The organism is Streptomyces sp. S.PNR 29 (assembly GCF_030386795.1).
Taxonomy (GTDB): Bacteria; Actinomycetota; Actinomycetes; order Streptomycetales; family Streptomycetaceae; genus Streptomyces.
Window position 1 is genome coordinate 1 of the sequence record NZ_JANUQM010000019.1, and the last position, 57671, is coordinate 57671.

At 70.6% G+C, this 57671-nt stretch carries 43 protein-coding genes and 2 pseudogenes (1 of these 45 running past the window's edge); 23 read left to right on the forward strand and 22 right to left on the reverse strand.

The features are described 5' to 3' along the window. Positions 1-114: 114 nt before the first annotated feature. Positions 115-315 (reverse strand): hypothetical protein, encoded by a 201-nt coding sequence (locus NW895_RS37060; protein WP_289941324.1) that lies wholly within the window; start codon positions 313-315, stop codon positions 115-117. Positions 316-467: 152 nt separating this feature from the next. After that, on the reverse strand, positions 468-1385 hold the full coding sequence (locus NW895_RS37065) for a diacylglycerol kinase family protein (RefSeq protein WP_289941325.1): 918 nt from the start codon (positions 1383-1385) through the stop codon (positions 468-470). A gap of 577 nt (positions 1386-1962) precedes the next feature. Here NW895_RS37065 and NW895_RS37070 point away from each other — a divergent pair. Beyond that, positions 1963-3195, forward strand: coding sequence for a SpoIIE family protein phosphatase (locus NW895_RS37070; protein ID WP_289941326.1), 1233 nt, complete (start codon positions 1963-1965; stop codon positions 3193-3195). Here NW895_RS37070 and NW895_RS37075 read toward each other — a convergent pair. The 7 genes from NW895_RS37075 to NW895_RS37105 all read right to left on the reverse strand — a co-directional run bounded on the left by NW895_RS37075 (position 3182) and on the right by NW895_RS37105 (position 12132). Beyond that, positions 3182-4285, reverse strand: coding sequence for a substrate-binding domain-containing protein (locus NW895_RS37075; RefSeq protein ID WP_289941327.1), 1104 nt, complete (start codon positions 4283-4285; stop codon positions 3182-3184). The genes NW895_RS37070 and NW895_RS37075 overlap by 14 nt on opposite strands. A gap of 184 nt (positions 4286-4469) precedes the next feature. Further along, a complete protein-coding gene (locus NW895_RS37080; RefSeq protein ID WP_289941328.1) occupies positions 4470-6059 on the reverse strand; it encodes a family 43 glycosylhydrolase in 1590 nt (529 codons plus the stop codon). Between the two features lie 95 nt (positions 6060-6154). Then, a complete protein-coding gene (locus tag NW895_RS37085; protein WP_289941329.1) occupies positions 6155-7093 on the reverse strand; it encodes a carbohydrate ABC transporter permease in 939 nt (312 codons plus the stop codon). Next, positions 7093-7980 (reverse strand): sugar ABC transporter permease, encoded by an 888-nt coding sequence (locus NW895_RS37090; protein WP_289941331.1) that lies wholly within the window; start codon positions 7978-7980, stop codon positions 7093-7095. The genes NW895_RS37085 and NW895_RS37090 overlap by 1 nt, the downstream gene beginning before the upstream one ends. 10 nt (positions 7981-7990) lie before the next feature. Then, complete coding sequence (locus NW895_RS37095) at positions 7991-9334, reverse strand: extracellular solute-binding protein (RefSeq protein WP_289941332.1); 1344 nt, start codon at positions 9332-9334, stop codon at positions 7991-7993. A 374-nt stretch (positions 9335-9708) separates the two neighbouring features. Beyond that, positions 9709-10797, reverse strand: coding sequence for a LacI family DNA-binding transcriptional regulator (locus tag NW895_RS37100; protein WP_289941333.1), 1089 nt, complete (start codon positions 10795-10797; stop codon positions 9709-9711). 321 nt (positions 10798-11118) lie between these two features. Beyond that, entirely contained in the window at positions 11119-12132 is a 1014-nt protein-coding gene (locus tag NW895_RS37105; RefSeq protein WP_289941334.1) for a hydroxyacid dehydrogenase, read from the reverse strand. Positions 12133-12751: 619 nt separating this feature from the next. Between NW895_RS37105 and NW895_RS37110 the strand changes: the two genes are divergently transcribed. The 7 genes from NW895_RS37110 (at position 12752) to NW895_RS37140 (ending at position 24105) form a co-directional block, all read left to right on the forward strand. Continuing rightward, a complete protein-coding gene (locus NW895_RS37110) occupies positions 12752-14101 on the forward strand; it encodes an extracellular solute-binding protein (RefSeq protein ID WP_289941335.1) in 1350 nt (449 codons plus the stop codon). After that, positions 14098-15096, forward strand: a complete 999-nt coding sequence (locus tag NW895_RS37115; protein WP_289941336.1) for a sugar ABC transporter permease — start codon at positions 14098-14100, stop codon at positions 15094-15096. Before NW895_RS37110 ends, NW895_RS37115 begins: the two co-directional genes overlap by 4 nt. Then, positions 15093-15965, forward strand: coding sequence for a carbohydrate ABC transporter permease (locus NW895_RS37120; protein ID WP_289941337.1), 873 nt, complete (start codon positions 15093-15095; stop codon positions 15963-15965). The genes NW895_RS37115 and NW895_RS37120 overlap by 4 nt, the downstream gene beginning before the upstream one ends. 44 nt (positions 15966-16009) lie before the next feature. After that, on the forward strand, positions 16010-17794 hold the full coding sequence (locus NW895_RS37125; RefSeq protein WP_289941338.1) for a putative Ig domain-containing protein: 1785 nt from the start codon (positions 16010-16012) through the stop codon (positions 17792-17794). A 17-nt stretch (positions 17795-17811) separates the two neighbouring features. Beyond that, the gene (locus NW895_RS37130; protein WP_289941339.1) at positions 17812-21150 is read left to right on the forward strand and encodes an alginate lyase family protein; all 3339 of its coding nucleotides are present in this window, start codon (positions 17812-17814) and stop codon (positions 21148-21150) included. A 26-nt stretch (positions 21151-21176) separates the two neighbouring features. After that, positions 21177-22430: an alginate lyase family protein gene (locus tag NW895_RS37135; protein ID WP_289941341.1), complete on the forward strand. Its 1254-nt coding sequence runs from the start codon at positions 21177-21179 to the stop codon at positions 22428-22430. 94 nt (positions 22431-22524) lie between these two features. Further along, positions 22525-24105 (forward strand): carboxylesterase family protein, encoded by a 1581-nt coding sequence (locus NW895_RS37140; protein ID WP_289941508.1) that lies wholly within the window; start codon positions 22525-22527, stop codon positions 24103-24105. A gap of 35 nt (positions 24106-24140) precedes the next feature. On the opposite strand, the gene NW895_RS37145 is transcribed toward NW895_RS37140, so the two are convergent. Both NW895_RS37145 and NW895_RS37150 read right to left on the reverse strand, forming a co-directional pair. Next, positions 24141-25256: an aminoglycoside phosphotransferase gene (locus NW895_RS37145; protein WP_289941343.1), complete on the reverse strand. Its 1116-nt coding sequence runs from the start codon at positions 25254-25256 to the stop codon at positions 24141-24143. A 9-nt stretch (positions 25257-25265) separates the two neighbouring features. Next, positions 25266-26648, reverse strand: a complete 1383-nt coding sequence (locus tag NW895_RS37150) for an amino acid permease (RefSeq protein ID WP_289941344.1) — start codon at positions 26646-26648, stop codon at positions 25266-25268. A gap of 126 nt (positions 26649-26774) precedes the next feature. Between NW895_RS37150 and mmuM the strand changes: the two genes are divergently transcribed. The 4 genes from mmuM (at position 26775) to NW895_RS37170 (ending at position 33835) form a co-directional block, all read left to right on the forward strand. Further along, a complete protein-coding gene (gene mmuM, locus NW895_RS37155; RefSeq protein ID WP_289941345.1) occupies positions 26775-27701 on the forward strand; it encodes a homocysteine S-methyltransferase in 927 nt (308 codons plus the stop codon). A 109-nt stretch (positions 27702-27810) separates the two neighbouring features. Then, positions 27811-28377: a hypothetical protein gene (locus tag NW895_RS37160; protein WP_289941347.1), complete on the forward strand. Its 567-nt coding sequence runs from the start codon at positions 27811-27813 to the stop codon at positions 28375-28377. Between the two features lie 167 nt (positions 28378-28544). Beyond that, positions 28545-29066 (forward strand): hypothetical protein, encoded by a 522-nt coding sequence (locus tag NW895_RS37165; RefSeq protein WP_289941348.1) that lies wholly within the window; start codon positions 28545-28547, stop codon positions 29064-29066. Then, on the forward strand, positions 29063-33835 hold the full coding sequence (locus NW895_RS37170; RefSeq protein WP_289941350.1) for a WD40 repeat domain-containing protein: 4773 nt from the start codon (positions 29063-29065) through the stop codon (positions 33833-33835). Before NW895_RS37165 ends, NW895_RS37170 begins: the two co-directional genes overlap by 4 nt. A 106-nt stretch (positions 33836-33941) precedes the next feature. Here the strand turns inward: NW895_RS37170 and NW895_RS37175 are convergent, their stop codons facing one another. Beyond that, complete coding sequence (locus NW895_RS37175) at positions 33942-34343, reverse strand: DUF6281 family protein (RefSeq protein ID WP_289941352.1); 402 nt, start codon at positions 34341-34343, stop codon at positions 33942-33944. Between the two features lie 60 nt (positions 34344-34403). Further along, positions 34404-34614 (reverse strand): annotated as a pseudogene (locus NW895_RS37180) (hypothetical protein); the annotation flags it as partial. A gap of 528 nt (positions 34615-35142) precedes the next feature. Here NW895_RS37180 and NW895_RS37185 point away from each other — a divergent pair. Continuing rightward, positions 35143-35688 carry a hypothetical protein gene (locus NW895_RS37185; protein ID WP_289941354.1) on the forward strand — a complete coding sequence of 182 codons (546 nt, stop codon included), beginning with the start codon at positions 35143-35145 and terminating at the stop codon, positions 35686-35688. Here the strand turns inward: NW895_RS37185 and NW895_RS37190 are convergent. Together NW895_RS37190 and NW895_RS37195 are read right to left on the reverse strand one after the other, a co-directional pair. Continuing rightward, positions 35681-36373: a hypothetical protein gene (locus NW895_RS37190; protein WP_289941355.1), complete on the reverse strand. Its 693-nt coding sequence runs from the start codon at positions 36371-36373 to the stop codon at positions 35681-35683. The two genes, NW895_RS37185 and NW895_RS37190, sit on opposite strands and share 8 nt — an antisense overlap. 193 nt (positions 36374-36566) lie before the next feature. Then, a pseudogene (locus tag NW895_RS37195) lies at positions 36567-36677 on the reverse strand (IS5/IS1182 family transposase); the annotation flags it as partial. A 62-nt stretch (positions 36678-36739) separates the two neighbouring features. Here NW895_RS37195 and NW895_RS37200 point away from each other — a divergent pair. Next, the gene (locus NW895_RS37200) at positions 36740-36940 is read left to right on the forward strand and encodes a type II toxin-antitoxin system VapB family antitoxin (protein ID WP_289941356.1); all 201 of its coding nucleotides are present in this window, start codon (positions 36740-36742) and stop codon (positions 36938-36940) included. Between the two features lie 65 nt (positions 36941-37005). Here the strand turns inward: NW895_RS37200 and NW895_RS37205 are convergent, their stop codons facing one another. After that, positions 37006-37935 carry a hypothetical protein gene (locus tag NW895_RS37205; protein WP_289941357.1) on the reverse strand — a complete coding sequence of 310 codons (930 nt, stop codon included), beginning with the start codon at positions 37933-37935 and terminating at the stop codon, positions 37006-37008. Positions 37936-38147: 212 nt separating this feature from the next. On the opposite strand from NW895_RS37205, the gene NW895_RS37210 reads away from it, so the two are divergent. Next, positions 38148-39215 carry a LacI family DNA-binding transcriptional regulator gene (locus NW895_RS37210; protein WP_289941358.1) on the forward strand — a complete coding sequence of 356 codons (1068 nt, stop codon included), beginning with the start codon at positions 38148-38150 and terminating at the stop codon, positions 39213-39215. Between the two features lie 81 nt (positions 39216-39296). On the opposite strand, the gene NW895_RS37215 is transcribed toward NW895_RS37210, so the two are convergent. Continuing rightward, positions 39297-41330 (reverse strand): autotransporter, encoded by a 2034-nt coding sequence (locus NW895_RS37215; protein ID WP_289941509.1) that lies wholly within the window; start codon positions 41328-41330, stop codon positions 39297-39299. Between the two features lie 225 nt (positions 41331-41555). Here NW895_RS37215 and NW895_RS37220 point away from each other — a divergent pair, with 225 nt between their 5' ends. Then, positions 41556-42638, forward strand: coding sequence for a glycoside hydrolase family 43 protein (locus NW895_RS37220; protein ID WP_289941359.1), 1083 nt, complete (start codon positions 41556-41558; stop codon positions 42636-42638). Position 42639: 1 nt separating this feature from the next. After that, positions 42640-44052 carry an RICIN domain-containing protein gene (locus NW895_RS37225; protein WP_289941360.1) on the forward strand — a complete coding sequence of 471 codons (1413 nt, stop codon included), beginning with the start codon at positions 42640-42642 and terminating at the stop codon, positions 44050-44052. A 6-nt stretch (positions 44053-44058) separates the two neighbouring features. Here the strand turns inward: NW895_RS37225 and NW895_RS37230 are convergent, their stop codons facing one another. Then, complete coding sequence (locus NW895_RS37230; protein WP_289941361.1) at positions 44059-45756, reverse strand: rhamnogalacturonan lyase B N-terminal domain-containing protein; 1698 nt, start codon at positions 45754-45756, stop codon at positions 44059-44061. A 208-nt stretch (positions 45757-45964) separates the two neighbouring features. On the opposite strand from NW895_RS37230, the gene NW895_RS37235 reads away from it, so the two are divergent. Both NW895_RS37235 and NW895_RS37240 read left to right on the forward strand, forming a co-directional pair. Next, positions 45965-47008: a rhamnogalacturonan acetylesterase gene (locus tag NW895_RS37235; RefSeq protein WP_289941362.1), complete on the forward strand. Its 1044-nt coding sequence runs from the start codon at positions 45965-45967 to the stop codon at positions 47006-47008. Between the two features lie 77 nt (positions 47009-47085). Continuing rightward, entirely contained in the window at positions 47086-48798 is a 1713-nt protein-coding gene (locus NW895_RS37240; protein ID WP_289941364.1) for a DUF2264 domain-containing protein, read from the forward strand. A gap of 40 nt (positions 48799-48838) precedes the next feature. Here NW895_RS37240 and NW895_RS37245 read toward each other — a convergent pair whose 3' ends face one another. Further along, positions 48839-49243, reverse strand: a complete 405-nt coding sequence (locus NW895_RS37245) for an excalibur calcium-binding protein (protein ID WP_289941365.1) — start codon at positions 49241-49243, stop codon at positions 48839-48841. Between the two features lie 468 nt (positions 49244-49711). Here NW895_RS37245 and NW895_RS37250 point away from each other — a divergent pair, with 468 nt between their 5' ends. Beyond that, positions 49712-50026 carry a hypothetical protein gene (locus NW895_RS37250; protein WP_289941366.1) on the forward strand — a complete coding sequence of 105 codons (315 nt, stop codon included), beginning with the start codon at positions 49712-49714 and terminating at the stop codon, positions 50024-50026. 1559 nt (positions 50027-51585) lie between these two features. Here the strand turns inward: NW895_RS37250 and NW895_RS37255 are convergent. Next, a complete protein-coding gene (locus NW895_RS37255; RefSeq protein ID WP_289941367.1) occupies positions 51586-52440 on the reverse strand; it encodes an NAD(P)-dependent oxidoreductase in 855 nt (284 codons plus the stop codon). A 137-nt stretch (positions 52441-52577) separates the two neighbouring features. Here NW895_RS37255 and NW895_RS37260 point away from each other — a divergent pair, with 137 nt between their 5' ends. The 3 genes from NW895_RS37260 to NW895_RS41375 all read left to right on the forward strand — a co-directional run bounded on the left by NW895_RS37260 (position 52578) and on the right by NW895_RS41375 (position 55145). Continuing rightward, a complete protein-coding gene (locus NW895_RS37260) occupies positions 52578-53426 on the forward strand; it encodes a helix-turn-helix transcriptional regulator (protein ID WP_289941368.1) in 849 nt (282 codons plus the stop codon). A 378-nt stretch (positions 53427-53804) separates the two neighbouring features. Further along, complete coding sequence (locus NW895_RS37265; RefSeq protein ID WP_289941369.1) at positions 53805-54044, forward strand: hypothetical protein; 240 nt, start codon at positions 53805-53807, stop codon at positions 54042-54044. Between the two features lie 723 nt (positions 54045-54767). Next, entirely contained in the window at positions 54768-55145 is a 378-nt protein-coding gene (locus tag NW895_RS41375; RefSeq protein WP_354670157.1) for a DUF6262 family protein, read from the forward strand. Between the two features lie 33 nt (positions 55146-55178). Here NW895_RS41375 and proS read toward each other — a convergent pair whose 3' ends face one another. Further along, entirely contained in the window at positions 55179-56591 is a 1413-nt protein-coding gene (gene proS, locus NW895_RS37270) for a proline--tRNA ligase (protein WP_289941371.1), read from the reverse strand. Positions 56592-56931: 340 nt separating this feature from the next. After that, on the reverse strand, positions 56932-57671 hold the 3' portion of the coding sequence (locus tag NW895_RS37275; protein WP_289941372.1) for a GNAT family N-acetyltransferase. Its footprint extends 346 nt past the window's final position; only the last 740 of its 1086 coding nucleotides appear in the window; its start codon lies beyond the right edge, outside the window; it ends in the stop codon at positions 56932-56934.

Consider the following 57671-nt stretch of genomic DNA (forward strand, 5'->3'; position numbering starts at 1 on the left):
TCGACAAGCACGCCGCCGCGTTCCGCGACAGCGTCCCTGTCCTGCGCCCACCGCGGCCGTAGACGGCCGTTCGCGGGCTCTCGGGAACCATGGACCGCGGCCGTGAGCGCCGGGTCAGGGCGGCGGCTTCCCGCAGCGCGCTGTTGGCGCCGGCGCCGAAGCCGGGCCGCATGGGTCGTCCAATTGGACGCGCACCTGCTCGCCGTCCTGCTCGAAACCAGTGACGGTACGGCCGAAGCAGATCACGTCCTCCAGGCCGACGGCCATGATCTGCCGCAGGGAGTGGGCGGGCCCCTCGGTCAGCGCCCGCACCACACGGTCAGGGTCCCGTCAGCCCCACGCCTTCATGAAGCCGGATGTCCAGCAGATGATCCGCGAAGGCGGATGGTGGGCGAGCGGAGTGCAGCGCGGACATCACCACGGTCGGGCCGACTCCGGTGAGGCAAAGGGATACGGAAGGCCGGCACTCAGGGACTTCCCCTCCGTGGCGCCATCGCGTGCCCCGGCGGCGTGCCCGGCCGGTCCTTCGGCAGCAGCACACGCAGGGCACCCGGCCGGATACGGCACACGATGGGCAGAGGAAGCCGCACCGCTTCGCCGTCGACGCCCGCGTCAAGATGCCGCACCTCACCGTGCAGCGTGATGCCGGGGGCAGACCAGATGACGGCCCCATCCCCCGCCGACCCGGCACCGCGTTTGTCCTGTCGCAGTTCGCCGCGCAGATGCCGCAGAAGATCCGGGGGAGCCTGCGCTGGGCGCTTGAGGACGATGACGCCCAGCTGTCCCGTGCTCAGGGAGAAGCGACGCCCCAGCCAACGCGGTGTGGCCAGGTGGTAAGGGTTGTTGGAGATCAGCACCACCTGCGGGAACTCGACGGTCCCCCATGGTGTGTCCACGCGGGCCTCGACCCACTGCCTGCCCTTGAGGTAGCCGGGCGCCACTGCGGCGAACGCGCGAGGCTTGTCCTCCCGGTACCCGGGCTCCAGCAGGGCGTCGGCGTACACACCGAAAGAAACGTTGTTGACGAAGACACGCGAGCCGAGCACCCCCAGGTCCACCTGCGCGGGCTCACCGTCGACCAGGGCGTCCAGCGCCCTTTCTGGATCGCGCAGATCGAGCCCCAGGTCCCGGGCGAAGTGGTTGCGGGTGCCCGCCGGGACCACGACCAGCGACCGGCCCGTGTCGGCGGCCACCGCGGCAACCGCCGACACGGTGCCGTCACCGCCAGCGACCCCCAGCACCTGCGCCCCCTCCAACACGGCGTTCCTCGCGAGCGACGCCGCGTCCTCCTCCGCGCTGGTCGTCCAGACCTGGGCTCCCGTGCCCTCGCCCCGCTGTACCAGGCCGTAACGAGCCGTCTTGCCGCCGCCCGAGCGTGGATTCATCACGATCACCACCCGGGCACGCGTCCGAGCGCCGGCCATCACCGCATCCACTCTCGGTGGACAGGCGGTGAGAAGGAATTGCCGGCCCATGTCCGCCAAGGTCGCCAGGCTTCCGCCGAGCAAGGGTCCTGTGGTGCGGTGCCATGCGGGGGCATGGTGCCGGTGCCTGCTGGGGTTGCGGAGGGGGATGTCATGCCGCCTCACCCTCCCGGTAGAGGGGTGGATCGGTTCCCCTCCATCGTCACTCCGCCCAGCCTCGTACTGCCTGGCGGGAGGTGGGAAACGGAGAGTTTCCAGGTCGGTGCCGACGCCCTGGCTGCCGCTTCGGGCGATCTCTCTGCGATAACAGCAGCGCTGGGAACTCCTCGCTCCAGAAGGCTTGCCGATGCCTCCGGCGGAGACTCTGAACGAGCCGGGGCCGGGTCGGTGGGCATAGCTCCAGCTGTGGGGCAGCAGCTTCCGGGACCCCGGCCGGGGTCGCGGTGCGGGGTGAACGAACGCGAACGAACGAGCCCGAGCACTGGATCGCCCGTAGATTGGAAGTCCAGGAGTCGTGCTCGGCCTCGGAGAGCGCGTGATGACAGCGGACATCGATTTCACGGCGTTCTTCGACGCCACACCAAGCCCGTACCTGGTGCTGGATGCGGACCTGGTGATCCGCTACGTCAACCCGGCCTGCCTGCGGACTGCCGGCCGGACCAAAGACGAGTTGATCGGGAAGTACTTCTTCAACGCCCTGCCGGAAAATCCCGGCTTCGACGACGAGGAACAGAATCTGAAAGCCACCCTGCACCGGCTTCTGGACACCGGGAAGCCGCAAACCGCGGTGCTCCAGCGGTACGACCTTCCCGCCCCCGATCAGCAGGACGGGTTCGAGGAGCGATGGTGGTCAGTGGTCCACACCCCGCTGTCCGCGCCTGACGGCACAGTGAAGTGGATCATCCAGCAGATAACGGACGTCACGTCCTTCGTCCACTCACCCCGGGCACGTCGGCTCGGCGAGGAGTCGCCCGAACGAACGGAGGGCATGGCAGCCGAGCTGTACGCCCGGGCCCGCGAGCTGCACCGGCTGAACCAGGAACTGCGCCAGGCCCACGCCCGCGAACGGCAGGTCGCCATCACCCTGCAGGAAGCCATGCTCTCCGTCCCCGACCTGAACCGGCACAGCAACATCGCCGTGCGCTACCTGCCCGCGACCGCGTCACTGAACGTGTGCGGCGACTGGTACGACATCGTCGACCTGCCACCCGACCGCTACGCCGTGGCGGTCGGAGATGTCGTCGGCCACGGACTGCACGCCGCCGCCATCATGGGCATGCTCCGCAGCGCCCTGAGCGCCGTCATCCGCGCCATCCCCAGCCCCGCCCAGGCCCTGGAAGTCCTCGGCCTCTATGCCCGATCCGTGGACGGAGCCATGGCCGCCACCGCGGTCAAGGTACTCATCGACACCCGCAGCAGGCTGATCATCTACAGCAACGCCGGGCACCCACCGCCGATCCTGCTCCACACCGACGGGACCTGCGACCTGCTGGACCAGGCCACCGACCCGCCACTCGGCACGCGCGAGCACCATGTCCCCCGCCCCCAGGCCGGCCTCCCTTACGGGCCGGGAGACACCCTCGTGCTGTACACCGACGGCCTCATCGAACGCCGCGACGAGGACATCGACGCTGGCTTGGAACGCCTGACCACTGCCATGGCCCAGGACCGAACCCTCGCCCCTGAACTGCTGGCCGACGCACTGCTGACCCGGCTCGACGTCGCCGGGGGTGTCTCTGACGACATCGCTCTCGTCATCATCCGCCTATAACCACCCTCGCCGGGGCCGGAATCCCTCCGACGGGACGGGCCCCCGACCACACGCGTGGCGGGGCCGTGCTCGCGCGTTCGATCAGGCGGGTGGAGAGCTCGGTGCGGGTGCCCTCGGGGCGGTCGCCGTTCATCATGCGGACCAGCAGGCGCAGGGCCGTCGCCGCCATCTCCGACAGCGGCTGGCGGACGGTGGTCAGCGCCGGGGTGGCCCAGCGGGCCTCGGGCAGGTCGTCGAAGCCGACCACACTGATGTCGTCCGGCACCCGCAGCCCGCGCTCGGCCAGCGCCTCGTACACCCCGAGCGCCATCGCGTCCGAGCAGACGAACACGGCCGTCGGCGGCTCCGGCAGATCGAGGAGTTCCAGCATGTGGTGGTGGGCCACCGCCGGGTCGAAGCCGGCGTGGCGGACGTACTCGGCGCGATGGCGCACGCCCGCCGAGGCGAGTGCCGAGCGGTAGCCCGCGACCCGCCCGCTGCTGCACTGCTTGCGCCGCTGACCGGCGATGACGGCGATCCGCTCGTGGCCCAGGGACAGCAGGTGCTCGGTCGCCGTCACCCCGCCCTGCCAGTTCGCCGCGCCCACCGACACCACGCCCGGCGGCGGCTCCAGCACCGGGTCGATCATCACGAACGGGATGCGGTGCTGCTCCAGCCACGCGTACTGGGACTCGGTCAGCTCCGCCAGGTTGAACAGCACCCCGGACGAACCCCGGGCGACGAGTTTGTCCAGCCAGCCGCGCTCCGGCCGCCCGACCCGTGTCCGGTTCAGGCCCGCCGAGACCACGACCTCCAGACCCGCGTCGTACGCGGCTTCCTCCACGCCGTGCAGCACCGCGCCCGACCAGGAGCAGTCCAGCGAGTGCACGATCAGGTCGACCAGGCGGGGCGCCTTCGAGGCGTCGTAGCGGGGTCTGCGGACGTAGCCGAGCCGGTCCAGCGCCTCCGTGACCCGGCGGCGTGTCTCCGGTGCCACGTCCTCCCGGCCGTTGACCACCTTGGACGCGGTCGGCACCGAAACCCCCGCCTCGCGGGCCACCACCGCCAGCGTCGGCCCGGACGCCACGCCTCCACTCCCCGCACGGACCATCGCGAACCCGCCTCTCCGGCCCGCCCGGGGGCCATGAAAGTTTCGACCAGCGCTGCTCCCGCGGTCCTCGGAACCGACCGAGCAGAAAGCGCTTCCTACTGTAGGTCTGCCTCAGGACCACGGGAAGACCGAGGAAACAAGGGGATCTTGCCGATCAAAACTTTCGAAACCTCGAACGCCGCGGTCACGAGGGAGTGCACACCAGCCGAAAACCGGTGAAGTCCGCGGTAAAGGCCGCGTCGACGAGGTCCCGGGCGTGGATGCCGGCCATCGCCCCGGTGAAGCGCAGCCGGGATCCGTGGTCGTCGGAGAGCCGACTGAAGTCCAGCGCCGGACCGATCGCCGTCCGCGCACCGTCGCGGACGTACCAGAAGCGCGCGTCGGCCTCCTCGATCGTCACCCCGAGCGTCAGGGGCGCGCGCGGGTCCACCTCGACCACGGCCACCTCCCGGGTGCCCTCCTCGTCGCGGTCGACGAGGCTGAGCACCGTACGGCCCCCGCCCCGCCACTGCTGGCCGCGCTGCGGCTCGCCCTCGGGCTCCGCCCAGGTGAGGTCGAGACTGAGATACGCCTCGGCGTCGTAGCGCAGCACCAGACCGGCGGCCTGTGTGAAGGTGCGCGGCCGGGCCTCGACCGTGACCTCCGCCTCCGCCCGGTGCTCGGTGATGCGCTGGGCGAGCAGGCTGTGCGCCCAGCGCGACTCCGGTCCCTGCCGGCCGCGCAGCCGGATCCACCCGGGGCGGCTCGTGGTGTCGGCCCAGGAGGGGTCCGGCGGTTCACGCAGGGTGCTCCACGGCCAGGACAGCGGCTCCGGCTGCTCGACCGGTGGCCGCGGATCGGGCCGCGTCGGTACGTCGACCTCCACCGCCGGATGCCAGCCGCCCTGCCGCAGCCGGGGCCGGCCGTCGGCGTCCCAGGTCACGGCCTGGATGGCGGTCTCGCGGCCGAGGGTGCAACGCGGGCCGTGCGGGGTGTGCAGCGGACGGGCCGTCAGATGGCTGAGCACCCACTGTCCGTCCGGGGTTTCGACCAGTTCCCCGTGCCCGGCCTTCTGCAAGGGCACCGACGGGTCGTCCCGGGTGGTCAGCAGGGGCCGTTCGTCGAGTTCGTACGGGCCGGTGAGCTCCCGGCTGCGCGCCACCCGCACACCGTGCTCGAAGCCGGTGCCGCCCTCCGCGAGCACGAGGTGGTACCAGCCGCCGTGGCTGAGCAGCTTGGGGCCCTCGATCAGCCGCTCGTGCTGGAGCAGCAGGTGCGTGTCGCCGACCGTGGCCAGCGTGTCGCGGTCCAGCTCGGTCAGGACGATCCCCGCGAAGCGCCGGCCGCCCGGACGGTGGTCGTTCTGCAGGTTCAGCAGCCACAACCGCCCCTCGTGGTGGAAGAGGGCCGGGTCGAAGCCGTGGCTCGCGATCCGCCGCGGGGCGCTCCACTCGCCGGCCACGTCCGTGGCCGTACACACGTAGGTGTCCACGTCGAAGTACGGCGTCCCCACCGAGCGGACCACCGAGTACACCACCCAGAACCGCTCCCCGTCCCAGCTCAGCGACGGCGCCCAGATGCCGCCCGAGTCGGGCACCCCGGCCAGCGAGCCGCCGGGGGCCGCGCCCCGGACGTGGCCCGCGTACTCCCAGTGGGCCAGGTCCCGGGAACGGTGGACCGGAATCGTCGGGAACCACTCGAAGGAACTGGTCGCCACGTAGTACCAGTCGCCGACCCGGACCAGGGAGGGGTCCGGGGCGAAACCGCGGATGACGGGATTGTGCAGCACGGTCACGTGGGGCTCCGGAAGAGTCGGTTCACCCGGAGACCGCAGGGAGTCAGGGTCACCTGCGGCCCCCGGGAGTCAGGGCAGGCGGACGGCGGTGGTGGTCACTTGAGGGCGCCCATCGTGACGCCGGTGCGCCAGTAGCGGCGCATCGCGATCATCATGATCGCCATCGGGATGATGGACAGCAGCGCGCCCGTCAGGACGAGACTGGTCACATCGATGCCCGACTCCGCCCGTTTGCCGGTCCAGTTGTACAGACCCAGGTTGAGCGTCCAGTTCTCCTCGCCGCGCAGCACGGTCAGGGGGAGGAAGAACGCGTTCCAGGTGTTCACGAAGGCGAGCAGGAACACCGTCGCGCCACCCGTGGTCATCATCCGCAGCACGATGCTGAAGAAGATCCGCAGCTCGCCGGCGCCGTCGATACGCGCCGCCTCAAGGAGCTCGAAGGGGATCGTGGCCTCGGTGTACACCTTGGCCAGGTACACGCTGAACGGATTGATCAGACAGGGGATGAGCATCGCCCACGGTGTGTCGACCAGGCCGATCGCCGAGAACAGCAGGTACAGCGGCAGGGTGAGCAGGGCGATCGGGATCAGGAAGGATCCGACCACGGCCGCGAACACCAGGCCCCGCCCGGGGAAGTCGAAGCGCGCCAGGCCGTATCCGGTGGCGAGGGCGATGAGGGTGCCGCCGAGGGAGCCGACCCCCGCGTAGAGGAACGAGTTGGCGGTCCAGCGCAGGAAGATGCCGTCCTCGTAGGTGAACACCTGATGCAGGTTCTCCCACAGGTGGAAGTCGGAGAACCACAGCCCGTTGCTCTGGTACAGCCCGACCCGGTCCTTGGTCGCGGCGACCAGCAGCCAGTACACCGGGAACAGGCTGTAGACGCTGGCCAGGACCAGACCGAGCAGGAGGAACCGCTGCCCGCCCCGTGACCGGGCAGCGGGGTCGGGGCGGGTGAGCCGCCGCACGGTGCGCCCGCCGGGTGGCGCGGTCGCCGTCTCCGTGCCGTTCTCCTCGCGGTTTTCCGTCAGCGCCATCAGTCCGCCTCCCTCGAGGTCAGCCGGTAGAAGAGGAAGGACGCCACACCGAGGATCAGGGCGAGCAGCACCGACAGGGTCGCGGCGTAGTGGTAGTTGGCGGCGTTGAACGCCTGGTTGTAGATGATCATGATGGGGGTGAAGCTGTCGCTGACCGTCTGCGGGGTCACGTTCCGGAACAGCGCGGGCTCATTGAAGATCTGCAGCATCTGGATGATCGACAGCAGAGCGGTCAGCACCAGCGCGCCGCGCACGAACGGCACCTTGATGCTCAGCGCGATCCGCAGCTCCGAGGCGCCGTCCAGCCGCGCGGCCTCGAACAGCTCGCGGGGCACGCCCTGGAGCGCCGCGTAGATGATCACCATGTTGTAGCCGATGCCGTGCCAGGTCAGCAGGTTGCCGATGGCCGGCCACACCATCGAGGGTGCGAAGAAGTTCCAGTGGAACCCGAACAGCTCGCCGAGCGGAGTCAGCGGGCCCACCTGAGGGCTGTACAGGTTGATCCACACGATGGCCGCGACCACGCCGGGGATCATGTACGGCACCAGCAGCAGGATCCGGAACCGGCCGGCGGCCTTCGCGGTGACCGCGTCCAGGAGGAGCGCCAGCACCAGGCTGATGAGCAGCATGAACGGGATCTGGACACAGGCGAACAGCACCACCCGCAGGATGGAGGTCATGAACGCCGAGTCGGTCAGGCCCTTGCCGTAGTTGTCCAGCCCGACGAACTCCGTGGTCGCGCCGCCGCCGAGCCCCAGCCCGGACTGCTTCTCCAGGAACAGCGACTGGTAGACCGCGTAGCCGATCGGCAGCAGGTAGAGGAAGACGAAGCCGAGCTGGAAGGGCACCGTGAACGCGGCACCCTTCCAGCGCTGGGAGCGAATCATCGAGTCCGCCTCAGCCCTTGACGCTGATACCGCGCTGCTTCAGGTCGTTGACCGTCCACTCCTGCATGTGCGCGAGGAGGTCGGTGACCTTCTGCTTCTTGCTGACGACCTTGGCCCACTCGTCCTGCATCTCCGTGAACATGGCGGTCCAGTTCGGGCCGAAGGTCCAGCCGGTCCGGACGGTACCCAGGCTGTCCGTCACGATCTTCTTGGCCGGCTCGTAGTTCTTGCCGAGCAGCTTCTCGGAGATCGCCTCGGAGACGTAGGAGTCACTGTCGGCCAGGGCCGGCATCACACCGCTGCCGGTCTCCGGGCTCGCCATCGTCTTGACCGCACCGGGGTCGGTGGACATCCACAGGGCCACCTTGGCGGCCTGCTCCTTGTTCTTGCACTGCTCGCTGACCAGCGTCAGGTTGCCGCTCTGGTTGGTCCCGGCCGGCGTCCGGGGCGCCTCGCCCTTGAAGGTCGGCCAGGGGGCCAGGGCCCAGTCGCCGAAGGACTTGGTGAAGTTCTGCACCATGCCGGACATCTGCCAGGTGGAGATCTGCCGGGTCGCCGTGCCGCCGTTGTCGTAGTTGCGCTGCACGGCGGCGTAGTCGGCGAAGGACAGCTTGGAGTCCAGGTCGTTGTCGATGATCTCCTGGATCACCTTCGCGGCCTTCAGCGTGCCCTCGTCCTGGAAGTTCACCTTCCAGGAGTTGCCGTCGATGCTGTACCAGTTCGCCCCGGCCTGCATCGCCAGCACCTCCAGGGTGCTCGGGTCCTCACCGGCGTAGTTGGTGATCTTGATGTTGTGCTTCTTCAGCACCTTGCCCGCGGCGATGAAGTCGTCCCAGGTGGCCGGGGCCTTCAGGCCGTACTTCTTGAAGATGTCGGTGCGGTAGATGGTGAAGGCGGGTGCCGAGGCCGTCGGGACGCCGTAGATCTTGCCCTGGACCTGGCCGACCGCCCACGAACCGGCGTTGAACTTGTCCTTGCTGGACTCGACGTACTGGGTGATGTCGGCGAGCGCGCCCTGCGAGACCCAGCTCGTCACGTACTCACCGGTGTTCTGCAGCAGACAGGGCGCGTTGCCCGCCTTGACGGCGTTGGTCAGCTGCTTCTGCATGGTCAGCTGGTCGGTGACCTTGGTGTACTTCAGCTGGACGTCCTTGTGGCCGGCGTTGAACGCCTTGACCACGGCCTCCTGACCGTTGGCCCAGCCCCAGAAGTCGAGGGTGACGGGACCGGAGGACTTGGACTTGGACTCGGAGTCTCCGGAGTCGGAACCGCCACAGGCGGAGAGCAGACCAGTGAGGGCGATTCCCGCGACGGCGGCGGAGGCGAACCTTCTCCGGGGGCTGGTGAAGTTCATCTGACCGGGATCCTTCGAATGAGAGCGTTCGGAAGAACGAGAGGACGGCGGCTCGGTGGTGCTGGCCAGGAACGGCGGCCGGAAACCGTCGGCTCGCGGTTGCGGGGGGTCGGCCAAGCGGAAGCTGTAGTAAGCGGTTGCAGGGACGGTAGGCCGTGGGATCCGCGTATAGCAAGAGGTGCGCGGAAATTTGTTACGGCGGATCGTCCGTCCGGTGATCTGCGGTCGACCTGGCGAGATGCGCGGCGCGGCGGGCGTCATTGCAGGTCAAGGCCCTGTCAAGACGGTCGGGCCATGGACCGGCCGGTATCCCCGGCTGTCGCCCGCGAGCTCGGAAGCAGTCGAGAAACCGTTTACGTAACAATCGCCGGAGGTTACCGGCGCCGGGCAGGCGGCTGCACGGAGTTGCGTACGACGACATGGGTGCCCAGCACCAGATGCTCACCGTCGGCGCTCTTGCGGCGCCCCGCACCGCCCTCGCGGCGATCGGCCACGGCACGCAGCGCGACCCGGCCCATCTCCTCGTAGGGCACGTGCACGGTGGTCAGTTGGGGGGTGAGCTGGGAGGCGAGCGGAATGTCGTCGTAGCCCACGATGGAGACGTCCTCGGGCACCCTCAGGCCGGCCGCGCGCAGGGCCTGCATGGCGCCCGCGGCGACCACGTCGGTGCCGGCCAGCACCGCGGTGAACTCCAGCCCCTCGCGGAGGGCCTCCTCGACGGCCTCGTAGCCGTGCTCGTAGTCGTACTGGCCGTGCCGCACCAGGTCCGTGTCGAAGGGCACCCCGTACGCCTCGAAGGCCCGCCGGGCACCGTTCAGCCGGCCCTGCGCGGTGGTGAGCTCGGCGTGCCCGGGCAGCACCAGGACCCTGCGGTGGCCGGCCGACAGCAGGTGGCTGGCCATGGCGTAGGCGCCGCCCTCGTTGTCGTAGTCGACCGTGGTCGCCGGGACGTCGCCCTCCAGCGGAGGTCTGCCGACCAGCACGAGGTGGGAGCCGGCCGCGTCCAGGGAACGGGCGAAGCGGGCCATGCGCAGCTGGTACTCGTCGTAGTCGTAGGCGCCGCCGAGCAGGACGACGGCGGCGACGCCCTGCTGGCGCATGAGGTTGACGAGCGCGAGCTCTCGCTCGGGATCATCACCGGTCGTACCCACCAGCGACAGCCAGCCGCGCAGGGTGGCGGCGCCCTCGACGCCCTTGGCCACGTGGGCGAAGGCGGCGCCGGTGATGTTGTTGATCAGGATGGCCACCGTCGGGGTGCCGCCGCCGGCCAGGGAGCGGGCGTGGGCGTTGGTGACGTAGTCCAGGTCCCGGACGACCTTCATCACACGCCGGCGCAGTTCGTCCGAGACCGGGTAGTTGCCGGACAGCACCCGCGAGACGCTCGCCACGGACACGCCGGCGCGCTCCGCCACGTCGCGGATCGTCGCCCGGCCGGCGTCGCTGGGCGCCTTGCGCTGACTCACCGTTGGGGCTCCTTCACCGTCGTGGCCCGATCACACCGGCCGGGGCCCCGCCCCACGCCGGTGCGGAAACCGTATCCCATCGTTACTCCAGGCTGGAGAGGGCTTGTGGAGGGTGGTCGGTGAGGGCGGTGCGGGGGTGCTCCCGGGAGGGCGAGTCACGGGGGGCACGCCGGTGTCGAGAGCCCATGGGGGTCTCCCCGCGCGAGCGTCTGCGGGAGTGGCGGAGCGGTGAAGCCCGGAGGGCTGAGCGCGGTCGGGCTCTCTGCCCCGGCCCGGGTGCCCGGTGGGCGATCGAGCGGGGCGAAGGCGCGGGCGGCATCGTCAGGCGACCCGGGTGAGATCCGCGTGCAGCACTCGGTGAACCGGCGCCACCCCCGCCACCAGCCGTTCCAGTTCCTCGACGACGATCCGCCCGAGGCGCTCCAGCTCGTTCCCGAGGGAGCCGGCGATGTGCGGGGTGAGGAAGACGTTGGGGAGCTGGTAGAGCGGGGAGCCGGCGGGCAGCGGTTCGGGTTCGGTGACGTCCAGGATCGCGCTGAGCCGGCCGGAGACCAGCTCGTCGGTGAGGGCCTCGTGGTCGACGAGGGCGCCGCGCGCGGTGTTGATCAGCACGCCGCCGTCCCGGATCAGCGCGAGCCGCTTGCGGTCGAGCATGTGGTGGGTCGCGGGGATGTCGGGGGCGTGCAGGCTCACGATGTCGCTGTGCCGGAGCAGGTCCTCCAGCGGGAGCGGTTCGGCGCCGAGGGCGGCGGCCTCGGCCGGGCTGACGTACGGGTCGTGCAGCAGGACGGTGAGGTCGAACGGCCGCAGCAGCTCCAGCAGCCGGCGGCCCACGCGCGAGGCGCCGATGACGCCGATGCGGCGGCCGAGGTTGCCGGTGGCCGCGGTCTCGGCGGGGGTCGGGTAGGCGTGGGTGCGGCGGAAGCGTTCGCGGTGGTCGAAGGTGTCCTTGCCGGCCAGCAGGATCATCGCGAGCGTGTACTCCGCGACCGGCAGGGCGTTGCCGGTGACCGCGCTGGAGACGGTGACGCCGCGTTCCCACAGGGCCTGGCCGACCAGGGAGCGGACGGAGCCGGCGGCGTGCAGGACGGCGCGCAGCCCGGGGGCCGCGGCCAGGGCGCCGGCGTCGAGGTGCGGGCAGCCCCAGCCGGTGATCAGCACCTCGGCGCGGGCCAGGGTGTCGGCCGCGGCGGGGTCGGAGAAGTCCTGGACGACCAGTGCGGGATCGATGTCGGCCGTCTGTCTCAGCCGGGCCATGACCGGCGGAGGAAAGAGCAACGGCAGGTGCACCGGATCCATCGCGAACACGGCCCGTGGCTGCTGGGGGCTGGGCATGACTCTCCTGGGACAGTGGATGGAAACATTTTCTGAAAGCGCCTTCTACCGTAGATCTGCGGGAAGGGGCGGTCAATCGGCCGGACGAGTTGAGCGGACCACCAGTTCCGGATCGGGCCCTGTGGTGCACATACGCCCATGTCGTAGCAGGGGCGGACAGAGAGCGCGGCAGGCTGGGGGAGTGCGCCACGCGGGGCGGGTGTGGCCGGTCGGCCGGTGCGGCGTGCACCCCGGGGCTACTGCGGCTGGAAATCGGTTACGACTCTCAGGCCGCGTCCCTCAGTGAAGTCGCGGGGTGCGGCAGCCGAGGTCGTCATCGTGAATCCCTGCCTGTCCGCTGGCAACCGGTTCCCACAACAGCCTGCTGCCGATGCCCGCTCCGGTCATCCCTCCGCCGCCCCAACGGCCTGCGAAATCAAGGATGTTCGTCCTGGTTGAGCGTGTCGTGGAGGTTACACAGTCTTTTCGAAAGTTCGTCAAGGCTCTTGACGCGGTTTCCGGACAGGAAGAAGCTCTGCCCCACGCACAACAACCGGTTGCCAACCTGGCCGTCAGCCGCCGCATCGATCGATGACCGGTACCGGTGTCCCGAACAGACGAAGCAGGAGGTGGTGCGTTCATGCACCCGCGTGCTGGTGCCGACCTGAGCCGCCGCCGATTTCTCGCCCTGTCGGCCGCCGGCGCCGCGACGGGCGCGGCAGCACTGAGCGGCTGCGCGATGCAGGTGTCCAGCGGCGTCAGCGGCTCGGGCGAGACCGTCACCGTGATGGTCAACTCCGGAGACATCCTCCCGGAGCAGATCAAGCAGGCCCGGAAGGACCTCGGTATCAAGATCGTCCTGGTGAAGTACGACATCACCAAGCTGATCGCGATGCTCACCAGCGGCAACCCGCCCGACCTGGTGCGCGGCGTCGGCGCCGTGGACGCGCCGTACTTCGCGGCGCGGGACGTGGCAGAGGAGCTGGACCCCTACTTCGCCCGGAGCAGCGTCCTCAAGCTGGACGACCTGGACCCCGTCAACGACCTGTGGCGGTTCGACGGCACGACCCAGGGCAAGGGCCCGCGCTACGGCATGGCGAAGGACTTCTCCCAGGACTCCATGTTCTGGTACAACACCGCGGCCTTCGACAAGGGCGGCGTCGACTACCCGCCCGAGACCGAGCCGGTCACGTACGAGGAGTGGCTCGACAACGCCAAGCGCCTCGTGCAGCGGAAGAAGGGCCAGACCATCGTCTTCGGCGGCAGTTTCAACGGCCTGACCCGGTCCACCCTCCTGGCGACCATGACGGCGTCCGCCGGCGGCAGTCTCTTCAGTGACGACTTCTCCCGCGTCGACTTCACCACCCCCGAAGCCCGCAAGGCCCTGACCTGGTACATGGACTACGCCAGGACCAAGGTCGGACCGAGCCTGATCCAGCCCGACCCCAACGGCTGGGACGGGCCCACCTACCAGGCCGGCCGGCTGGCCATGTCGAACTCCGGTTACTGGATGGGCGGCATGATCGGCGCCGACAAGAAGCTGGCGGAGGTGTCCCGTCTGGCGCCCGCCCCGGTCTTCGCGGGCGGCCCGCGGATCAGCGCCTGCCAGGGCGGCACCGGGCTGTGGATGCCGCGTGGGGCGAAGAACAAGGACGCCGCATGGCGGGTCTTCGAGTGGTTCTTCGGCGAGGAGCCGGCCAAGGCCCGCGCCTCCGGCGGCTGGGGCATCCCCACCCTGAAGTCCCTGCGCCCGCTGATGCCGGCCAAGGAGGACTACCAGAAGCGGGTGCTCCAGGTGCAGCAGAACGAGCTGAAGCATTTCTCGGTGGTCTCCTTCACCCCCTACACCCGGGCGGACGCGGTCGACGCCCTCTTCAACCAGATCGCCCCCGCCGCGATGAACGGCCAGATCTCCGTCGACACGCTCGCCGGACGCCTCAACTCGGCCATCAACGAGCAGATGAAGCGCGGTAAGGAGCAAGTGGGATGACGGTCGAACAGATCTCCTCCGTCGCGGGCCGGCCCGACGCCGCGGTGCAGACCGGCCGGGCGCCCGCCGCCGACCGGCCGCGGATCTCCATGACCGCGCGCAGGCACCGGGCGTTCTACATGTTCACCTCGCCCTGGATCATCGGGTTCCTGCTGCTGACCATCGCGCCGATGGCGTACGCGCTGTGGCTGAGCTTCACCACGTTCGACGGCATCTCGCCCCACTGGCGCTACGTCGGACTCGGCAACTACCGCGAGCTGGTGAACGATCCCGTCACCTGGGACGCGCTGGGCCGTGCGGGCCTGTTCGCGCTGACCTCGGTGCCGCTGTCGATCGCCGCGGGCCTGGCCCTCGCCGTCCTGGTCAACCGGCCCCTCAAGGCGCGCGGCCTGTTCCGCACCCTGCTCTATCTGCCCGCCGTGGTGCCGCCGGTGGGCGCGGGCCTCGCCTTCAAGCTGCTCTTCGACCCGAACTCCGGTGCGGCCAACGGCGTCCTGACCTCCTTCGGCATCGACGCCGTGGGCTGGCTCGGCGACCCCTACGCCCGCTACGTACTGCTGATGACGGTGCTCTGGGCCGCCGGAAACGTCATGATCATCTCGCTGGCCGGGCTCCAGGACGTACCCCAGGAGCTCCACGAGGCCGCCCGCATCGACGGGGCGAGCGCCTGGCGCACCTTCCGCAGTATCACCGTGCCGCTGCTGTCGCCCGTCCTGCTCTTCCAGACGGTGACCGGAATGATCGCCTCGGTGCAGACCATCATGCCGCTGCTGCTGGCGCCGCTCGGCGACACGAGCGGTATCACCACGGTCCCGCAGTCCAACTACTTCTACATGATGCACGTCTTCGCGCAGTACTTCGCGCTCGGCCGCTACGGCTACGCCTCCGCGCTGCTGTGGGTGCTCTTCGTCCTGATCCTCATCGTGACCGGACTCATCTTCAAGTTCACGTCCGGCGTGGTGTTCTACAACGTCGACCCGGAGGCGAAGAAGTGACCGCCACCACTGTGCCGCCCAAGGCATCGATGAACGAGGTGCGCGTGCGGGTGCGGGTCAAGCGCCTCGCCCTCTACACGGCCCTCGTCTCCGTCACCGGGCTGTTCCTCGGCCCCTTCGGCTGGCTGGTCCTCTCCGGCCTGAAGACCCAGGGTGAACTGGCCGCCTCGCCCGTGCACTGGCTGCCCGAGGCCTTCCAGTGGCACAACTTCGCCGACGCCTTCACCGAGATCGACTTCCTCGGCTACGCCCGCAACTCACTGATCATCGCCCTCCTCTACGCCACGCTCGTCACCCTCAGCTCCGCCTGGGTCGGCTACGGCTTCGCCCGCCTCGACGCGCCGGGCAAGAAGTGGCTGTTCGGCATCCTGCTCGGCTCGATGATGCTGCCGCAGATGGTCACCCTGCTGCCCACGTACCTGATCTTCGCCAAGCTCGGCATGGTCGACACGTACTGGCCGTGGGTGCTGTGGGGCCTGTCCGCGGCGCCGTATCTGGTCTTCCTGTTCCGGCAGTTCTTCGCGGGCATGCCGCGCGAGCTGGAGGAGGCCGCGATCGTGGACGGCTGCGGATACTCGTCGATCTTCTGGCGGATCTTCCTGCCGCAGTCCTGGCCCGTGCTGTCCGCGAGCTTCATCATCGCCTTCACCTGGACCTGGGGTGACTACATCGCCCCGCAGCTGCTGCTGTCCACCGACCGCACCACGCTCGCCGTCGCCGTGATGACCACCTACGTCAGTGAGGCCGGGACGCCCGTCCCCGAGCTCCAGGCCGCGGCCTCCGTGATGTACGTCGTGCCCATCCTGCTGGTCTTCCTCATCGCCCAGCGCGGCTTCATCACCGGCATGTCCACCTCCGGCCTCAAGTGACCTTCCGTATCTCTCGTCTCCGCCTTTACTGAAGGAACCGCACCATGAACGACACCGAGAGCCCCGGCCTGTCCCGGCGCACCGTCCTCCAGTCCGCGGGCGCCGTAGCGGCCGCGTACTCCCTGATCGGTACGGCGGCCGGCGCCGCGCAAGCGGACGACACCCCCGCGTCGGACAACAAGCTGGTGGTGTACCCCATCCCCAGCGGCGTCCCCACCAATGCGAGTTACTCCGTCAAGGCCCGTACACCGGGCGGCGACTGGCAGACGGTGCCCGTCTACCGTGCCAGGGCGAAGCAGATCGACGCGAACACGGGCAGTGGTCCGGTCTTCAACTCCTCCGTCGCCATGTTCGACTTCGACGGCACGGTGGAGGTCGCGGTCACCTCGGCCAAGGGCACCATCGGCACCGCGCGGATCCGCCCCCTGTCGTACGACATCGACTTCACGGTGGACGGCGCCACGGTGAGCTTCACCCTCACCGAGCCCCGCAACCTCTCCATCGAGGTCGACGGCGACGTCTTCAACAACCTGCAGCTGCACGCCAACCCGGTCGACTCGAACGTTCCCGACCCCGACGACCCCGACGTCATCTACTTCGGCCCCGGCCTGCACAAGACCACCGACGGTGTGGTGAACGTGCCCAGCGGCAAGACGCTCTACCTGGCCGGTGGCGCGGTGCTGACGTCGCGGGTGGCGTTCCAGAACGTGGAGAACGCCCGGCTGCGCGGCCGCGGCGTGATCTACAACTCGGCGAACGGCGTGCTGGTCGAGTACTCCCAGAACATCGGGATCGACGGCGTCACGGTGCTCAACCCGAGCAGCGGCTACGCCATCACCGTCGGCCAGTCCAAGCAGGTCACCATCCGTGACTTCCACTCCTACAGCCACGGGCAGTGGGGCGACGGCATCGACATCTTCTGCAGCGAGGACGTCCTGATCGACCGCGTCTACATGCGCAACGCCGACGACTGCATCGCGATCTACGCCCACCGCTGGGACTACTACGGCGACTGCCGCAACATCACCGTCCGCGACTCCACCCTCTGGGCGGACGTCGCGCACCCGGTCAACGTCGGCACGCACGGCAACACCGACAACCCGGAGACCATCGAGAACCTCGTCTTCAGCAACATCGACATCCTCGACCACCGCGAACCGCAGATGAACTACCAGGGCTGCATCGCGCTCAACCCCGGCGACAGCAACCTGGTGCGCAACGTCCGCGCCCAGGACATCCGGGTGGAGGACTTCCGCTGGGGCCAGCTGATCAACATGCGGGTCATGTTCAACAAGTCGTACAACACCTCCATCGGCCGGGGCATCGACGGTGTGTACATCAAGAACCTGTCGTACAACGGCACGCGCGCCAACCCGGCGATCATGGTCGGCTACGACGCGGACCACGCCATCAAGAACGTCACCTTCCAGAACCTGGTCATCAACGGCAAGTTCATCGGCAACGGGATGAAGAAGCCCGGCTGGTACACGTTCTGGGACATGATGCCCGCGTACGCCAACGAGCACGTGCTGAACGCGCGGTTCCTGAACTCCACCGAGGCCACGTCCACCGACGCGCCCCAGATCACCAGCCCGGACCAGGCGACGGCCACCAAGAACCAGGTCTTCAACTACCTGATCACGGCCGGCGGGCTGCCGACGTCGTTCGACGCCGAGGGGCTGCCGAAGGGCCTGGAGATCGACACGGCCACCGGTCTGATCTCCGGCGTCGCCGAGGACAACGTCGGCACCTTCACGGTCACCGTCAAGGCGGCCAACAGCGTCGGCACCGCGACGCAGAACGTCACCCTCACCATCCAGCACGCGTGATGCGGCGCCCGAGCACCATGGAGTCACCCGTGCTTCCTCTCAGCAGACGTTCGTTCCTCGGCGCCGCAGGGCTCGTGGTCGCGGCCGGAGGCGGACTGCTGTCCGCCTCCGCCGCGGCGGCGTGGGCCCAGGACGGCACGGCCCGGATCCGGGCCTTCACCCACCCCGGACTGCTGCACAGCGCCGCCGACCTGGCGCGCATGAAGGCAGCGGTCGCCGCGCAGGAATCACCCATCTACGACGGGTACCTGGCGTTCGCCGCCCACGCGCGGTCGAAGTCCACGTACACGATCCAGAACACCGGCCAGATCACCACCTGGGGCCGTGGCCCCACCAACTTCCAGAACCAGGCCGTCGCCGACTCGGCCGCCGCCTACCAGAACGCCCTGATGTGGTGTGTCACGGGCAACCGGGCCAACGCCGACAAGGCCCGCGACATCCTCAACGCCTGGTCGGCCTCGCTCACCGGCATCACCGGCGCCGACGGCCCGCTCGGCGCGGGCCTGCAGGCCTTCAAGTTCGTCAACGCGGCCGAGTTGCTGCGGCACAGCGACTACGACGGCTGGGCGGACGAGGACATCGCGCGCTGCGAGGAATCCTTCCTGCGCGTGTGGTATCCGGCGGTGTCCGGCTACATGCTCTACGCCAACGGCAACTGGGACCTGACGGCGCTGCAGACCATCCTCGCCATCGGCGTGTTCTGCGAGGAGTACACCCTCTTCGAGGACGCGCTCAGATTCGCCGCGGCCGGCGCCGGCAACGGCAGCATCGCGCACCGCATCGTCACCGACGCGGGCCAGGGCCAGGAGAGCGGCCGCGACCAGGGCCACGAACAGCTCGCGGTCGGCCTGACCGGCGACATCGCGCAGGTCGCCTGGAACCAGGGCGTCGACCTGTGGGGATACGACGACCACCGCCTCCTCGCCAACTTCGAGTACGCCGCCCGCTACAACCTCGGCGGCGACGTCCCCTTCGTCGCCGACCTGGACCGCACCGGCAAGTACATCAAGACGGCGCTCGGGCCAGGCGGCCGCGGCAACCTGCCGCCGATCTACGAGATGGCGTACGCGCACTACGCAGGCGTCCGCGGTCTCGACACCCCGTACACCAAGGCGGCCGTCTTCCGCGGCACCGGCGGCGCCCGCGTCGTCGAGGGCAGCAACGACGACCTGCCCAGCTGGGGCACCCTCACCTACGCCGGTACGAAGGCGCCCTCCCCGGCCGTGCCCACGGCCCCGGCCGGTGTCACGGCGGCCGGCGACGACAAGACGGTCACCGTGACCTGGCTGCCGTCGGCGTGGGCCGAGTCCTACACGGTGCTGCGGGCCGAGGAGGCCGACGGCCCGTACGAGAAGATCGCCTCCGGAGTCGGCAAGCCGACGTACACCGACGGCGGCGTACGAGCCGGGCAGACCTACTACTACACCGTCACCGCCACCAATTCCCAAGGGTCCAGCGACCGTTCCGCCTGGGTGGCAGCCACCGCCGGTCTGCCCGCCCCCTGGTCCACGCGAGACGTCGGGGACGTGAGGATCCCCGGGTCCGCCGTCTTCGACGGGGAGCGGTTCGTGCTGGAGGCGTCCGGCACCGCCGACACCTACCGGCTGGCGCACCTGCCGCTGCGCGGCGACGGCAGCATCACCGCCCGGATCGTGTGGCCGCTCAGCTCCCAGTACTCCAAGATCGGCGTCACCCTGCGCGCTTCCCTCGACGCGGACGCGGCCCACGCCTCGATGCTGATCCAGGGCCTGCCGCTGCACACCTGGAGCGGCGTGTGGACCGTACGCCCGAAGGCCGGGGCGGACATCTCCGCGACCGGCAGCACCCCGGTGCCGCCCTCCCAGCAGACGGCGATCACCACCAGTGCCGCCTTCCCGATCTCCAGCCTCGGCACGCTGCCCGAGTCGGCGACCCCGCTTGAGGCCCCGTACGTCGAGGGCGCGGGCGACGGCTACCGGATGCGGATGCCGTACTGGGTCCGCGTCACCCGCAAGGGTGACCGCTGCACCGGCGCCATCTCCCCGGACGGCATCCGCTGGACCGAGGTCGGCTCCACCGAGGTCGAGCTGGGCCGCACCGCGTACGCGGGCCTGGCCCTCACCTCCTGCCTCGGTGTCGACCAGGACTACGCCGAGACCGGCACCGGCGCCTTCGACAACGTCGTGGTGGACTCCGCGCTCGGAGAGGTGTGGACCGTACCGGAGCCCGCCTACGCGCCCACGGACCTCACGGCCTCGGCGGGAGCGGACGCCGTCGAACTGTCCTGGACCGACCCGGACCTCTCGGCCCGCTACAAGGTGCTGCGGTCCACCACGGACCACGGCCCCTACGAGACGGTCGCGACCGGCGTCGGCCCGGTCGGCTTCGGCACCCGCATCCGGTACGCGGACGCCACCGGAACGCCCGGCACGACGTACCACTACGTCGTCGCCAAGACCAACCGCGGCGGACGCGGCCCCCTGTCGGATTCCGCGGCCGCCGAGATGCCGACGCCGTCCCTGCCCCGGCTCACCTCCGCCGCCTCGGCGTTCGCCAACAAGGGCGTCCCCTTCCGCTTCCAGCTGCGGGCCTCGCACGAGCCCATCCGGTTCGGCGCGGACGGGCTTCCCGACGGTCTGCGCGTGGACAAGCGCACCGGCCTGATCTGCGGAACGCCCACCGGGACCGGTGAGTTCACCGTGACCACCAGCGTGGGCAACGCGGCCGGCGACACGAGCGGCACGCTGACCCTCACGGTCGGCACCCCGCCGCCCGACCCCTGGACGTACGGCGACCTCGGCGACGTCGTCCTCGACGATCGCGCCTACGGCACCTTCGGCGTGGTCGCCGTCCAGACGCCCGGCACTTCCGCATACGAGGACGGGACCTTCGTGGTGCGGGGAGCCGGGTACGAGCTCAACGCCAACGGCCAGGGCATGACGGGCCAGTTCGTACGGCGGCCCGTGACCGGCGACTGCCAGGTCACCGCCCGGCTCGTCTCCCGCACGGGCGCGAGCGGCGACCGGGTGGGCCTGCTCATGGCCAAGTCCCTGTCGCCGTTCGACCAGGCGGCCGGGGCGATCGTCACCGGCGGCACCAGCGCACAGCTCATGCTGCGCACGACCGTCGCCGGAAAGTCCGCCTTCACGGGCAACGGGACGGTCACCGCCCCTTGCCTGCTGCGGCTGAAGCGCACCGGAACGAGCTTCACCGCGTCCGTATCCACCGATGACGGCGTCAGCTGGACCCCCCTCGCCGCGCGAGACATCCCCGGCTTCGGCGACGCCCCCTACTACGTGGGCCTCGTGGTCTGCTCCCGCAACCCCCTGGCCCGCAGCACCACCGAGTTCGACGAGGTGAGCATCACCCCCATGTAATCCTCCACGGATTGGAGATGCACCGCATGAGCCGCACTTCCCCCCACACGCACCTTCCCAGCGGCGAGGTGAGCCGCCGCGGTCTGCTGAAGACCGCCGGCGGCATCACCGCCGCTCTCGCCCTCGGCGCCACCGCCACCGCCACCACGGCCGACGCCGCCCCCGCCACCTTCACCCACCCCGGCATGCTGCACAACTGGGGTGACATCAACCGGGCCAAGGTCAGGGTCGCCGCGGGCGACGAACCCTGGCTGTCCGGCTGGAACCGGCTGACCGCCAACTCCCACTCGCAGTCCACCTGGACGGCCCGTCCGCAAGCCACGGTCTACCGCGGAACGGGCTACCCCGAGAACTACAGCATCCTCTACAACGACATCGCCGCCGCCTACCAGAACGCCCTGCGCTGGCAGGTGGCCGGCACCGCCGCGAACGGCGACTGCGCCGTGCGCATCCTCAACGCCTGGGCGAACACCCTGACGTCCATCCAGGGCACCGCCGACCGGTTCCTCGCCGCCGGTATCTACGGCTGGGAGTTCTGCCAGGCCGCCGAGCTCATGCGCGGCTACGCGGGCTTCGACCTGAACAAGTTCAAGCAGATGATGCTGAACGTGTTCTACCCGATGAACAACGACTTCCTGGTCCGCCACAACGGCGCCTGCATCACCAACTACTGGGCGAACTGGGACCTGTGCACCATGGCCTCGATCATGGCCATCGGGATCCTGTGCGACGACGGCGCCAAGTACGACCAGGCCGTCAACTACTTCAAGACCGGCGCCGGCAACGGCTCCATCGCGCGCGCCGTGCCGTACCTCTACACCGACTCCGCCGGCTACGCCCTCGGCCAGTGGCAGGAGTCCGGCCGCGACCAGGGCCACACCATCATGGGCATGGGCCAGATGGGTGCCATCTGCGAGATGGCCTGGAACCAGGGCGACGACCTCTACTCGTACGACAACCGGAGATTCATGAAGGCGGCACAGTACGTCGCCAAGTACAACCTGGGCATGGACGTGCCCTTCACCACCTACACCTGGGGCAGCGGTACGACCTGCAGTCAGCAGACGCAGACGGTGATCAGCTCCAACAGCCGCGGCCAGATCCGTCCGGTGTGGGCCATGCTCCACTTCCACTACAACCGGCGCCTGTTCCTGGACGACAAGTACATCTCGCAGATGTACTACAACCTGGTCGCCCCCGAGGGCGGGGGCGGTGACTACGGCTCCACCAGCGGCGGCTACGACCAGCTCGGGTTCGGCACCCTGATGTACGCCAAATAGCGGTCAAGCCGGGCACGTGCACCGGAATACACCAGGATGATGGGGTGCTCTGGTGTTTCCGGTGCACGAGCACGCGGTGAAGGGCTGGTGGCGTATGACGGCAGACCGGACACATCCCGTCGTCAGGACGCCGTACGGGGCCGTACGCGGCAGACACGAGCGGGGAATCGCGGTGTTCCGGGGCATCCCGTACGCCGCGCCCCCCTTCGGGCCCCGCCGTTTCCGGCCGCCCGAGCCGCCCGAGCCCTGGGACGGAGTGCGCGACGCGGGCTCCTTCGGGCCGACGGCGCCGAAACCGCCGTACTCCGAGGCCTTCGCGCGGTACCTGTCCGACCCGGTCGTGCCGGGTGACGACTGCCTCAACCTCAACGTGTGGACACCCGAGCCGGGCCCCGGCGCCCGGCTCCCCGTCCTGGTGTGGCTGCACGGCGGCGCCCTGACCAGGGGCTCCTCGGCCGTGCCCGTGTACGACGGGCACGCCTTCGCCCGGGACGGCGTGGTCCTCGTCTCGGTCAACTACCGACTGGGAGTGGAGGGCTACGGACTGTTCCCGGACGCTCCCGCCAACCCCGGCCTGCGTGACCAGCTCGCCGCCCTGACTTGGGTGCACGACGCGATCGAGGCCTTCGGCGGCGACCCCGGCCGGATCACCCTGTGCGGCCAGTCCGCCGGGGCCATCAGCATCGGCGCCCTGATCGCCGCACCACAGGCCCAGGGCCTGGTCAGGAGGGCGGTGCTGCAGAGCGGGCCGCCCGAGGCGGCCGAGCGGGACAAGGTACGGCGCCTGGTCCGCCGGATGGCGGCCCGGCTGAAGATCCCCGCCACCGCCCAGGCTTTCGCCGCCGTCGACCGGGACCTGCTGCTGCGCACCCAGGCCGAGGTCGGCCGGCTCAGCAGCCCCGTGCTCGGCGGACCCGCCTTCGGCATCGTCGTGGACGGGGACGTCGTCCCGCGCGACCCCCGTCAGGCCCTGACGGAGGGCGAGGCGGCGCGGGGCGTGGACCTGCTGATGGGCTGGACCCGCGACGAGTACCGGCTGTGGCTGGTGCCGGGCGGGCTGCTGGAGCGCGTCGAACGGCTCGGCGCGGTCGCCCTGGCCGGCGCCATGGCCCGCTGTCACTGCGGCCACGAGGTGGTCCGCGGCTACCGCGCCCTGCGCCCGCAGGCGGGCACCGCCGAGACCGTCGGCCAGCTGGTCACCGACCACCTGCTCAGGATCCCGCTGCACCGCCTGGCCGACGCCCGCGCGGAGGCCTCGTACGTGTACGAGTTCGCCTGGCCCTCCAGCCTCCCCGACCTCGGCGCCTGCCACGCCCTTGAGCTGGGCTTCGTCTTCGACACCGGCGAGACCCCGGAGTCCCGCAGACTCGCCGGCGAGGGCGCCCCGCAGAGCCTCGCCGACGAGATGCACACGGCCTGGGTCCGCTTCGCCACCGACGGCGACCCGGGCTGGCAGCGCTGGGACGCCTCGCACCCGGTGCGTGTCTTCGGCGACGGCGAGCCGCACACCGCGTACGGCCCCCGCGACCGCGAGCTCGCCCTCTGGACCGCCGACGTCACCACCGGGCAGTCCACCACCGCGTCGGCCCCTGCCGACGGTTCACCCATACCTGGCACGGACCCGCGGTCAGTGGTACGACGGCTGCGACGCTCCGGCACACTCGGCCGGCAGTGACCACGCGTGAGCGACAGGACCGGCCTTCCCAGGTCTCAACGGCCGCTCGGCGCCTCGGGGAACCCCAGGGACGGGGCCAGCGTGCGCGCCTCCGCAGCCCAGCCCGCGAGGAAGGCGAGGGCCGACCCGCGTTCGCGGTAGCGGAGTTCGGCGGAGACCGTGCGCGTGCCGCCGTAGTCGAGCTGTTCCTCGCCCGCGCGGGCCAGCATCAGCGCGGTGAGCCAGTCGTACTTCACGGCCGAGGCGCAGACGCCGAGCCGTACGAGGCGTTCGTCGCCGCGCCAGCCGCTCTCCCGCAGGCCGTGCAGATAGGCGTCGTAGGCCGCCGCCGCGTACTCGGGCAGCCGCGCGGCCGGGACGAACAGGTCGAAGACCGAGTCGGGAACGTAGTTGCCGAGGTCCTCGCCGAGCGCGCCGTCCCCGGCGAACGCCCAGTCGAACAGGACGCTGCCGGTGCCGTCGGAGCGCACGTTGGCGGGCCAGTGGTCCAGGTGGCAGAAGGCACGCGGCAGGGCTGCCATGACGTCGAGGAACCAGGTGCGGTCGTGGTGGAGCCGGACCATCTCCCGGCGCAGCCCGGCGGGGAAGTGGTCGCGGACCAGGGGCTGCTGCCAGGCCTCGTCGTCGTCGAGCAGTTCCGCGCCGCGCGTTTGGGCGCCGACGTACTCACGCAGGAACCGGCGCGAGAGCCACGGCAGGTCCTCCGTCTCGCCGATCGCGCCCTGGGCGGCCCCGAGACGGCGGGCGTGCTCGACGTGCCGGGTGACCGGCCAGGACGGGCCCGGCTCGCCCGGCACGTCCTCCAGCCACAACGCCACATCGCCGTCGGGTCGTTCGACGCCGGCGAGCAGCCGGGGCGCGCGGATGCCGTACGGCTGCCAGAGCCGCGCCGACCCGGACTCGTAGACGTGGGCCTCGCGCCGCCAGTAGTTCCAGTGCCGGGGGTCGTCCGAGGCCGCCCAGCCTCCGGTGGCCGCCTTGCGGCGGGTGAGCACCTTCAGCACGGCCGAGCGCTCGCCGGTCCGGACCCGCCAGACGCCGGCGGTGACACCGTTCTTCGGGTTGTGCACGAGGGGCTCGACCACGGCCCGTTCGGCGGTGCTCCCGAAGATCTCCCGGACCTCGGCGTCCACTGACGCGGTCTCCAGCATGCGCCCAGGCTATGCGGAAGCCTCCTGCGGGTCCCGGCGTCCCCGCAGCCACACGTACACCGGAATGCCCGCGAACAGGAACAGCACGCCCTGGTACACGGCCGCGTAGCCGGCGCCCGCGATCAGCCAGAAGGAGAAGGCGAAGGAGAGGACGGCCACGGTCAGGTCCCGGGCGAGGCCGACGGGGCGGACCCGGTCGCGGGTGCCGCGCGCCAGCCAGTACAGCTGGGCCGCGGCCGACAGCAGGTACGGCACGCAGCCGGTGAAGGTGGTGATCAGCACGAGGACGCGGAAGGTGGTGTCCGGGCCGGCCGTGTAGTTGAGGGCGATGAGGGCCGTGCCGAGGACCACGCAGGCGAGGACGCCGAAGCCGGGGACGCCGCCCTTGCCCACCCGGGCGAACGGCGCCGGGAAGAGGCCGTCGCGGGCGGCGGCGTACGGCATCTGCGCGGCCAGCAGGATCCAGCCGTTGAGGCAGCCGGTGATCGAGGCCACGGCGACCAGCGCGATCGCCGTGCCGCCCCACGATCCACCGGTGATCGCGTCGACGGCGTCGGCGAAGGGGGCGCCGGAGCCTACGAGTTCGGCATGCGGGACGAGCCCGAAGACGGCGACCGTGCCGAGCACGTAGACCACCGCCGAGCCGAGCGTGCCGAGGACGCTGGCCCGCCCCACCGTCCGCTCCGGATCGCGCACCTCGCCCGCGCTGACCGCGGCCGACTCCACGCCGAGGAAGCTGTACAGCAGCAGCGCGGCGGAGGCGGCGAGGGCACCGGAGACGCTCTGGCCGGAGGCGTTGAAGGGGCCGAAGTTGTCCGCGTCGACGAAGAACAGGCCGACCGTCGACAGCAGCAGCAGGGGTACGAACTTCAGGACCGTCGAGACGACCTGGACCGCGCCGACCCAGCGGGTGCCCGCGAAGTTCGCGGCGGCCGGCAGCCACAGGGCGGCCAGGGCGACGACGGCTTCGAGGGCGTGGTTGCCGTGCAGGGGTATCAGGACGTCGACGTAACCGACCACCGCGACGGCCAGCGCGGCGATGCTGACCCAGCACATCGTCCAGTACGACCACGCCGACAGGAACCCGGCGAACTCGCCGAACGCGTCGCGCGGGTACACGTACAGGCCGCCGGTGACCGGGCTGCGCCGGGCCAGCTTCCCGAAGAGCAGTGCCAGCAGCACCGCGCCCAGGGACAGCACGAGGAAGGCGAGCAGGCTGACCGTGCCGTACGGGGCGACGGTGGCGGGCAGCGCGAAGATGCCGCCGCCGATGATGTTGCCCATGACCAGGGCGGTGGCGGCGGCCAGGCCGAAGGTACGGCGGGGCGGGGCGGCCCGGGGCGTCCCGGGCTCGGTGGGCCCGGCGGCCTCGGGGGTGCTGGTGGCGCTCATAACGGTTCCCTGGGGAGGGGGACGGGGGAGGTGTGTGATCGTAACTCCGCATCCCACATGCTGGGCGACCTGTTCATGAAATGGACACACCTGCCTTCCACCGGCTGCTTCGACTAGCGTCGTGACATGACCAGCGACACCCCGAAGCCCGCTCCCTCCCTCGCCGAGGCCCTCGCCGCCGGTCCGGTCGTGCTCGACGGCGGCATGTCCAACCAGCTGGAGTCGGCCGGGCACGACCTGAGCGACGAGCTGTGGTCGGCGCGGCTGCTCGCCGAACAGCCGGAGGCGGTCAGGGACGCGCACCTCGCCTACTACGAGGCGGGTGCCGACGTGGCGATCACCGCCAGCTACCAGGCCACCTTCGAGGGCTTCGCCAAGCGCGGGATCGGCCACGAGCAGGCGGCCGAACTCATGGCGCTGAGCGTCGAGTCGGCCCGCGAGGCGACGCGCCGGGCCGAGGCGGGGCGCCCGCTGTGGGTGGCGGCGTCGGCCGGTCCCTACGGGGCGATGCTCGCGGACGGCTCCGAGTACCGGGGCCGGTACGGCCTGACCGTGGCCGAGTTGGAGCGCTTCCACCGGCCCCGCCTGGAGGTCCTGGCGGCGGCCGGGCCGGACGTCCTCGCCCTGGAGACGGTCCCCGACGCCGACGAGGCCGCCGCGCTGCTGCGGGCGGTGCGCGGGCTGGGCGTCCCGGCCTGGCTGTCGTACACCGTCGCGGGCGACCGGACCCGCGCCGGGCAGCCGCTGGAGGAGGCCTTCGCCCTCGCCGCCGACGCCGAGGAGGTGATCGCGGTCGGCGTCAACTGCTGTGCCCCCGAGGACGCCGCCGCCGCGATCGGGACCGCGGCCCGGGTCACCGGCAAGCCGGTCGTGGTCTACCCCAACAGCGGCGAGGCCTGGGACGCCGACGCCCGCACCTGGACCGGCCGCTCCACCTTCACCACCGAGCAGGTCAACGCCTGGCACGCCTCCGGGGCCCGGCTGATCGGGGGATGCTGCCGGGTCGGCCCGGAGGCGATCGAGGGGATCGCGCGGACGCTGGCGGGGGTGTGACGCCGGGCTCACCGCCGCATGGCCGCGTGGCGCGAAGGACGGCCGACGGCGGCCGTCGGGTCCGGGTTCAGGAGCAGCAGCCCGAGCCGCCCGCGTGGGGTTGTCCGCCGTGGAGGTCGTCGTCGTGGCCGGCGGCGATCCGTGCCCATTGTGCGGTCGGTCGTCCGTCCTTGCGGAACTGATCGCCGAGGGCGTCGAGATCTCGGGCAGGCGCTCGCGCCGGCGGGGTTTGCAGTGGAGCCTGGAGAACACCATGCCCAGCTGGTTCGCCATCTGGACCGGGGGTGCGGTGCCGGGCGTGCGCTCCCAGATGCGCGCAGCGATAAACGCGATAGGGGTCGGCAGGATGATGGGCATGGCTGTGTCGGCAGCAACACGTCAGCTTTGTGACGCCACGTTTCCGGATGCCGAAGCCGCGAGCGTCCTGTCACTCCTTGATCTCTATGCAGGCGCGGAGCGTGAACGTGTGCATCAGGCTGTCGTCCGGCTGAGCGGAGGACGACTCGGCAGGCTTCGCATCTGGCTCGATGAGGCCAAACGCCAGCCGGAGACGGTCCTGTGGTTCGGCGAGTCGCCCTCCGACGTCTCGCAGGACACACACGCCTTCGCAGTGGAGTTCATTAACACCTTTCTGGATAGGCACCTCGACACTCCTGCGGAGCCTACGGACGAGTGACAGACGTCTGTCGGCACACCGCACCGCGACATCGAACGCCTGCAGGGCGACCCGGCATCAGCTGAAGGACGCACAACTCCCTGATGACGTCTCGTCAGCGGCGTCCTCCAGGCAACCGTGTCGCACCTATCATCTTGTGTCACGTCGGCACTTGCTACGGGTGGGGAATGGCTGTGGAGATCCACGTCACCATAGAGACGACAGGCACCGCAGACGTGCACGAGCTGCGGCGGTTTCTGACCGCACAGCCCCGCCTGAGAGGCCGCGTGACACGGGCGGACGCCTCCGCGCCGCCTCCGCCGGGCACCATGGGACTGGTCGCGGACGCCCTGCTCGCGCTGCTGGCCCCGGGCGGTGTGGCGAGCGTGCTGGCGGGCGCCGTCATCGCCTGGGTGCAGAGCCGCAAGGGCGACCAGTCGGTGACCCTGACCCGGCCGGACGGCACGCAGATCAGCGTGACCTCCACCCAGGTGCGCTCGATGGACCCCACCCAGGTGGAGGCGCTCGTCAGGCAGCTCGCCGCCCAGTTGGAACCGGCGGAGGGTGACGCGGTCGCCGGTCCCGAGCGACAGCAACCGGATTCCGGCGCCGGCGGGACCCTCGACCCGGCACACCGGCCGGCCGCCGCACCGGCCGATCCCGCCCGCCGCCCGGGCGCAGGTCCGGACGGCGGGGCGCCGGCCCCGTGACGGCCCCGGGACAGGTGCATCCGGACTCGGCCGGGTCCGGGCTCTCCCTCACCGGCGCCCGCGCCGTGCTCGTCGGCACCGGTCGCCACCGCGACGGCTCCCGCCTGGCCGACCTGCCAGGAGTCGACACCACTCTCGACGACCTGGCCCAACTGCTCCGCGAGCTCTGCGGGATGCCCCCGGAGCATGTCCTGCGGGTGCCCTCCGACTCCGGCCCGGACGTGGTCGTCGAGGCGGTCACCCAGGCATGCGAGGAGGCCGACGGTGTCGTGCTCTTCTGCCACGTCGGGCACGGGCTGCTGGGACCGGGCAACAAGCTGTACCTCGCGACCCATGGGTCCATGGACGCCCAGCGGGTCGCCGGTGCAGTGCCGTACGAGACCGTCAAGGGCCTGCTGGAGGAGGCCCCGTTCGGCAGTGTCGTCATCCTGGACTGCTGCTTCTCCGGTATGTCCCAGGTGCCGCACGGCTCAGGCGCCACCGGTCCCTACGTCCAGGTCCGCCCGTCCGGCAGTTTCCTCCTCGCCTCGGCGTCGTCCTACGCGCCGTCCTTCGCTCCGGAGGGGCAACGGCACACGCTCTTCGGGGGCAAGCTCATCAGCCTGCTCCGTGACGGCGACCCGGCCGGGCCGCCGATGCTCACCCTGGACCGGCTTCACCGCGGCATCGAAGAGAGGTCCGACGACACCACCCGCCCCCACGCGTCCAGCGAGGGAACCCTCGGCGGACTCGTCATCGCGCCCAACCGTGCCTACCGGTTCTCCGGTCCACCCGCCGCCGAACCGCCGGCCCCGCTCCCCTGCCCCTACTTCGGCATGAGGCCGCTCGGGCCGAACGAAAGCACCTGGTTCTTCGGCCGCGACCGTGAACTGGACCGCCTGGCCGAAGCGGTCGAGGCACCGGAGGCGGAGCGCCGGCCCGTCATCGTCATAGGAGCCTCCGGCGCGGGCAAGTCCTCCCTCCTCGGGGCCGGGCTACTCGCCCGGCTGGACCGCTACCACGCGATGGGACGGACGCGCACCTGGCCCGTCCTACGGATGTTGTCGCCCGGAAAGACCCCGCTGCAGTCGTTGGCGAACCAATGGGCCGAGGCAACCGGACTGCCCCCGGGCACAGTGCTGGCGGAGCTGGCCGCCGGACGCTTCCCCGCCCCGCCGGCGGACGCTCGGGACGACCACGAGCAGGCCCGGCGCCCCGCGGTCGCCGTCCCCCGGGTGCTGGTGATCGACCAGTTCGAGGAGGTCTTCACCACTGCGGCGAAAACCGAGCGGACAGACTTCCTCCGTCTGGTGTCCGGCAGCGCCGACGGCGATCGGTCCGGGCCGGACGACGCCCGTCCCCGGATCGTGCTCGCCGTCAGAGCCGACTTCTACGGCGAATGCCTCGCCGACCCGGGACTGCGCGCCGCCCTCTCCTCCACCCCTCCGGTGCACTGTGCCCCTCTGGACGGCACAGCGCTCAGGGAGGCCATCGAGGGGCCCGCCGAGCGGGGCGGGCTGGAACTGGAGCCCGGACTGGTCGACCGCATCCTGTGGGACCTGCGGCGCTCGGACGGCGACACACCCGTCGAGGAGAGGCCCGCCGCGGCACTGCCGCTCCTGGCCCATGCTCTGCAGCGGACTTGGGTGAACCGTTCGGGAGCCAGGATGACCCTGGCCGGCTACCAGGCCACGGGCGGCATCTGGAAATCGGTCACGGAGTCCTGCAAGACCCTGCACGACAGCCTCACCCCCGCCGAGCGACGATCGCTGCGGACGCTGCTGCTCAGCCTCGTGCACCTCACGCCCACCGGCGAACCCGTCGCCCGGCGCGTCACCTTCGAGGACGTGCTCGCGGGTCACGGGCCGGACGAGCGGGAACGTCTGCGGGCAGTCTGCGAGTCGCTCCGGCAGAAGAGCCTCATCACGCTGGACCAGGACGGCTTGCGCATCGCCCACGAGGCGCTGCTGTACGCCTGGACCGATCTGCGTACCTGGATCCTGGGCGCCCGGGCCCGCCTGCTCGCCCGGCAGCAACTGACCGAGGCCGCCCACGCCTGGAACGCCGGCCACCGCCACCGGGACTATCTGTACACCGGCAACCGCCTTTCCGCGGTCCGCGCCTGGGCTGCACCGGGCAACGGGCCGGACACCGCGACACGTCCGCCCGCCCGGCGGACACTGCCCGAATCCCCCTCGGATCCGCCCGGGTCGGGGACTGCCGGCACGGACGACGAGGCCGCCGGCGGAGACGCACCCCCCGTACTCACCGGCCTTGAACGGGAGTTCCTGCACAGCAGCCTGCGGGCCGACCGCCGGCGCAAGCTCACCCGCGCTCTGCTGACCGGCGGCGTCCTTGCTCTCGCCCTCCTCCTCACCGTCGTCGGGACGCTCGCCTACACGGAACGCGCCAAGTCCCGGGAACAGGCCGCAGTCCTGGCCTCCCAGCGGATCGCGGCCCAGGCCGACGTGCTGCGCGCCCAGGATCCGGCGGCCGCGCTGGACCTGAGTCTGACCGCCTACCGGACCTCGCCCACCGAGGAAGCGAAGGCCAGTATGGTGCGCTCGGCTCTGACCCCCGTCCACACCAGGCTCGGCGGACACAGCAAGCAGGTCTTCACCGTCGCCTACCGCCCGGACGGCGCGGTGCTGGCCAGCTCCAGCCGGGACGGCACGGTGCGGCTGTGGCACACCCGCGACCCGTACCGTCCTCGTCCCGGACCGGTGATCCGCGTCGGCGGGAACTCGTCCGTCTTCTGGGCGCCCGACGGCCGCCACCTGTACGTCCAGACTGTCAAGGATCTGCAGGTCTACGACGTTCGCCAGGTCGATCGCCCGCGTCGCACAGCCCGCGCGACCACGGAGGGCCTCGACCGGCCGTACCGGCCCGCTCTCAGCGCGGACGGCACGACCCTGGCCCTTCCGCTGGCCCGGGGCCGCATGGTGCTGTGGGACCTGCGGAACCCGGCGTCTCCCGTTCCGCATGCGGTGCGGATGTCCGACGACTCCCACGACCTGATAGCGGTCGCGTGGCGGCCCGACGGGAAGCTCCTCGCCGTCACGGCCGCGGCCACCAGACCCGGGGGACGGGACAGGGTCCAGCTCTGGGACACCGCTGATCCCACCGAGCCCCGGCTGCGCACGACCCTGCGGAGGTCGGCCACCGCCATGGTCTTCAGTGCCGACGGCCGGTCTCTGACCACCGCCTTGCCCGACCGCGGCATCACGACGCTCGACGTGTCCGATCCGGATCAGGTGAAGACACCTGAGGGAATCAGTGGCTACGGCAATCCGGCCGAGGGCCTCTACTGGCAGGTCGCCCGTTCCCCGGACGGCCGCCACCTCGCCGCGGCCGGCTCCACGGACGGCAACGCGTGGATCTACCAGAACAACGCCACCACCACGACACGGGACAGCTTCTACAAGGGCGAGATGCTGCCCGGCAGTGTGCCGCTGGTCTCCGTGGCCTACCGGCCGGACGGGCGGGGCGTGGTGACCGGTGACGAGAAGGGCGGGGTCCATCTGTGGAGTCCGCCTCCGCACAGCGTGGACGGGGCCTACACCAGCGGAGGACGTTTCAACCCCAGCGACGCCTTCGCACCCGGACATCGCCTTTTCGCCACGGACGACGACGATCTCAAGACCAGCACCATCTGGCGGCTGACCGGGACGATGCCCCGGAAGGTGGACACGTTGCCCACGCCGTGGCGGTACGTCGCCTTCCTGCCGGGCGGGGCGCTCTTCCTCGCCCGGGATCCGGACGGCCGGCGGACCGGCCTGTGGGATCTGTCCGGCGGCCGGCCCGAACTCCGGCACGTCTTCACGGCAACGCACGGTCCCACCGCCGTCTCACCGAACGGCGACCGCCTGGCTCTCCAGACCGGTGAGGACGGCCCCCTGGTCATCTGGGACGTCAGCCGCCCCGACCGGCCGCGCCGTACCGGATCGGTGCCGGTGGACACCGACGGCACCTTCACGCCGGTGTTCACCGCGCCGGACGTCCTCGCGGTCATGTCGGACGAAGTCACGCAGTTGTGGAACCTGGCCGTGCCGGGGAGCCCCCGCCGGGGGCAGAAAGTGCCGGGCTCCGCCTCGGCCGCCGTGCCGCAGGAAGGGAAGCAGCAGGCTTTGTTGCTGGTGAAGCCGGCGAAGGGCCCGAAGGCCGACGAACGTTTGGCGGTCTACCGGCTGTCACCCGCGGCGACGGCCCACAAGCTCAGGGACGATGTGACCGTCGACCGTCAGCGGACCACTGTCGCCTTCACCGTCCTGGACCACCGCTTCGTGGTGACGCTGCCCGCCAAGATCGGTCAGCCCCGCGTGTGGGACCTCGACGAGCCCGCGCCCCGCGGCAGCATGGACCCGCCGGCCGGTCTGCCCGGCTCACACTTCCTCATGGAGGGCATCACGGCGGGTGACACACCGCGGGGCGGGGTGGTCGCCGCCTGGCAGGAGGAGACCGGCGCCCGTGATCTCGCCGTCTGGACCTTCACGGCCGACGCGTCGGCGGACGGCCCGCACACCGGCCGCTTCGAGCTGATCTACGACGTCCCCGCCGTCACGGAAGGAATCAGCGGCTTCTCCGTTCTCCAGCCGAGCCCGAACGGAGACGCCCTCGTCCTCTCCACCGGCCCCGGTCTGACCGCGGGGCTCGGCGGCCAACTCGTCCTGCTGCCCACGGATCCCGACCGGCTGGCTGGACTGCTCTGCGAGGTTCGGCCCGGCACCGTCCCGCGCGGTGTCTGGACGAAGGCCTTTCCCGACCTCGAGTACCACGACCCGTGCGGCTGAGCGGGGACGGCCTCCGCGGCGGAGCGATCAGCACGCCACAGGTGGCCAGTGCGTCGAGGAGTGGCGGCGCAGGCATACTCAGCAGCCCCGGTACACCCACGGCAGGTCAGGACTGCTCGATCAGCTTCCTCAGCTCGGGCGGGAGTTCCTTGACATGGTCGACCACGGCGAGACGGTACTCCCCGGGGTCCTCCGCCACCGCGATGGCGATGTTCGGGTCCACCCCCCGGACGGCGAACGCGGTCGTGAGGGTCGGGCCCTCCCCGTCGTCGCCGTCGTCGGGGGTGTCGTCGCACGCGGGGCGGGTGGCGCCGCCGAGCGACTCCCCTACGGGGAGGTCGGTTTCGGCCCAGCCCATGTATCTGCGGCTGTCGTACTCGACGACGTAGGCGCAGGACGGCGCGGCGTCGCCTCCGCCGTCCGGCACCGACGTACAGGCTGCGGAGAGGGCGGTCGCGAGCAGCACCCATGCCGGGCAGCGTCCGCCGCGCAGGGGTAACGCCTTCATCGGTGACGCCTCCTTGTGGTTGGCCGGCTTCGTACGGGACGTGCCGGGCCGTACGAACGTTCAGTGCGCCGGTGGTCCTTCCGCCACCAGTTGTCCAGCAGCGCCGCCCTCCGGCCCCAGGTCGATCAGCCAGTCGGAGGCGTGGATGACGTCGAGGTTGTGCTCGATGGTGACGACGGAGTGGCCGGCGTCGACGAGGCGTTGCAGGACGTCGGAGGCGGGCGGTGTCGGCAGCGTGCAGGCCGGTCGTCGGCTCGTCGAGGACGTACAGCACGCCCGTCAGGCCGGAGCCCAGCCCGCCTCCACGACGGTCAGCCCCCTACGGTCACCGCCCGGCTCTCCGCCCGCAGCCGGGCGCCCCCGCGCTCTCCGCAGATGCTTCCGGTTCCCGGGCGCGTCGCTGCAGCGGCTCGCCACGAAGAGCCGCCGGAGCCGCTGGCACGTGGCTGGATGCCAACTCGACGGCGGGCCGCGCGAGACGGCACGTCGGACGTACAGCGGACGATCGCACCGAGTGTTCACGATGCGCATTACCGGAGGCAAGCCGCGAATCAGACATGAAGATCGCGATCTAAGGCTGGAGTACCAGCCAACACGGCATCCGGGGAAGCCTTTTGACAACAGCTTCGCTCAGCCGTCGGGGGTCGGGCGTGTCAAACGCGGCCGCGATCTCATCCCGACGTCCGTCGTGAGCACGGGTGTGCAGATCAATCGGGTTCCTGCAAGTTGTGGGCACGGAAACCACTCGCATAGCTCTCCCTGGCGCGCGGCGTAGCTTCGGTCGACCTATACATGGGTCATGACTGATGATGCTGAGGCAGACGGCAATCACGAAGCGCGATCCCAAAGGGAAGCCAATCCGCGGTGGGTTGCGTGGGCGGCGCTTGGCGGCTCCCTCATCGGTGCGCTGACCGGCCTTACCGGCAGCCTGCTGGTCTACAAACAGTCCGAGGACAACCAGGAAGCGACTGCGAACCAGCGTACGTCCGATATTCGCCGAACCGCGTACACCGACCTTGTGAGCAGCTTCCAAACCTTCAAGACGGAAGCCAGCGGTTATCGAAACCTGGTCTTTCAGGAAGCGTCGGTGGAGGATCAGAACAGTCAATTCAATGATAAATATGTGCCGGCCTCCAATAAGTTGCAGCAGGCGGCATCTCTGGTGCTGCTCGTTGGTACGGAATCCGCTCGCACCTCGGTCAAGAAAATGAACGTTCTCCATGACAGGGTGGGGGGAATCTTTGTGGAGGATGTCCTTGACCTGGACAAATTCGACACCACCATCGCGGAATTCACCAAAGTTGTGGATGCTTTTGTGAACAAGGTTGACGTGGAGGTCATCTGAACCGCTCCTCGATTTCGAGAACTTCCTCGGCGGGTGGCGGCTTGGCATTGACAGGCTTGTTGTAGTCGCTCATCACCAAGTCCACGGGATCGTCTCCCCCGGTCTCGCTGAGGCTCAGAATGTACGGCTCACCCTCCGTCGCAACATCCATTCTGGTAGTGACGCCGCCATCCTTTCTCACCACCGGAATTGCAGGCTGGTCATCGACGTCGTGTATCTTGCCTTTGGTCAGCCCAGGGGCAGCGTGATCGGGAATGCCCTTGAGCAGATGGTCCGCATCACATAGCTCGGCCAGCTCATCGAATCCCTCCGACTGGGCGGACAATTTCAGCCAGTGATCCGCCAGCAGGTTGACGTCAGCGCTCCCGACGTCCAGCTCCTTCCAGAAGGTCTCATCTCCTTTGGCATAGGCGGCATCGCCGACTTTGATGATCTCCGCACTGACGTTTTCTCGAGGTCCGATAGTGCCCTTGCACTCACCCTGCTCGTTCAGGGCGAGATCTATCCAGGCCTCATCCGGGCCGCTCGTCGTCCTTCCCTTCAGTCGAAGGGAGTCCGCTCTCTTGGTCACGTCAGCGGCCTTCTCCACTATCTCGTTCGGAGGGAGGTCCTCGATGCCGTTCGAGGCCTGCGCCGTCACACTGCCCGCGAGGCCGACGACCGCCAGCGTCGCCGTGCAGGTCACAGGGGTCAGAACAGTGCGCCGTACATGCATGACCGTGTGCCCTTCCTCGCCTGTCTCCTTCCAGGTTGGCCACGCCGGCTCCGTATGCGCTACTCGGCGCTGACTGACCGGGGCGAGGTGGTGCAGCAACAGTGACGGTTGGCGTCCCCGAGCGCTCCAGTCCCGCGCCGTCGTTGCTGAAGTCCGCGAACCTTCGGGCGGTTGGCCACAGCGGGGCGAGCTGCCGCAGGGCGAGGTTCGTGCGCCAGTAGGCGGCGACCGGTAGAACCCTGTCCTCCAGCGGTAGGCTCCATGGCCGGCCTTTTGAGTGCATGCTACGGAACCATGAGCAGCTGGAGCGCGGCTGCGACGCGATGAGGGGGCACGGTGGCCAAGGTCAATATCAGTCTCGACGCCGAACTCGTAGTGGAAGTGATGGTCCTGGCGGGGATCGGCTCGCCCCAGGATGCGATCGAGGCGATTGTGCGGGACTACATCGCCCGTGGCCACCGCACGGAGGCCCGCACCGAGCTCAAGGACCAACGTCTGCGCGAACTCGACGTCAAGCCGCAGGAGCCGCAAGGCTGAGCACCCTGCCGGGTGCCGCCGCTCAAACCGCCGACATGTCATCTGGCGCGGAGCGCGGTCCCCGGCTACCTGACGCGCGAGCCGCCGAGGCGTTCGACCTCCTCGGCGGCCTGGCGTGCTTCTCGTTCGGCCCGGGAGAGGGCGCCCGCGGCCTCCTCGTGCCGCTCCTCGGCCTCCCGCTGTTCACGGTCGGTCCGGCGGAGCTCCTCCCGCGCCTGCCGTGCCTGTTCCTCGGCGGCGGACACCCGCTGCCGGGCCTGGTCCTGGCGGTCGCGGGCCCGCCGTAGGGCCGCCTCGGCGTCGGACAGCCGGGCCTGCTCTTCGCGCAGTCGCCGCTTGGCAGCCTGGGCCGCCTCTTTGGCGCGGGCGAGCTGCTCGTGGCGCCGGCGCCGGCGCTCGGCGAGTTCGTCCTTGGTGAGGGTCCGGGCCGGTGGCGGCTGCGCCGGCTTCCGCTCGACCGGTGAGGTACCGGTGTCGGCCTCGGCGGGGAACCCCGACGGCGGGGTGAGGGCGCTCTGCAGCCGGCCGGCGGCCCAGCGGTCGGCCGCTTCCTGGCCGGCGAGCACCGCGCGCAGGGTCGCCTCGACCTCTTCCTGCACCGTGCCCGACAGCCGGTGCCCGGCGTCCCGGGCCAGCTGCGCGGCCTGCCGGGACAGGGCGGAGACGACCCGGCGCCGCTGCGCGGACAACTCCTTCAGCCCGGCGGCGTCCAGCGTCTGGTAGGCCTCGCGCAGGGACCGCCCCAGCTCCAGGAACCGCAGGCTCTCCTCCGGCTCGGAACGCAGGAGGAGGTTGGCCGCCCAGGCCGCGAGAGTGGGGCGGCGGGCGGCGTGGATCCGGCGGGCGTCCTCGGCACGGCCGGCCGTCCTGGCCGCGAGGGCCAACTCCTCGCGCCGGGAGACGAAGTCGGACGGCGGTGTGGTGTAGAGCTCGTCGAGGATCTCCTCCACGTCCCGCTCCCCGCCGCCTCGGCGACCCGCGCCCTTACCCTGCATGATCCTCAGCCTGCATCGGTCCCGGCGACCCCGCACGCCGGGACGGCCTCCGCCCGAGGACGGCGACTGTCGCGGAACCGCCGCGCTCCGGCCTCTCGTCCCCGCCCCCCGGCCACTGCTAGCCTCCGCATCGGGAACCGGTTGCTGCGGTGTTGCCACAGCTCCGGCAGGGGGACGGGCGGACCAGGCCCAGGAGAGGGTTGAGGCAGACCATGACGAGGAAGAGCGGGGACGCGAGCCGCAGCACGATACGCGACGTGGCGGCCCGCGCGGGGGTGTCCGCGTCGACGGTGTCACGGGTGCTCGGCGGGGTGTACCCGGTGAGCTCGGCGACCCGCGCGCGCGTGATGCGGGCGGTCCGCGACCTGGACTACGTCGCCGACGCGCGCGCCAAGGCGGTCGCGGGCGTCGGGACGCCCACGCTGGCGTTCGTGCTGGAGGACATCACCGGCCCGTCGTTCGCGCACATGGCGCACGGCGTGGAGCGCGAGGCGACCCGGCTCGGCCATCTGTGCCTGGTGTGCAGCACCAAGGGCGACGTCCAGCACGAGGTGGAGTTCGTCGAGATGATGCGCGCCCAGCGCGCCGCCGCCGTGATCCTGGTCGGCGGCACCGCCGACACGCCCGAGTACCGGGAGCGCACCCGCCGTATCGCCGACTCGCTCGCCTCGGCCGGCTCCCGCCTCGTGCTGTGCGGGCGCCCGCCGCTGGGCCCGGGGGCTCCGGTGACGGTCATCGAGTACGACAACGAGGGCGGCGCCCACACCCTGGTCGCCCACGTGCTCGCCCAGGGCCACCGGCGCGTCCTCTTCCTCGGCGGCGCCGCCGACCACACCACGGCACAGGGCCGCGAGCGCGGCTATCTCTCCGCCCACCGCGCCCGCGGCCTGGACCCCGACCCGGCGCTGGTGCTGCACGGCGACTTCACCCGCGACGCGGGCCACCGCCTGATGCACCAGGCGCTCAAGCAGGGCCTGGAGTTCACGGCCGTGGTCGCCGCCACCGACATGGTCGCGGCCGGCGCGCTCACCGCCCTGCACGAGGCGGGCCTCGACGTGCCGGGCGACGTGTCGCTGGCCGGCTACGACGACATCCCCTTCGCCCGCGACCTGCACCCCGCCCTGACGACGGTCCACGTCCCCTACGAGGAGCTGGGCCGCCTCGCCGTACGCACCGCCCTCGAACGGGCCCCGGACGCCCCCGACGAACACCTGCTGCTGGGCACGCACGTGGTGGTGCGGGACTCGGTCGCGCCGGGGCCCGAGGCGGCGAGCCGGTAGCGGTACTCGACGAACCGCGCGGCGCCCGTCCGCCGACGGCCGCCCGCACCCCCGTGGCGGGCGGCCGTCAGCGCCCGGCGGCTACCCGTGCGCCGCGTGCCGCCCGTTCCTCCGCCGCTTCCGGCGCCCGCGCCACCGCACCGGCACCATCAGCGCGCCCAGGAGCCCGGCGCCCAGTGCGTACGGCCACCAGCCGAAGCCGACGCTGTCCGAGGCACCGGCGCTTCGGGGCCGCGCCGCGCCGGACGGGGACGCCTCCGGTGCCGTGGGGGAGGGGCTCGTGGTGACGGCGGTGAGGACGACGTCGTTGCCGTCGCCGCCGCGGTAGCTGATGCGGTAGGTGGTGTCGGCGAGCTTCAGTTCCGCGCCCTCGCGCAGGCCGGTGAACGCCCCGGTGGTCCGCGCGCCGCCCCGGTGGTCCACGACGGTGATCTCGCGGGCCGGGTCGGTCCCCAGCGCCGAGACGTCGAGGCCACCCGACAGCCGGACCGCGCCGTGCACCGTCAAAGGCCTCTGGCGCAGGACGAGTTCGCCCTTCCCGCGCTGCGTGTAGCCGCCGGTCACCGTGACACCGCCGGCGACGGTCCCTTCGTTCGTCACCGCACCCTTCACCGTGCCCTTGCCGGTCAGCGACCCCGACACCCGCAGCCCCGCCGTCCCCACGTCGAGCCGTGCCCCGGCCGTGGTGAGCCGGATCGCCCTGCTGTGCGTCAGCGTCGCCCCCGAGCGGAGCGCGAGGGTGCCCCTGGTGACGGTCGTCCTCCCCGTGTACGTCACCGCGCTCCCGGTCAGCGTGGTCGTCGCGGCGCCCGACTGGGTGAGGGAGCCGCTGCCGCCGATCCGGGACAGCGACACGGGGTGCGAGGTGTTCCGGACGACGAGGGAGCCGTCGTTCACGACCCTGCGCCGCTCCGAGCCCATGAGCAGTGAGCCGTCACCGCCCCGCCGGCCCGAACCCAGCCGCAGCACCGCCCCCTTCTCGATGGTCGTCGACCCGTCGTAGTACTGCTTCGCCGCGAAGGTGACGTCGTTTCCGGGCGTCCCCGCGATGACGACGTCCCCGGCGCCCGGCGCGGCCAGCGTGTCGTGGAACCTGCCGCCGCCGATCGGCGCGCCCAGCGTCACCGGGCCGTTGTAGTCGAAGGTGAGCCTGGAACGGGACCGGGCCGCCAGGAGGTTGATGTACACGGTCTCGGCCGTGCCCGGCATGAAGATCCTGTTCGTGGTCCCGTCGCCCCACTGGACGTTCGCGCCCTTGATGTTGGTGCCGCGCTTGTTGACGTTCTTCCGCGCGGGCGTCCAGTTCAGGGCCGGGTCGCTGAGCGAGGGGTTGGTGTCCCCGCCCTGGTCGGACCAGCTGTACTGCCCCGTGAGGACGACCTTGCCGCCCGGCCGTGACTGGACGTTGATGTCGCTGCCGTACTCGCGCTGGTAGAAGTCCATCCCCATCGTGACGGTCCGGCCGAGCGGCGTGTCGATGGTGAACGTGCCCTGGTTGAGGACCTTGCGGACGTGCGGCAGCGACGTCGCGTACTCCGGCCGCCCGGCGTTCAGCTGTGTGCCGTTGTCGATCACCCCGGAGAAGGGGTGGGTGCCCGACAGGTCCCAGGTGCCCCACAGGAACCTCGGCTGGGTGATCAGTCCGGAGCCGCTGATGGTGCCCAGGTTGTAGGCGCTCCTCAGGGACAGCCGCAGGGTGCCGTCGACGCGGATGTTGTTCTTGTTGAGCCGGAACGCCGGGGTGTCGTACGGGAAGTGCCCGATCAGCCCGGTCGTCCCGCCGTTGCCGTACTGCAGGGTCGCGCCCCGCTCGACGGTGATGGCGGGCGGGTCCGGGTCGGCCACGGTGACGTACGGATGGTTGCCGCCGAGCGTCCTGACGGCCTGCCGCTGCCGGGACTTCGGCAGCGTGAAGTCGCTGTCCCTGGTGAGGATCAGCGTCCCGCCGCCGCGCACGGTGAGCGTGCCCTCGCCGCGGAAGACCCCGTCGTACGTCGTCGTCCCGGACGGCACGGTGACGACCGTGTCGCCGGTGAGCGTCACGTCCCGGTCCGCGAGCACGTCGGCGGTGACGTCCCGGGGGCCGGCGGCGTCCGCCGGGGGAGCGGTGACCATGAGAGCGACCGCGGCGAGGGCGCCTACGGCCGCTGTTGTCCTGGGGAGATGGCTGTGCACATGACCGGAGACGGTTCGCAGCGGCGGCCGATAACAAAAACCTGCTCACCTTGTCACGCCGGACCCGTTGACCTCCCCCTGGCACACCCTTACCTTTTCGGCGTTCGTAATGACAGATGTAGTTCGCAGTTTCGAACAACTTCCCCCCTCTGAGAGGCAGTCCGCATGAGCCGCGCCGACGACCTGCCCCACGTTCCAGGCCGCCGACTGTTGTTGAAGGGCGCCCTGGCCGCGGGTGCCCTGGCCGCCACCCCCACCGTGGCCGAGGCCGCCACCCCCGCCGTGCCCCCGAAGAGAGCCCCGTACGTGAACCCGCTCGTCCGCAACCGCGCCGACCCGCACATCCACCGTCACACCGACGGCTTCTACTACTTCACGGCGACCGCCCCCGAGTACGACCGCATCATCCTGCGCCGCTCCCGCACCCTGAACGGCCTGGCGACCGCCGCCGAGTCCGTCATCTGGCGCAAGCACGCCACCGGTGTCATGGGCGCGCACATCTGGGCACCGGAGATCCACCGCATCGGCGGCAAGTGGTACATCTACTTCGCCTCCGCGCCCGCCGAGAGCGTGTGGGACATCCGCATCTGGGTCCTGGAGAACTCCCACCCCAACCCCTTCCAGGGCACCTGGGTGGAGAAGGGCCAGCTGAAGACGGCCTGGGAGACGTTCTCCCTCGACGCCACCACCTTCACCCACCGCGGCACCCGCTACCTCGCCTGGGCCCAGCACGAGCCCAACGTGGGCAACAACACCGCCATCTGGCTGTCCGAGATGGAGAACCCGTGGACCCTGAGGGGCCCGCAGGTACGGCTGTCGACCCCCGAGTACGACTGGGAGTGCATCGGCTTCAAGGTCAACGAGGGCCCGTCGGTCATCGCCCGCAACGGCCGGCTGTTCATGTCGTACTCGGCCAGCGCCACCGACGCCAACTACTGCATGGGCCTGCTGACCGTCGACGCCGACGCCGACCTCATGGACCCGGCGAACTGGTCGAAGTCACCGGTCCCGGTCTTCACCAGCAACGACACCACCCGGCAGTACGGCCCCGGCCACAACAGCTTCACGGTCGCCGAGGACGGCCGCACCGACGTCCTCGTCTACCACGCCCGCCAGTACAAGGAGATCGACGGCGATCCGCTGAACGATCCCAACCGCCACACGCGCGTCCAGAAGCTCGGCTGGAAGCCGGACGGCACGCCCGACTTCGGCGTCCCCGTCGCCGACACGGCCCCTCAGGAGGCATGAGATGAGACGTGCGTACGCGATTCTGCTGGCCCTGTGCTGCGCGCTCGCCGGGGCCCTCGCGACCGCCGGGCCCGCCCAGGCCGCCCCCCAGACCATCACCAACGGCACCCAGTTCACGGACACATCCGGCAACCCCGTGCACGCGCACGGCGGCGGTGTCATCAAGGTCGGGACCTACTACTACTGGTTCGGCGAGCACCGCAACGCCGACAACACCTTCCGGTACGTGGACGCCTATCGCTCCACCGACCTGAAGAACTGGGAGTTCCGCAACCACGTCCTGACCCAGTCGAGCGCCGCGGAGCTGGCCACCGCCAACATCGAGCGGCCGAAGGTCATGTACAACGCGTCCACCGGCAAGTTCGTGATGTGGATGCACAAGGAGAACGGCACCGACTACAGCGAGGCCCGTGCCGCCGTCGCCGTCTCCGACACCGTCGACGGCAACTACACCTACAAGGGCAGCTTCCGTCCGCTCGGCCAGCACATGTCCCGGGACATCACGGTCTTCGTCGACACGGACGGCACCGGCTACATGGCCTCCGCCGCCCGTGAGAACTACGACCTGCAGATCTACCGGCTCACCGCCGACTACACCGGCATCGCGAGCCTGGTCGCCAACCCCTGGCCGGGCGGCCACCGCGAGGCCCCGGCCCTGTTCAAGCGGGGCGGCGTCTACTTCATGCTGACCTCGGGCGCGACCGGCTGGGACCCCAACCAGCAGCAGTACGCCACCGCCAGCAGCCTCGCCGGTCCCTGGTCGGCGATGAAGAACGTCGGCGACTCCACGGCGTACGGCTCGCAGACCGCCTACGTCCTCCCGGTGCAGGGCACCTCGGGCACCTCCTACCTCTACCTGGGCGACCGCTGGGGCAACTCCTTCGGCGGCACCGTCAACGACTCGCGGTACGTATGGCTGCCGTTGAGCTTCCCCAGCTCCACCTCCATGTCGATGTCCTGGTCCCCGGAGGTCACCATCGACACCGCCGCCGGGACGATCAGCGGCACCAGCGCCACGTACAACACGCTGATCGCGCGGCACAGCGGCAAGTGCGCCGACGTCACCAGCCAGTCGCTGTGGCAGGGCGCCCAGATCAAGCAGTACGACTGCAACGGCGGCAACAACCAGAAGTACTGGTTCAAGTCCGTCGGCGGCGGCTACTACCAGCTGATGGTCCGCAACAGTTCCCTGTGCGTGCAGGAGAACGCCGACACGGTCACGCAGGAGAACTGCAGCGGCTCGGCGACCAGCCAGCAGTGGTCGGTCACCACCACCGGCTCCTACGTCAACATCAAGTCCCGCGCGACCGGGGAGTGCCTGGACGTGAACGGCGCGTCCACCGCCAACTCCGCCGCCGTCATCACCTACACCTGCAACGGAGGAACCAACCAGCAGTGGACGCGCGGGACCTGAGAGCCCCTACGGCAGCAGGTCGATCGCGTCGATCGACGTGCCCGCGCTGAGATAGCCCGTCGACCCCGAGCCGCTCACCACGTTGATCTTCAGGGTGTTGTACTGGCTGGTGTCCGTCCTCCAGGCACTGGCCGGGATGCTGTAGGTGAACGTGTGGTTGTTGCCCCGGTACGAGCCGCAGGTCAGTGACCGCGTGCTCGGCTGGGTGGGCGGCGAGGGGATCGCCGAGGTCCAGGTGTCGTTGACGACGACCTGGGGCCGGCCGTTGGAGAAGGCCGTCGTCACGCCGATCCGCAGGGTGTGCGCGGCGGCGGCCTGCGCGGCGGTCAGCCTGAAGTAGACGATGATCCCGCTGTTGACGTCCTTCCAGAGATAGCAGGGGAAGGCCGACGTCTCGCTGCCGCTGCCGATCACCACGTTGCCGGTCCAGGAGGCGGCCCGTACGTCGGACGGATGCGCGTACGTCATCAGGTCCGCGTTCTTGAAGCCGCTCGGAGTGCCGTTCCAGTCGCCGATCCGCCAGATCGCGCTCGCGTTGGACGGGTCGTTCGAGGACGGGACGGCGATCGTGTTGAGGGTGGTCGTGCCGCCCGCGGTGACCGTCACCGAGGTGGTGTGGACGGCGAGTTCGCCCTTGTAGACGGTGAGCGTGTACGTCCCCGGAAGCACGCCCCCGATGGAGAACCAGCCGTCGGAGGCACGGGCCGAAGTCCAGTACTGCGCCGCCGGGTTGGCGAGCCCGACGGTGTACGGGTACGCCGTGTTCCGTCCCGAGATGCCGACGCCCGCGACCCTGCCCCGCCCGCTCGCCGGGACGTATCCGGAGATGCCGAGCGAGTCCGCCCATGAGGTGGTGAGGGTGCCCGGGAACAGCGACGAGGAGGGCGCGCCGCCGTCCGTGAAGGCGATGACGTAAGGGCCCTGGAGGCCGAAGCGCTGGTCCTCGGTCTGGCTCTGGGCGTAGTACAGGATCTCGTACAGGCCGCCGCCGTCCGCGCTCTGGTGGCGCAGCAGGGAGCGGTAGAACGGGCCGCCGGAGGCCTTCTCGTGGTTGCTGCGCACGATCCACAGGCCGACGCCGCCGGAGGACCAGCCGACATAGTCGTAGTCCATCACCCGGAGCCCCGAGTAGTGCTTCGAGCGGGTCTGGCCGTCGGACTTCGCGAACACGTCCGAGGCCTCGACCGTGCTGTTCGTGTAGGTGTAGGAGTCGGGCTCGTCGTTGAGGAACAGGCCCTTCTTCACGCGCAGGATGTAGCGGGTCGCGGAGACGGACGTGTCCGCCTTGTTGGTCCACAGATAGACGTTGTTCTCGCCGCTGCGGGCCGCGTAGTAGTGCCTCAGCGTGCCGTACGCGACGGAGACCAGGATCGTCGACCCGGACTGCTTGATGCCGACCGTGGAGGTGCCGAGGCCGGACTCGATGTGCGAGTTCCTACCGCCGTAGCCCTGGTACTCCGTGCCCTTGTAGACCAGCGAGGTCAGGTCGCCGTTGGACTTGCTGACCTTGAAGACGAGGTTGGCGCCGGTGTCGATGACGTAGTTCGACCCGTCGTCCGTGTAGCCGAAGCCGGCGGCGGACGCGGCGGACGCGGCGGGCGCGGCAGGCGCGAGCGGGCCGGCGAGGGCGGCGGAGCCGGCCGCGGCCGCGGAACCGAGGACGAAGGTGCGGCGTCGGACCGGTCTGTCGGCGGATCCGGACATGGGGGGCCTCCTTCGGAGGTGTGGGGGTGTGCCGGTGGTGCGGGTGGTTGGCAGGGTGACAGTTGAATCGATTTCGCGAAAGGGCTTTCGCTCGCTGTAGGTTGGCAATCTTGTGAAATCCGTCCGGGGTCTAGAAAGCGCTTGTCCCGAGCGAGTACGGTCCAGCGCCAGGCCTTGTCGCCCTGTTCAGGACCGTCGGAGGAGCCGTATGAGACGTTTCAACCCAGCCGTGCTGGCGGCGCTGACCCTGAGCGCCGGCCTCACGGCCGTCCCCGCTCAGGCTCAGGAGGAGCACAGACCCCTCGGCATCGACAACTGCACGGCGACCGCCTGTCACTTCGACGTCCCGCCGGGCACGTACGACGTGCGGGTACTGCTCGGCGGTGCGGCCGCGTCCGGCACGAGCATCGGCGGGGAGACCCGGCGCTCCCTGCTGCCCGAGACGTCCGTTGCGGCCGGCGAGCATGTCGCCCGCAGCTTCACGGTGAACGTCCGCACGCCCGAGGGGGAGCCCACCGGCCCCGCCGGCACCCCCGGTCTCGACCTGACCATCGGCGGCACGGCGCCCGCCCTCGCCGGCATCCGCGTCACCCCCGCACGGCACGCCCGCCAGATCTTCCTCATCGGCGACTCCACGGTCTGCGACCAGCCCGGCGACCCGTACTCCGGCTGGGGCCAGCAGCTGCCGCAGTACCTGCGCAAGGGCCTGTCCGTCGCCAACTACGCCGACTCCGGCGAGAGCACGGTCAGCTACCTGGCGAGTCCCCAGCTGTGGGGCACGGTCCAGCCCCTGATCCGCCGCGGCGACCTGGTGCTGATCCAGCTCGCCCACAACGACAAGACCACCGACGAGGCGACCTACCGGGCCAACCTGGAGGCCCTGGTGGCGGGCGTGCGGGAGCAGGGCGGCGAGCCCGTCCTCGTCACCCCGATCGTGCGACGCTGGTTCAACACCGACGGCACCCTGAACAACAACACCGCGCTCCTCGTCAACGGCCTCGGCGTCGACCACCCGGCCGTCGTCCGCGCCGTCGCCGCCGCCGAGGGCGTCCCGCTGATCGACCTCACCGCGAGGACCAAGGCACTCGTGGAGTCCCTCGGGGCCGAAGCCTCCAAGGCGCTGTACCTCTACAACGAGAAGCGGGACAACACGCACACCTCCGTGCACGGCGCCACCGTGTACGCGGGCCTGGTCCGCGACGAACTCGTCGCCCGGCACCTGGTGCCGAAGGGCCTGGTCAGGGTGGGATGAGCCCCTGGGGCGTCCCGACCGGAACCGGGGCGCCCCAGGTTCACGCCGCTGAGGCGCACCGATGAGAAAGAGAAACGATGCAGCTGCCACCCGACGATCGCACCCTCAGTCCGCACACGGGCTACACCCGCGCCCACTGGGAGGCGGCCGCCGACGCCCTGCTCGCCGCGGTCGAGCCGTACGCCGCCGAGGGCGGCGCGCTCTACCACTTCCCCGGTGACCGGACGAGCTGGTCCGGGCGGCTCTCCGACGGCCTGGAGGGCTACGCCCGCACGCTGCTGCTGGCGGCCTTCCGGCGCGACGAGAAGGCCCTGCAGCGGTACGCGGACGGCCTCGCGGCCGGGGTGTCGGGCGTCTGGCCCCGGATCGAGGACCGCAGCCAGCCGCTGGTGGAGGCCGCGTCGATCGCCCTCGCGCTGCGGATGACGCGGGAACTGCTGTGGGACCGCCTGGACGACGCCGTACGGCAGCGGGCGGCGGCCTGGCTCGGCGACGCGCTGACCGCCGAGGCCTGGCCCTGCAACTGGGAGCTGTTCCCGGTCACGGTCGGCGGCTTCCTCCAGGAGATCGGCCACGAGCCGGAGGCCTCCCGAGCGGCGATCGACCGGGGCCTTGAGCGCATCGAGCAGTGGTACGTCGGCGACGGCTGGTACACGGACGGCGACGGCCGGAAGTTCGACTACTACAACGGCTGGGCGATGCACCTCTACCCGGTGCTGCACGCCTGGCTCGCGGACGACGCCCGGCTGCTCGACCTGTACGGCGACCGGCTGTCGCGGCATCTCGCCGACTACGCCCGCCTGTTCGGCGGTGACGGCGCCCCCCTGCACCAGGGCCGGTCCCTCACCTACCGGTTCGCGACGACGGCTCCGCTGTGGCTGGGCGAGCTGACCGGGCGCACGCCGCTGCCCCCGGGGGAGACCCGGCGCCTGGCCTCGGGGGCGCTGCGGTACTTCCTCGACCGGGGCGCGGTCGACGAGCGGGGCCTGCTGACGCTCGGCTGGCACGGCCCCGACGCATCGGTTCTGCAGGGCTACTCGGGCCCGGCGTCCCCGTACTGGGCGAGCAAGGGCTTCCTCGGTCTGCTCCTGCCGCCGGACCACCCGGTGTGGACAGTGCCGGAGGAGCCGGGCCCGGTGGAGCGCGACGACGCGGTGACCGCCCTCTGCGCCCCCAACTGGCTGCTGCAGTCCACCCGTTCGGACGGCTTCGTCCGCCTCCACAACCACGGAAGCGAGGACGTCCGCTACGACCCGTACTACACGCGCCTCGCCTACTCGACGGCGACGCGGCCCTCGGCGTCGTACGACAACAGCGTGATCGTCGCCGACGACCCGAGCCGCACGGAGATCGAGCCGCTGGGCGTGGGGGAGGGCTGGGCGGCCTCCCGGCACCGGGTCGGCGAGCGCGTCCGGGTCACCAGCCTGGTCGTGGCCGAGGGCGCGGCGGAGGTGCGCGCGCATCTGGTGGCGGGGGCCGGTGCCGGGACGCCGGTACGGGTCACGGGCTGGCCGGCGTCCGGGGAGGGCGCACGGTCCGAGCTCGTCCCGGTGGCCGGCCTGACGGGCGCGTCACCCGAGCTGTCGGGTGCGACAGGCGAGGACGCCACCCTGTTCGTCGCCCTGGCCCGCCTCACCGCCGAACCGGACCCCCTGCCGCTCGATGAGCTGGTCACGGTGGAGGTGCGGGGGCAGGGCAGCACCCGCGAACTCATCGTCCGGTGGGCCACGGGGGCGGGCTCCCGCTTCCGCTTCTCGGAGGAGCGGGGACTGGAGCAGGGCCCGGCCTAGTGCACGGCGTGCGGCAGGGGTCGGCGCGCAGACCGGTGGGTCAGCCCCGGCGGCGGCGCAGCGCCACGTACCCGGCGGCGGCCAGGACCCCTCCGGCGGCGAGGGTCACGCCGATGCCGATGTCCCGGCCGGACGGGCCGGGAGCGGAAACGCCGCCGACTCCGGTGCGCGCACCGAGCGTCGGCACGGGGGAGGGGCTGCGCGCCCTGGACGTGGCGGAGATGTCGGTGCGCCGGGGCAGCGCCTCGCAGGCGACGCCGTCGTCCGGCCCCTGGTCCTCGTCGAGCCGGTTCGGGTCGCTGGGGTCCTGGTCGAACACGGTTTGCGCCTCTTCCTGGAACCTGAAGTCGCTGCAGTCGAGATCCTGGGCGTGGGCGGTCGAGGCCGACGGGACGATGGACACGAACGCGGCGGTTATGCCCGCGATGACGGCTCGGCGTGGCATGAGCGTCTCCTCCTTGCCGTGGTGGCGGCCGTGCTACGACGCTAGGCAACGACCGCCCCGACAGCGCGGGGCGCTGGGCCGGACGGGTGACCGACCCCACCCGCCTCGACCGCAGCCGAGGCCCGGACGACCTGCCCGCACTGGGCTTGCCGGGCCGGGGTCCGTCGACGGGTCAGCCGCGGGTGCAGCCGGTCCCACGCCTGCGCGGTCGCCTTCCCGTAGAGCCGGGTGTCCGTGACCGTCACGGCCTGCTCGGTGCCCCGGGTTGCGGAGTCACCCAAGACGAACCGGCGCTTCCCTGGGTGGTGAAGCCCCGGGGTGGGCGCGGGGTGTCTGCCGCGTCCGCCAGGATGCGCGCCGGTTGTCGCCTATCATGCCTGGGCGGATGCTGGGTGGTCCCATCCGGCGGCAAGAGCTGGAGGCGCCTGTGCCGAGCGGTGTGGTGAGGTGGTCCGATCTCGACGAGGCGTGGGCGCCATTGCTCAGGCCGGCGGCGGCTGGGATGCCGTCTCCCACCGTTCGGCCGTCCACGGCGACGCGGAGCGTGTACTGGTCGCTGGAAGCCGGGTGTGCTTCGACGTCACGCTGGACGCCGCGGGGGTCTGGGCCGCCAATACCCACACCGAGACGCGGCTGTGCTGTGAGCTGGCTGAGGCGCTCGCGGATGAGCAGGCCGGGCAAGCGCCCGCCGGTGGTCTGCTGCTGGTCTGGAGGGTGCCGCCGGGACTGCCGCCGCGTCCTTGGCGGGTCGATGGCGTGATGACGGCGGGCTTGGTGCGGTAGTCCCTCCGTTGCCGGGCATCCGCGGTGGCATGACGACTGAGGAAGCGGCCGCCGCGGGCGGGACGGTGCGGGTCACAGAGCTCGACAGAGCGGACGGCTGCGTGATCGCCGCAGTGAGCGGCGCGATGGACTACCTGACCGGCACCGCGTTCCGTGCCGCCGTCCAAGGGCTGCTCGATCTGCCCAGGACTGCTTCTTCTCCCGATTTGGTTCGGTGTCTGAGGGGCAGGCGCGTGCGGGGAGCAAGGGCATGATGACGGCCCGCTCCGGGATGGGAACAGGCCGCAAGGTACATCTGGTCCCTCGACACCATTCACAGAAAGTGGTCGATCTGCTACGTTGAGGTAACGCGACAAGGGCCGCTGACCTTGATTCCGGGCCTCCTGCCTTCCGTCTTTCGCCCCCGCCGCGGGCCCTCGAACGCCCTGGCGACAAACCTGTCGTTGGGGTTGCCGAGAAGATGGGGGGCCCCGGGATGAGTGGGGGCTGGGTCCTGGTTACCGTCGGAGTAGTAGGGGGCGTGCTGTGCGTGCTGAACTACACTCTCGACTCGGTTCCTGGACTTGCGCGACGGATGGTCACGGCCATTCACGCCCTGCGGACAGTGAAGTCCGCGCTCAAGGGCGCAAAGAATGATGACAACGAGGCCATCCATGCCCCGCGGACTGACGAGACCGCGACAGAGGGCACAAAGGATGATGACTACGAGAACCAACCCTCGTAGTTGAGGTGGCCCTCACGGTAAACCAGCCGTGAGGGTTACACCTCCAGCTCGAGTCCTTCTTGTAGCCGGCGATGGCGAGAGCAGACGCCGAGATCGTCTCCTCCCCGCGGACTCCTTGCAACTCGACGTGCACGCGGCGCCTGGAGGGCGCGAGCCTGCTGCTCCGAGGCGTCCGGCGCGTCTGTCTCCCCGGCGAAGTCGGTGATCTTCCCCGTCGCAACCCTTCCATCCACACCGCCGTGTTCCTCCTTCGCCTGGACCACCTCCGGGCATCCGGCCAACCCGACGACACGGCCCCCGCTGCCAGGCACGCCCATCAGCCAGCACCGGTGGCGTGGGCAGACTTGCTGGTGCGCCGCCAGGTACCCCCGGGCCGGTGCAACGCGACCGGTCCGCGCAGCCACACAGCCCGGGCACGCCGGACCCCAGGCAGCACACCGTCTCCACCCCGTTGTGGAGCCGCGCCACCGGCCTCTCCGTCGAGGGGCCCCAGCGGCTCCTCCCGCATCCAGGTCGGCAACGCGCGGCGTAAGCCCACCTGCGGCACACGACACAGCGGGTCCCGGGCCGCGGCGTTCAAGAACACCTCACTGTCGCCCTGCAGAGCCCCGACGACGCCCTGCTGGCCGGCCACTTCGGTAACCGACGACAGCAGACTCCGCACCGTCAGGCCGTACCTGTCCGCGATCCGCCCCAGGAACGACAGCGTCATCTCACCCTGCAGGGAAGCCATCCGAAAGGCACCCGCAGCCAGCAACAGCTTCCCCACCCATCCCGTCGCGTACCAGCAGACCTCGGCGTGATCAACGTGGCGACTGGCGGGGCGCAGTGACCGTCACAGGGCTCCGGCGTCCCGGGCCGTCCAGACGCTCGGGTAGATCGGCCGGAAGCCGAGCTCCCGGCGGATCCGCTGGTTGGACATGATCCCGAACCACGGGTCGGGGTCCGTGAGCTCGTGGAGCCCGGCGGGCACCTCGACGCCGTTGAGCTGGTACAGCTCGACCGTCGTGACGGGGGCGTCATCGGCGATGTTGTAGATCCGGCCGGCGATGCCCGGCGCGTACAGCAGACGCATCAGGCCCTGGGCGACGTCCGCGTGGTGGGCCATCTGCAGGCGCTGGTGCGGCGCCCAACCGGCTGCCCAGTGCAAGGAGTTGGCGAGATGCGGGTCGCCCTCGCCGTAGACGAAGGGCAGCCGCCCGATACGTACGTCCAGGCCCTTGAGCGCGAGCAGTTCGCGCTCGGCCTCGGCCTTGGACTCGGGATAGGCGCCCCACATCTCACCGCCCGGCCGGCTCTCGTCCTCCTCGGTCAGCGGGCGGCCCCGTCCGACGCCGTACACATTGTTCGTGCTGACCTGCACGAACCGCTCCACGCCCAAGGCCTGCGCGGCGCGGCCCAGGGCCACCGCGGCGTCCCGGTTGACGGCCCACGCCTCCTCGTCGGGCACCCCGCGGAAGGAGGCGGCGACATTCACAACGGCGTCCACGCCGGCGAGCGCCTTACCGAGTGTCTCCTCGTCGCGCATGTCTCCTACGGCGACCTGGGCGCCCAGCTCCGCGAAGCGCTCGCCGCGGGCCGCGTCCCGTACCAGGACCCGCACCTGCTCGCCCGCCTCCCGCTGGGCCAGCAGCCTCGGCACGAAGCGGCGTCCGACCTGCCCCGTCGTACCAGTCACCAAAGTCAGCATGATGTGCTCCTCACGCACTGTGTCGCCTGTCGTCGGCGACCAGCCTCGACGGATGCGGCGATGTCCGGGAGAGACCTCTTCATCAGGGGATCGGGAGTCCCTGGATAAAGTCGGCCGGCGTCCCGCACCCTGGAGAGGTGAACCGAGCCGAACTCGCCGACTTCCTGCGCCGTGCTCGCGCCCGCCTGGCCCCCTCCGACGTCGGTCTCACGGCCGGAGTCCGGCGCCGTACGCCGGGGCTGCGCCGCGAGGAGGTGGCCCAACTGGCCGGCATGTCCGTGGACTACTACACGCGGCTGGAACAGTCCCGGGGCCCGCGCCCGTCCCGCCAGATGCTCACCGCGCTGGCCCGCGCCCTGCGCCTGACGGAGGACGAACGCGACCACCTCTTCCACCTCACCGGTGAACAGCCGCCGCTCCGGGAGGTGACCAGCACGCACGTGCGCCCGGGCCTGCTCCTGGTGCTGGACCGGCTGGAAGACACCCCGGCCATGGTGGCGACCGACTGCGGCGAGATCCTGGCCCAGAACGCGCTGTCGCGGGCGTTGGTCGGAGACGTGCTCGCCCGCCCGCCCCGAGGACGCAACATGATCCGCCGCTTCTTCCTGGACCCGGCGGTCCGGGAGCTGTTCCCGCCCGAGGACCGCCCGGAGCGCGCCCGCGAGCAGGTGGCCGGCCTGCGAGCGGTGGCCTCGGCCCGCCCCACGGACCCCGAACCCGCTGCACTCGTCGCCGAACTACGCGTGGCGAGCGGGGAGTTCGCCCACCTCTGGGACGAACACGAGGTCGCCGCACGCCGCGCCGCCACGAAACGCTTCCGGCACCCTGCGATCGGCATCCTCGAACTCGACTGCGAGGTCCTCGTCAACTCCGACCACAACCAGCAGCTCGTCATCCACACGGCCCGCCCGGGCACGGAGTCTTACGAGCGCTTGCAGTTGCTGCGGGTGGTGGGCTTGCAGGACCTGACGCCGACGGGTTCCTGACCGCGTGCGCGATTTCGAGTTCGCTCCCTGCCCGCCGCGCAGCACCCACGATCCCGAACTCCCGCGCCATCCGACAGCGGCACAGGCAGGCAGACGACCACCCCGACCACCGAGCACTTAAGCCCCTGCTCGACGCCCACCGAGCAGCTGGCCGAGACGATCGACAGCACACCGCGGTCCCGCCAGTGACAGACGGCCGCCCGTGCAGCGGACCAGCCCGGCCGTGGATCCGCCAGCGAGCACCTGCGGCGGGCCTACACCGCGGCGTACGCCCTGCATCCCGAGCCGGGACGCGCCCACAGCGAGGCGATCAAGGTCGTCGAGTGCGCCGCGCACGCCACGCTGGAGCCGAACAATGCCAAGGCCACTCTCGGCACGATGCTGCGCGAGCTGCGCCAGCACGCAGGCCAGTGGGACGTCGCCCTCGCAGGGAAGACCGGCGTCGAGGGGGAGGCCGCGGTCACCGCGATGATGTCCCTGCTCTGGACGGGACAGACGAGCCGCCACGGTGGCCAGCAGCCCACCCGGGAGGAGACCCTCGCCGAGGCGCGCATGGCCGTCGACCTCGCGGTGTCCCTGGTCCGCTGGTTCGCCGACGGCGCCGTACGCCGCCGCTGACCGGTGTCAGCGGTCCGCTGACGGGCGGGGTGGAGCCGTCGGCATGGACGCCTCGCCTCGTACCTCGCGGGGGGGGGGTCTCGGCGACGCGCAGGCCCGGCTGCGGCCACTGGTACATCACGGTCCGCGCGGTCGTGTCGCCGAGCAGGTCGACCGGCACCTGGTAGAAGATCCGGCCGGCCGCCCAGTCCTGCCGCGCTGGCAGCCGTGGCCGGTTCCGAGCCGGTAGGCTCCTCCGGCGTCACAGTTGTGTGGCGTCACAGTTATGCCGATCCTGTGACGCACCGGAGAGCGGATTGGGCGCCAAGAACGGCGAAGCCGGACCGCATCACTTGATCCGGCTTCAACCTCAACCAGCGCTTGGGCTACGAGGCACCACCAGTGCGGCCGAGGATCAAGCGAGTGAGCTCCCTGCAGGTATTGGCGATTGCCCGGCAGTGCTCGCGGATGGTCTGTGCCCTGCCTCCGATTCAGAGCCGCACGGGGCGGCTGGATCAGAGCCGAGCGGGACCAGCGCAAGAAACCAGAACACTGCCGGAGGGCCTCCGCCAAGACCCAGCAACGTCAAGGCCGGCGGGCAGCACTGCCGTATCCGCTTCCAGTGCGCAGGCTGCGACTTCTACCGCCCCGACCCCTCCTGTCTCCCGGCCCTGCAGCAGCAGGTCGCCGAGCTGCGGGCCGACAAGGTTATCCCCGTGGACGGACTGACCATCCGGAGCGCACGTGACCAGCACTGAATCGTCCCGCGACGCCCGCGTAGCCCGCCTGCGCCAGGCCCGCCAGGCGGACAGCGAAACCAAGACCATCCGCACACAACGCGCCATCCGGGACCTGCTCAACGCCGGACAGCGCATATCCTTCGCACGGGTGGCACGCGAAGCAGACGTGTCGACCTGGTTCATCTACGACACACCCGCCATCAACGCTGCGATCCGCAATGCCATGAGCGACCAGGCCCAACACGGCAGGGAAGCAGCCGCAGTGCCCCGGAAGACTCGCCGGACAACGGGAGGAAGCGGAAGAGACCAGCGGATCGCTGCGCCTTGCGCTGCGCAAGGCGATGCGGGCCGTGCCGTGAGACCGCCGGTCCGCCCACGGTAACCAGGCGGAGCAGCAGCATCGGTCTCTCCAGGGTCAGTAGGCACGTGCCACGACGGCGATGTTGCCAGGCTGGTCGTCGCTCTCGGGAACGGAACCGTCTGCGGCGACCAGGCACCGCACGGTGACGCCCTGTTCGGCGAGCTTGGCCTCACCCTCCACGCCCAGCGTTTCCCAGGCAATGCGCGCCCAGCCGGTGCTCGCCGCCTCCGCAGCCTCCTCGACCGTGGTCACCTCGACGGTGCGGTCGTTGCGACGCTTACGGGACTGCGCCAGCAGAAGCGCCTGGTCGTCCTCCAGTACCGTGGGCACGATCTCGGACAGTGCCCCGATCGGCGTCGGCTCCTTGCTTCCCGCTACGCGGCGGACCAGCACGGCAGTCCCGTTCTCCACGTCACGTGGCCCGACCTCGATGCGTACCGGCACCCCCTTGAGCTCCCAGTCGACCGCGCGGCGGCCGAACGGCGTGTCGGTGCGGTCGTCGACGTGTACGCGGATACCAGCCGTCTTCAGCCGGTCACCGATCCCGCGGACCGTGTCCAGGACCGCGTCGTCGCCCTTGACGGCCACGATGACCACCTGAACCGGGGCCAGACGCGGCGGGATGCGAAGGCCGTCATCGTCGCCGTGCATCATCACCAGTGCGCCGACCATCCGGGTCGTGGAACCCCACGACGTCTGCCAGACGTATTCCTCACGGCCGTCCTTCGACAGGTAGCGCGTCTCGAACGCCTTGGCGAAGTTCTGGCCCAGTTCGTGGCTTGTGGTCAGCTGGAGGGCCTTGCCGTCGCCCATCATGCCTTCCAGGGTGAGCGTGTTGATCGCGCCGGCGAACCGCTCCCTGACCGTCTTGCGACCCGGTACGACATCCATGGCGAGGACGTTTTCCAAGAAGTCGGCGTACACCTCCTGGTGGATGAGTGCGGCGTAGTCCCGGGCGTCCTCGTAGGTGGCGTGTGCCGTGTGGCCTTCCTGCCACAGGAATTCCGTCGTACGAAGGAACACGCGCGGCCTCAGCTCCCAGCGGACCACGTTCGCCCACTGGTTGATCAACAGCGGAAGGTCGCGGTAGCTCTGCACCCACTTGGAGAAGTAGTCGTTGACGATCGTCTCAGACGTGGGGCGGACGACGACGGGCTCTTCCAGCTCCTTGCCGCCGCCATGAGTGACTACGGCCAGTTCGGGCGCGAAGCCCTCGACGTGCTCGGCCTCCTTCGTCAGGTACGACTGCGGGATGAAGAGCGGAAAGTACGCGTTCTGCGCGCCGGCCGCCTTGATCCGGGCGTCCACCTCCTGCTGCATCCGCTCCCACAGGCTGTATCCGTACGGTCGGATGACCATGGTGCCGCGCACCGGCCCGTTGTCGGCCAGTTCGGCCTTGCTGACCAGGTCCTGGTACCAGCGGGGGAAGTCGTCCGCCTGGGGTGTGAGAACGGGTGCTTTTGCCATGACGCGCAGAGTAGGACGCGGCTCCCCCAAGGCGCGACCCGATTACTTCCCAGGATCCAGCCACCGAAGGGCTGCTTGCGGTCATAACCGGTGCGGTCCTCCGCGGCGACGGCGAGCCGCGCTTGTTCCCCTGCCGTGGGGTGCACATTCACGCCGACACCTATTCACAGCCCGCCCCTTTGGGCCGCTCGCCCCGTTCTTGGTCATGCTCGATCTCCGCTCAGGGGGCCTGCCCGCACCGGGCTCGTCGCGCCGGTGTCCGGCGGCCTGGGGCGCGAGTCGTCGGGTGTGGGGTGTGCGGGTGTGCCCGTCGGGGGCCGTCGGCGGCCGGACGCGGGGCTCAGCGGTCACGCAGGCGGCCGAGTTCTGCCAGGGTTCTGGCGGCGGCCTCGGCCAGGCGGGGACGGTTGCGTACGAAGCGGCGGGCGGCTCGGGCCGGCTCGCGGGCCAGGCGGTAGGCGGTGCCGCCCGGACCCGGGCGGATCACCGCGCCCTCGTACACCCGTAGGTCACGGGTCTTGAGCGACTCCTTGTAGCGGGCCGGCCCGCTGCCCAGGTCGACCATGCGGATCCCGTCGGCGGCCGCCGCCTCCAGCATGCGCAGCTGCAGCACGCGGCCGGGCGAGAACTTGCCGTACGCGCGGTCGTACGCGGGGAACCACCAGGACAGCACGGTGCGCGAGCGCAGACCGAAGTGAGCGGCCACGGGCCGGCCGGCGGCGTACAGCACCGACAGCACCCCCCGGCACTCGGGCTCGCCGCTGTCCCCGAGCAGCCCGACCAGCCGGGTGATCCACTCCTGCGCGAACCGGTCCCGCCGGCCCGTCCTGCGGTACTGCGCGGACTTCCACCGCATCAGCGCACGCAGCGCCTCCGGGTCCCGCGCGTCGTACACGAACCGCACCTCGCCGACCTGCCGGGCGAGCTTGCGCTCCTTGGCCAGGGTCTGTCCGAGAAAGCTCGCCGAGTTCTCGCGCAGCCGCGTCGTGTACCGCGCGAATCCCCCGTCGAGGTCGACGACCGGGGAGGCGAGCTCCTCGACCGCGTGCGGTGCGAACAGGCTCTGACCGGCCTCCAGAT

Bases quoted from the DNA above. Each gene is read 5' to 3' on its own strand.
- NW895_RS37065 (WP_289941325.1), bottom strand. From the start codon at position 1,385: ATGAATCCACGCTCGGGCGGCGGCAAGACGGCTCGTTACGGCCTGGTA.
- NW895_RS37070 (WP_289941326.1), top strand. From the start codon at position 1,963: ATGACAGCGGACATCGATTTCACGGCGTTCTTCGACGCCACACCAAGC.
- NW895_RS37075 (WP_289941327.1), bottom strand. From the start codon at position 4,285: ATGGTCCGTGCGGGGAGTGGAGGCGTGGCGTCCGGGCCGACGCTGGCG.
- NW895_RS37085 (WP_289941329.1), bottom strand. From the start codon at position 7,093: ATGGCGCTGACGGAAAACCGCGAGGAGAACGGCACGGAGACGGCGACC.
- NW895_RS37090 (WP_289941331.1), bottom strand. From the start codon at position 7,980: ATGATTCGCTCCCAGCGCTGGAAGGGTGCCGCGTTCACGGTGCCCTTC.
- NW895_RS37095 (WP_289941332.1), bottom strand. From the start codon at position 9,334: ATGAACTTCACCAGCCCCCGGAGAAGGTTCGCCTCCGCCGCCGTCGCG.
- NW895_RS37105 (WP_289941334.1), bottom strand. From the start codon at position 12,132: ATGCCCAGCCCCCAGCAGCCACGGGCCGTGTTCGCGATGGATCCGGTG.
- NW895_RS37110 (WP_289941335.1), top strand. From the start codon at position 12,752: ATGCACCCGCGTGCTGGTGCCGACCTGAGCCGCCGCCGATTTCTCGCC.
- NW895_RS37115 (WP_289941336.1), top strand. From the start codon at position 14,098: ATGACGGTCGAACAGATCTCCTCCGTCGCGGGCCGGCCCGACGCCGCG.
- NW895_RS37125 (WP_289941338.1), top strand. From the start codon at position 16,010: ATGAACGACACCGAGAGCCCCGGCCTGTCCCGGCGCACCGTCCTCCAG.
- NW895_RS37130 (WP_289941339.1), top strand. From the start codon at position 17,812: ATGGAGTCACCCGTGCTTCCTCTCAGCAGACGTTCGTTCCTCGGCGCC.
- NW895_RS37135 (WP_289941341.1), top strand. From the start codon at position 21,177: ATGAGCCGCACTTCCCCCCACACGCACCTTCCCAGCGGCGAGGTGAGC.
- NW895_RS37140 (WP_289941508.1), top strand. From the start codon at position 22,525: ATGACGGCAGACCGGACACATCCCGTCGTCAGGACGCCGTACGGGGCC.
- NW895_RS37145 (WP_289941343.1), bottom strand. From the start codon at position 25,256: ATGCTGGAGACCGCGTCAGTGGACGCCGAGGTCCGGGAGATCTTCGGG.
- NW895_RS37150 (WP_289941344.1), bottom strand. From the start codon at position 26,648: ATGAGCGCCACCAGCACCCCCGAGGCCGCCGGGCCCACCGAGCCCGGG.
- mmuM (WP_289941345.1), top strand. From the start codon at position 26,775: ATGACCAGCGACACCCCGAAGCCCGCTCCCTCCCTCGCCGAGGCCCTC.
- NW895_RS37165 (WP_289941348.1), top strand. From the start codon at position 28,545: ATGGCTGTGGAGATCCACGTCACCATAGAGACGACAGGCACCGCAGAC.
- NW895_RS37175 (WP_289941352.1), bottom strand. From the start codon at position 34,343: ATGAAGGCGTTACCCCTGCGCGGCGGACGCTGCCCGGCATGGGTGCTG.
- NW895_RS37185 (WP_289941354.1), top strand. From the start codon at position 35,143: ATGACTGATGATGCTGAGGCAGACGGCAATCACGAAGCGCGATCCCAA.
- NW895_RS37205 (WP_289941357.1), bottom strand. From the start codon at position 37,935: ATGCAGGGTAAGGGCGCGGGTCGCCGAGGCGGCGGGGAGCGGGACGTG.
- NW895_RS37210 (WP_289941358.1), top strand. From the start codon at position 38,148: ATGACGAGGAAGAGCGGGGACGCGAGCCGCAGCACGATACGCGACGTG.
- NW895_RS37215 (WP_289941509.1), bottom strand. From the start codon at position 41,330: ATGGTCACCGCTCCCCCGGCGGACGCCGCCGGCCCCCGGGACGTCACC.
- NW895_RS37220 (WP_289941359.1), top strand. From the start codon at position 41,556: ATGAGCCGCGCCGACGACCTGCCCCACGTTCCAGGCCGCCGACTGTTG.
- NW895_RS37225 (WP_289941360.1), top strand. From the start codon at position 42,640: ATGAGACGTGCGTACGCGATTCTGCTGGCCCTGTGCTGCGCGCTCGCC.
- NW895_RS37230 (WP_289941361.1), bottom strand. From the start codon at position 45,756: ATGTCCGGATCCGCCGACAGACCGGTCCGACGCCGCACCTTCGTCCTC.
- NW895_RS37235 (WP_289941362.1), top strand. From the start codon at position 45,965: ATGAGACGTTTCAACCCAGCCGTGCTGGCGGCGCTGACCCTGAGCGCC.
- NW895_RS37240 (WP_289941364.1), top strand. From the start codon at position 47,086: ATGCAGCTGCCACCCGACGATCGCACCCTCAGTCCGCACACGGGCTAC.
- NW895_RS37245 (WP_289941365.1), bottom strand. From the start codon at position 49,243: ATGCCACGCCGAGCCGTCATCGCGGGCATAACCGCCGCGTTCGTGTCC.
- NW895_RS37255 (WP_289941367.1), bottom strand. From the start codon at position 52,440: ATGCTGACTTTGGTGACTGGTACGACGGGGCAGGTCGGACGCCGCTTC.
- NW895_RS37265 (WP_289941369.1), top strand. From the start codon at position 53,805: ATGCTGCGCGAGCTGCGCCAGCACGCAGGCCAGTGGGACGTCGCCCTC.
- proS (WP_289941371.1), bottom strand. From the start codon at position 56,591: ATGGCAAAAGCACCCGTTCTCACACCCCAGGCGGACGACTTCCCCCGC.